This is a genomic window from Providencia sp. PROV129, assembly GCF_028482245.1.
GTDB classification, from domain to species: domain Bacteria; phylum Pseudomonadota; class Gammaproteobacteria; order Enterobacterales; family Enterobacteriaceae; genus Providencia; species Providencia vermicola.
This window is the reverse complement of sequence record NZ_JAMPQD010000003.1, coordinates 1-57,671: the sequence shown is the minus strand read 5'-3', so window position 1 is coordinate 57,671 and position 57,671 is coordinate 1. Positions and strand designations below refer to the sequence as shown.

The 57,671-nt window shown below is 38.5% G+C and carries 29 protein-coding genes (1 of these 29 running past the window's edge); 6 read left to right on the top strand and 23 right to left on the bottom strand.

The annotated features are described in order from the left end of the window. The 4 genes in view from pqiB to rlmKL are tightly spaced (at most 32 nt apart) and all read right to left on the bottom strand, a layout consistent with a single transcriptional unit that may run on beyond the window. Window positions 1–1,471: the 5' portion of an intermembrane transport protein PqiB gene (pqiB, locus tag PSF27_RS01425; protein WP_206086668.1), read on the bottom strand. It extends 179 nt beyond the left edge of the window; only the first 1,471 of its 1,650 coding nucleotides appear in the window; its start codon is at window positions 1,469–1,471; the stop codon falls past the left edge of the window. Beyond that, a complete protein-coding gene (gene pqiA / locus PSF27_RS01420; RefSeq protein ID WP_206086667.1) occupies window positions 1,468–2,742 on the bottom strand; it encodes a membrane integrity-associated transporter subunit PqiA in 1,275 nt (424 codons plus the stop codon). Before pqiA ends, pqiB begins: the two co-directional genes overlap by 4 nt. A gap of 32 nt (window positions 2,743–2,774) precedes the next feature. Continuing rightward, a complete protein-coding gene (locus PSF27_RS01415; protein WP_206086666.1) occupies window positions 2,775–4,682 on the bottom strand; it encodes an ABC transporter ATP-binding protein in 1,908 nt (635 codons plus the stop codon). A 12-nt stretch (window positions 4,683–4,694) separates the two neighbouring features. After that, window positions 4,695–6,803, bottom strand: a complete 2,109-nt coding sequence (gene rlmKL / locus PSF27_RS01410; protein ID WP_272538746.1) for a bifunctional 23S rRNA (guanine(2069)-N(7))-methyltransferase RlmK/23S rRNA (guanine(2445)-N(2))-methyltransferase RlmL — start codon at window positions 6,801–6,803, stop codon at window positions 4,695–4,697. A 98-nt stretch (window positions 6,804–6,901) separates the two neighbouring features. Here rlmKL and PSF27_RS01405 point away from each other — a divergent pair, with 98 nt between their 5' ends. Next, window positions 6,902–8,017: a YcbX family protein gene (locus tag PSF27_RS01405; RefSeq protein ID WP_272538747.1), complete on the top strand. Its 1,116-nt coding sequence runs from the start codon at window positions 6,902–6,904 to the stop codon at window positions 8,015–8,017. Between the two features lie 136 nt (window positions 8,018–8,153). On the opposite strand, the gene PSF27_RS01400 is transcribed toward PSF27_RS01405, so the two are convergent. From PSF27_RS01400 to pepN, 3 genes are all read right to left on the bottom strand, one after another. Next, window positions 8,154–8,699, bottom strand: coding sequence for a cell division protein ZapC (locus tag PSF27_RS01400; RefSeq protein WP_206086663.1), 546 nt, complete (start codon window positions 8,697–8,699; stop codon window positions 8,154–8,156). A gap of 251 nt (window positions 8,700–8,950) precedes the next feature. Continuing rightward, window positions 8,951–9,961, bottom strand: a complete 1,011-nt coding sequence (gene pyrD / locus PSF27_RS01395; RefSeq protein WP_206086662.1) for a quinone-dependent dihydroorotate dehydrogenase — start codon at window positions 9,959–9,961, stop codon at window positions 8,951–8,953. A 330-nt stretch (window positions 9,962–10,291) separates the two neighbouring features. Further along, a complete protein-coding gene (gene pepN / locus PSF27_RS01390) occupies window positions 10,292–12,910 on the bottom strand; it encodes an aminopeptidase N (protein ID WP_206086661.1) in 2,619 nt (872 codons plus the stop codon). Between the two features lie 467 nt (window positions 12,911–13,377). Between pepN and pncB the strand changes: the two genes are divergently transcribed. From pncB to PSF27_RS01370, 4 genes are all read left to right on the top strand, one after another. Then, the gene (gene pncB, locus PSF27_RS01385) at window positions 13,378–14,592 is read left to right on the top strand and encodes a nicotinate phosphoribosyltransferase (protein ID WP_272680741.1); all 1,215 of its coding nucleotides are present in this window, start codon (window positions 13,378–13,380) and stop codon (window positions 14,590–14,592) included. A gap of 485 nt (window positions 14,593–15,077) precedes the next feature. Continuing rightward, window positions 15,078–16,478, top strand: a complete 1,401-nt coding sequence (gene asnS / locus PSF27_RS01380; RefSeq protein ID WP_272538749.1) for an asparagine--tRNA ligase — start codon at window positions 15,078–15,080, stop codon at window positions 16,476–16,478. A 560-nt stretch (window positions 16,479–17,038) separates the two neighbouring features. Further along, a complete protein-coding gene (locus PSF27_RS01375) occupies window positions 17,039–18,127 on the top strand; it encodes a porin (protein ID WP_272680740.1) in 1,089 nt (362 codons plus the stop codon). Window positions 18,128–18,559: 432 nt separating this feature from the next. Then, window positions 18,560–19,750 (top strand): amino acid aminotransferase, encoded by a 1,191-nt coding sequence (locus tag PSF27_RS01370; protein ID WP_206086658.1) that lies wholly within the window; start codon window positions 18,560–18,562, stop codon window positions 19,748–19,750. 76 nt (window positions 19,751–19,826) lie between these two features. On the opposite strand, the gene PSF27_RS01365 is transcribed toward PSF27_RS01370, so the two are convergent. The 10 genes from PSF27_RS01365 to cmoM form a co-directional block, all read right to left on the bottom strand. Further along, window positions 19,827–28,583 carry an anthrax toxin-like adenylyl cyclase domain-containing protein gene (locus PSF27_RS01365; RefSeq protein WP_272680739.1) on the bottom strand — a complete coding sequence of 2,919 codons (8,757 nt, stop codon included), beginning with the start codon at window positions 28,581–28,583 and terminating at the stop codon, window positions 19,827–19,829. Window positions 28,584–28,784: 201 nt separating this feature from the next. Beyond that, entirely contained in the window at window positions 28,785–29,420 is a 636-nt protein-coding gene (locus tag PSF27_RS01360) for an MBL fold metallo-hydrolase (protein ID WP_272538752.1), read from the bottom strand. A 39-nt stretch (window positions 29,421–29,459) separates the two neighbouring features. Beyond that, window positions 29,460–30,008, bottom strand: a complete 549-nt coding sequence (locus tag PSF27_RS01355) for a YcbK family protein (RefSeq protein WP_206086655.1) — start codon at window positions 30,006–30,008, stop codon at window positions 29,460–29,462. A 353-nt stretch (window positions 30,009–30,361) separates the two neighbouring features. Further along, window positions 30,362–32,146, bottom strand: a complete 1,785-nt coding sequence (ldtD, locus tag PSF27_RS01350) for a L,D-transpeptidase (RefSeq protein WP_272680738.1) — start codon at window positions 32,144–32,146, stop codon at window positions 30,362–30,364. Window positions 32,147–32,633: 487 nt separating this feature from the next. Next, complete coding sequence (locus PSF27_RS20975; protein ID WP_272680737.1) at window positions 32,634–37,616, bottom strand: calcium-binding protein; 4,983 nt, start codon at window positions 37,614–37,616, stop codon at window positions 32,634–32,636. A 28-nt stretch (window positions 37,617–37,644) separates the two neighbouring features. Then, entirely contained in the window at window positions 37,645–41,583 is a 3,939-nt protein-coding gene (locus PSF27_RS20970; RefSeq protein WP_272680736.1) for a C80 family cysteine peptidase, read from the bottom strand. A gap of 550 nt (window positions 41,584–42,133) precedes the next feature. Beyond that, a complete protein-coding gene (mukB, locus tag PSF27_RS01335) occupies window positions 42,134–46,576 on the bottom strand; it encodes a chromosome partition protein MukB (protein ID WP_272680735.1) in 4,443 nt (1,480 codons plus the stop codon). Beyond that, on the bottom strand, window positions 46,576–47,301 hold the full coding sequence (gene mukE / locus PSF27_RS01330; protein WP_272538756.1) for a chromosome partition protein MukE: 726 nt from the start codon (window positions 47,299–47,301) through the stop codon (window positions 46,576–46,578). Before mukE ends, mukB begins: the two co-directional genes overlap by 1 nt. Next, complete coding sequence (mukF, locus tag PSF27_RS01325) at window positions 47,282–48,607, bottom strand: chromosome partition protein MukF (protein WP_206086650.1); 1,326 nt, start codon at window positions 48,605–48,607, stop codon at window positions 47,282–47,284. Before mukF ends, mukE begins: the two co-directional genes overlap by 20 nt. Continuing rightward, window positions 48,604–49,392: a tRNA uridine 5-oxyacetic acid(34) methyltransferase CmoM gene (gene cmoM / locus PSF27_RS01320; RefSeq protein ID WP_206086649.1), complete on the bottom strand. Its 789-nt coding sequence runs from the start codon at window positions 49,390–49,392 to the stop codon at window positions 48,604–48,606. The genes mukF and cmoM overlap by 4 nt, the downstream gene beginning before the upstream one ends. A 338-nt stretch (window positions 49,393–49,730) precedes the next feature. Here cmoM and elyC point away from each other — a divergent pair, with 338 nt between their 5' ends. Beyond that, a complete protein-coding gene (gene elyC / locus PSF27_RS01315) occupies window positions 49,731–50,558 on the top strand; it encodes an envelope biogenesis factor ElyC (protein ID WP_206086648.1) in 828 nt (275 codons plus the stop codon). A gap of 75 nt (window positions 50,559–50,633) precedes the next feature. Here elyC and kdsB read toward each other — a convergent pair whose 3' ends face one another. From kdsB to PSF27_RS01285, 6 genes are all read right to left on the bottom strand, one after another. Next, window positions 50,634–51,380 (bottom strand): 3-deoxy-manno-octulosonate cytidylyltransferase, encoded by a 747-nt coding sequence (gene kdsB / locus PSF27_RS01310; protein ID WP_272680734.1) that lies wholly within the window; start codon window positions 51,378–51,380, stop codon window positions 50,634–50,636. A gap of 5 nt (window positions 51,381–51,385) precedes the next feature. Beyond that, complete coding sequence (locus tag PSF27_RS01305; protein WP_206086646.1) at window positions 51,386–51,565, bottom strand: Trm112 family protein; 180 nt, start codon at window positions 51,563–51,565, stop codon at window positions 51,386–51,388. 136 nt (window positions 51,566–51,701) lie between these two features. Next, window positions 51,702–51,917, bottom strand: coding sequence for a cold-shock protein (locus PSF27_RS01300; RefSeq protein ID WP_206086645.1), 216 nt, complete (start codon window positions 51,915–51,917; stop codon window positions 51,702–51,704). A 399-nt stretch (window positions 51,918–52,316) separates the two neighbouring features. Beyond that, window positions 52,317–53,315 carry a tetraacyldisaccharide 4'-kinase gene (lpxK, locus tag PSF27_RS01295; protein WP_272680733.1) on the bottom strand — a complete coding sequence of 333 codons (999 nt, stop codon included), beginning with the start codon at window positions 53,313–53,315 and terminating at the stop codon, window positions 52,317–52,319. Beyond that, a complete protein-coding gene (gene msbA, locus PSF27_RS01290; RefSeq protein WP_206086643.1) occupies window positions 53,312–55,057 on the bottom strand; it encodes a lipid A ABC transporter ATP-binding protein/permease MsbA in 1,746 nt (581 codons plus the stop codon). The genes lpxK and msbA overlap by 4 nt, the downstream gene beginning before the upstream one ends. Window positions 55,058–55,093: 36 nt before the next feature. Then, window positions 55,094–57,457 (bottom strand): DNA internalization-related competence protein ComEC/Rec2, encoded by a 2,364-nt coding sequence (locus tag PSF27_RS01285; RefSeq protein WP_272680732.1) that lies wholly within the window; start codon window positions 57,455–57,457, stop codon window positions 55,094–55,096. Window positions 57,458–57,671 lie beyond the last annotated feature (214 nt).

The following is a 57,671-nucleotide window of genomic DNA, read 5'->3' as shown; positions in this document are numbered from 1 at the left end:
TTGCACGGTTCATTTCTTGCAACGTTTTTTGTAAATCATGTGGTAAATTTTGGAACTCTTTACTTGCCATTACTTTATTCAGCTCAACTAACATTGCGTTGGCTTCTTTTACCACTTTTTGCCCTTCTGCTAACGTTTGTGTGGTTTGGTTCAACATAGGCTCAATTGGCATATTGTTGATTTTATCCAGCACTGCAATCACTTTTTGCTGAATCTGCGCTAAACCACCACTGGTCGTTGGAATGATTTTATACCCAGCAACCACCGTTGGGCCTTTATATGGCTCAGCATTAGGGACAAAGTCTAAATCAACAAATAGTGCACCTGTCAGTAAATTACCCGATTTTAATGATGCTCTTAACCCATCTTTCATTGCTAATTTTAATTCATTTTTTAAATTAAAATTCGCGCCTACATCTTTAGAAAAACGCTCTGGTTCGATATGAATAAGGACAGGAATTCTAAAGTCATTATCCAGTGATTGGTCTAAACCCGCGGTATAGAACGGAACCTGTGCAACAGTCCCTAAACGAATACCCCGGAATTCAACAGGTGCCCCAGGCTGCAGTCCACGTACAGAATCAGAGAAAAAGAGAACAAAGTCTTGGTACTGGGTATACAGTGAATTTTGAATACTGCTTTGGTTATCAAACAGTTCAAACTCTGTATTTTCCTTAACACTGGCTCCAGGAACCCATCCCGCAGGGACATCAAAACTTACACCGCCGGTTAATAAAGTGGCAATTGACCCCATTTCGACATGTACACCTTGAGATGACATATCAAAGGCAATGCCACTGTCTTTCCAGAAACGCACGTTTGAACTGATAAGTTTGTCATAAGGCGCATTAATAAACAGTTGATAACGCATATCGCGCTTATCCATATCAAAGTTACTGGTTTCGACAGAGCCTACGCGGTAACCACGGAATAAGACAGGGTCACCTGGATTGAGCTGCCCCGCTTTATCACTGGCTAAAATAACGCGGATACCTTTAGCATCAGGAGATGCTAAAGGTGGTGTATCTAACAAGGTGAATTCAAAGTGTTCTTTTGCTGCAAGACCAGGCTGAAGCTCAATATAAGCTCCTGAAAGTAACGTTCCTAGGCCTGTAACACCATCGCGACCAATTGCAGGTTTAACAATCCAAAATGCCGAGTCAGTACGAAGTAACTCTTTCATTTCATTATTTAAACGCGCTTTAATGATGACACGACTAAAATTGTCATCTAGCGTCACGCTTTCCACAACACCGATATCGACACTGCGGCTTTTAATTTTGGTCTTACCAGCTTCGATTCCTTCCGCATTGTAAGTGATCAATGTCACTTCTGGGCCTTGGTTACTAAAGTGATAAAATAAGATCCAGGCCCCAAGTAAAACTGTGACAATTGGGATCACCCATACAGGTGACCAACTTTTTAGCTTACTGACTTTGGCATTAGCCTGTGGTGTTTCTTGTGAGGTCACCCTATGGCTCCTTCTTGTTCAGCAGTATTCACTGCATTTTTCGCATCACAACGATCCCAAGTCAATCGAGGGTCAAATGTCATCGCCGCAAACATCGTTAAAATCACGACAACACCAAAGAAAATAATCCCCATCGCAGGAACGATGCTCATTAACTGCCCCATTTGGACTAAAGAGGCCAAAATCGTAATCACAAATACGTCAATCATTGACCAGCGACCAACATATTCCACCAGCTCATAAATAAAATGCATACGATGAGGATCACGGTTGCCATACCCTTTTGAATCAAGGCACAACCAAGCAATCCCAATCATTTTCAGCGTAGGAACCATAATACTGGCGACAAAGATAACCATAGCAACGGGGTATGAACCATCCCCCCACAGCAAAATAACCCCATCAATAATTGTGGAGTTTAAGTCACTGCCTAATGTGTTTGTCGTCATCATCGGCAGCACATTTGCAGGAATATATAACATAATGGACGTCACAAGCAGCGCCAATGTCCATTGTAAACTTTGATGCTTACGAACACTGCCATAGGAATGGCAACGTGAGCATTTAGACTGTTCCGCAGGTAAAATCGCAGTGCAAACCAAGCACAAGCGTATATTTTGGCTTATACCTGTTTGACCCACTTTCAATGGATGTATGAGCTTTGGTGCAGCTTCAATACGATTCCACAACCAATGCCTATCCAGGCATTGGAATGCTCTCACCTGTAACATGCAATATATACAGTAAGGCAAAAAACTTAGCCCAATACCAATATCACCGTAGGCAATCAATTTGACGAAACTGACTAAAACACCCGCTAAGAAAATCTCCGCCATGCACCATGCTTTCATTTGGAATAAAATCCGCGTGATCACTACTTTAATCCCTTTAGGAATATGAACTTGTAGCCCTAAAAGGATAATGGTGACCATACAAAAAGCAGGTATGACTAAAGAGAAAAACAAGAAAAATAGCGCCAGACCGCTATAACGCGTCGTGGCGATAATTTCAATGATTTGAAAAAGCGAAATTTCATTTTCAATACCCGCTGCGCTCATTTTTACAAAGGGAAACATGCACGCAATGAATAACATAATCAACGCACTAAACGCATAGGCAGCGGGCTGCTTATACGGATATCGCCACTTTGAAACTAATGTCGTCTCACAGCGTGGACAGGTTGCTTTACTGCCTTGTTCCAATTCAGGAACCGCAACCAACATATCGCACTGAGGACAAAGTACATGTTCATGAGACTCATGGGTACACAAAGAATATTCGCTCCTCTAATCGATTAATTAGCTCATCCGTTCTTAAGCAATTCAAGCTCTTGCCAGCGGTCAAACGCGTGTTCCAGTTCCGCTTCTTTTGCTGCTAACTGGCTTAATGTCTGCTCTGTAACATCATGAGGTTGATTGAAGAAATCCGCATCACCAACTTTAGCTTGCAGTGCTTCAATTTCCGTTTCCAGTTGTTCAAGCTTAGCTGGTAGTTGTTCCAGTTCACGTAATAAATTATAACTGAGTTTATTTGGGCGCTTTGCCACTTCTTTTGGCTTGGCTGTTTTTTCTTGCGCAGCTACTTTACTCGTTTGTTCGGCTTTCAAACTCACGGTTTGTGCTCTTTGCTTTTGCGCGTCAAAATAGCCACCCACAAAACGGTTAATAATGCCATTGCCTTCAAAGATCCAGCATTCTGTTACGCTATTATCAACAAATTCACGATCATGGCTCACTAGCAGGACAGTTCCTTGGTAACCATCCACTAACTCCTCAAGTAACTCTAATGTTTCGACATCAAGGTCATTGGTCGGTTCATCAAGGATCAGTAAGTTACTTGGTTTTAAGAATAATCGAGCTAATAATAACCGATTACGCTCACCACCTGATAAGGCTCTGACAGGTGTCATTGCACGTTTTGGTGGGAACATAAAATCTTGCAAGTAGCCTAATACATGGCGTGGCTTGCCATTTACCATCACTTCTTGTTTGCCTTCCGCTAGGTTGTCCATGACAGTTTTATCAGGGTCTAATGCAGCTCGATGTTGGTCAAAATAAGCAACTTCCAGTTTTGTACCACAATGCACACGACCGCTGTCTGCTTGTAAATCACCTAGCATTAAGCGCAATAGTGTGGTTTTACCACAACCATTTGGCCCAACTAATGCAATTTTGTCACCACGCATCACCTGTGCAGAAAAATCGTTTACTAGAACTTTATTATCGATTTGATAATTAACGTTTTCCATTTCAAAAACAATTTTACCTGAGCGGGCTGCTTCACCCACTTGCATTTTCGCTGTTCCCATCACTTCACGGCGCTCTGAACGCTCAACTCGCAGTGCTTTCAGGGCACGAACACGCCCTTCGTTACGGGTACGACGCGCTTTAATACCTTGGCGGATCCACGCTTCCTCTTGAGCCAGTTTTTTATCGAACTCTGCATTTTGCATTTCCTCAACGCGCAAGGCTTCTTCTTTACTGACTAAATAATCATCATATGTCCCTGGCCATGAGGCTAGCTGTCCGCGGTCTAAATCGATAATACGGGTTGCCATATTACGAATAAATGAACGGTCATGGGAAATAAACACGATACTGCCTTGGAAATCTTTAAGGAAGTTTTCCAACCACAGAATGGTTTCGATATCTAAGTGGTTTGTTGGCTCATCTAAGAATAAAACCCGTGGGTTGCTCACTAACGCACGCCCCAGCGCCGCTTTACGTAGCCATCCCCCAGAAAGGGAGGAAAGCTCCGCATCCGCAGGTAAGCCCAATTTTTTCAGCACATCGCTGATACGAGAATCCAATAACCATAAATTACGGTTATCAAGAACTTCTTGTAATTCAGCCATTTTATTTAAGTTTTTCTCACTAGGATCTTCTTCCACCACTTTGGCAATATGGTGGTAATCCTTCAGGTATTGCGCTTGCTCCGCAACACCTTCTGCAACGAAATCAAAAATGGTGCCTTCCACATTACGCGGAGGATCTTGCTGCAAGCGTGCAACAACTAAGTCCTGTTCGTAAACCAGTTGGCCATCATCCAAAGGTTGTTCTTTCGTCAGCACACGCATCAGGGTTGATTTACCCGCACCGTTTCGACCAACCAAGCAAACACGCTCGTTATCTTCAATATGAATTTCAGTATTATCAAGTAATGGCGCATCACTGAAGGAAAGGTATGCACCCGATAAATTAATTAAAGCCATTGATTCTATCCTTTACTCTGCGTGGCGAATTAACCAGCAGTTATGAATTTGACGATTACGTGCAAAATCTTCAGAAAGCGTTTTCGCAGTGATTTCTTGTGCTTGTAGTCCTAGCTCTTTGATTGCTTCCATATCCATTTTGAAACCGCGTTTGTTGTTTGAGAACATCACAGTTCCGCCGCGGCGTAATAGTCGTTTTAAATGTGTAATCAGTTGTACATGGTCACGTTGCACATCAAATGTGCCATCCATGCGTTTTGAATTTGAGAATGTAGGCGGATCAATAAAGATCAGATCAAATTGTTCATTGCTGTTTGCTAGCCAGCCTAAACAATCAGCTTGAATTAAGCGATGTTGACGCCCCGTTAACCCATTCGCTTGTAAGTTTTTTTCTGCCCATTCAAGGTAAGTACGGGACATATCGACTGATGTCGTGCTTTTCGCGCCCCCCAAACCTGCATGCACGGTTGCCGTACCCGTATAACAGAATAAGTTTAAGAAATCAGTACCTTTGCTCATTTCTCCTAACATACGACGTGCGATTCGGTGGTCTAAAAATAGCCCTGTATCAAGGTAGTCAGTTAGGTTAACAAGCATTTTGGCATTGTATTCTTGCACCAAAAAGAAATCGTCTTTTTGTGCCAGTTTTTCGTATTGCTGTTTGCCTTTTTGGCGCTGACGTGTTTTTAACACCAATTGATTTGATGTTAATTCTAATACGTTCATCGTCGCCGTGATCACGTCAAATAAACGCTGACGTGCTTTACGTTCATCAACAGTTTTTGGTGGTGCATATTCTTGGATCACCACTTTGTCACCATAGATATCGACTGCAACATTATATTCAGGCAAGTCAGCATCGTAGACACGATAGCTTTCAATACCCTGCTGTTTTGCCCACTTCGTTAATTTTTTCAAATTCTTACGTAAACGGTTCGCAAAATCAGGGGAAATTTCCGCAACGGTTTCAGAAGGCGTAGCCGCTAATTGGTAATTTTTTTGTACACAATCTAATGGACCATTTTTCGCTTTGAATTCGCGCTCTGAACGTAATTGCAAACAGCTTAATAATTCAGGTGAAGCGCTGAAAATCGATAAACGCCAGCCTGGGAAACGCGCTTTCACGACACGGCCTAATTGGCTGTGTAAGGCAATTAAGGCTGGCTCACTTTCTAAACGCTCACCATATGGTGGGTTACTGATAATGGTACCGACTGCTTCTGTTTTAACGGGGTTTTCTAACGCAGCCGCATCACCTTGATTGAAGGTAATGACATCTTGAAGGCCTGCCCGACGCGCATTCGCGCGCGCCATTTCCAGCACACGCTTATCAATATCAAAGCCATAAAAACGCGAAGTATTCTCTTTTAAGCCTTGGCGAAAACGCACTTGTGCTTCTGTGGTTAGCTCGCGCCATAATTCGGCATTAAATTTTGACCATGCATAAAATCCCCAATGGGTACGATGCAAACCCGGTGCTTTGTCTGTTGCCATCATCGCGGCTTCGATTAATAACGTCCCCGAACCACACATTGGGTCAACTAATGGTGTACCTTGCTGCCAACCAGAACGGTTAATGATCGCCGCGGCTAACGTTTCTTTTAATGGCGCTTGCCCTGCTAAGTCACGGTAACCGCGAATATGCAGAGAATCGCCACTTAAATCTAACGCTACGCTGGCTTTTTCTTTATTCAGGTACACATTAATACGAATATCTGCCTGTTGGCGTGCAACATCAGGACGTTGGTCTAACTTGCGAACAAAGCTGTCGACAATGGCATCTTTCACTTTTAAGGCGCCATATTGACTATTACGAATTTCTTCGTTAGTCCCTGTAAAATGCACTACAAACGTATCATTCACAGAAAAAATTTCAGACCAGTCAATCGCCTGTACACCAAGGTATAAATCTAAGTCACTGTAGACATCAAAATCATTCAATGGCAATAAAATACGCGATGCCAGCCGACTCCACAGTAAGCTTTGGTACATGACCCGTTCATCGGCCTGAAAATAGACGCCCCCTTGGGTCACTTTGCACTGGCTAGCACCGAGAGCTTCCAGTTCCGTTTTCAGTAGTTCTTCTAGGCCACGAGCTGTGCTGGCAAACAGAAAATTCATAGTATTTATTACCGATTTCGATGAAAAATTGTTGCGCATTATAGCTAATCTTATGCAGTTGTCATAAAGTTGCTGCGCACAATTATAAGGATTAAAAAATGATCACGCTTTCGCGCCTTTATACGCACCCAGTAAAATCCATGAGAGGGGTGCGCTTATCTCATGCCTTCGCTGATACTAGCGGTTTGACTTTTGATCGTAATTTTATGATAACCACGCTGGAAGGTAAATTTATTACGGCGAGAAAATACCCGCAAATGTTACTGTTTACACCTGTTATGCTCAATAATGGACTTCATCTTCGAGCCCCCAATGGTGAAAGTGCAACAGTATTGTATCAGGACTTTGATGAGAAACAGAGCCCTACCGAAGTTTGGGGCAATCATTTTCACGCACTCATCGCACCCGAAACAATAAACAGCTGGTTAAGCACCTTTTTTGATGAGCCCGTTCAGTTACGTTGGCTGAGCCCACTGCTTTCTCGTCGCGTGAAAGAATACCAAGACGTACCGATGTCATTTGCCGATGGCTACCCTTTTCTGTTAATAAATGAAGCGTCAGTTCAAGAACTACAACGCCGCTGCCCTGCCAGTATTAAACTTGAACAATTTCGGGGTAACTTAATTATTACTGGCGCAAAACCGTTTGAAGAAGACACGTGGAAAACGATTCAAATTGGGGATGTCGTCTTTACTTTAGATAGGCCTTGCAGTCGCTGTATCCTCACAACCGTAAGCCCAGAAAAAGGCATTAAACACCCCAATAGCGAGCCATTAGCGACATTACAAACTTTCCGCTCAGATGAAAACGGTGATGTCGATTTTGGGCAAAATGTAATAATTCAAAATACAGGCGTCATTCGTGTTGGTGATACATTAACCGTATTAGAAACTAAGACCGCCAAACAATATTTAATGCAAGAAAGGGAAAATGACCTTTCCACGCAAGATACTAAATATCAAGTTAGCAAAGTCAGCTTAATTTTCGACGAAACCGAATATGAAGGTGATAACCAAAATGTGATCCTTGAACAACTTGAATCTCACGGTTTAAATATACCCTATTCATGTCGAGCGGGTATTTGTGGTCGGTGTAAAATTAAATTAGTGTCTGGTGAAGTGACGCCATTAAAACAAAGTGCAATTAGGGAAAATGGTTATATATTAGCCTGCAGTTGTATCCCTAAAACAGCATTAAAACTAGCATTTAAGTAAAATTTAATTTTGGATATTTAACACCATCATCTATTTTTATTTATGATGGTGTTAACATTCCAACAGCCAAATTAATGATCATACTGAAAAGAATAATTTTATTTATTCGTTTTTTGATGTGATCTATGATGATCAATCAAACCACATTTCCATATAACTGTCGTTTGGCTTTAGATGAATATTCAAGCATGCGATCATTCATGATCTTAATTGGATCACAAAATCTTAAAACACGATCAGGTAATTCCAGAACTGGCTCTGCCAATAAACACAAACTTGCACAAGATCCAGCTTCCGCAATAATAAATGTGGAATAATGATGGCTATTTTCTAAGCACACTTGAATAATCTGCCCTTGCTTGGGCGTATTAATCGCATGGAATGAAGAAAAATACCAACTTTTTGGCATTTGCGGTTTTAAAAAACGATAAGCCACAAGACTATTAAGCACTAATTCGGCCCTTTCTTCTTGTGTAATATTTAATCGTTTAGCTTGCTCATCAAATAAATAAAATTCCCCAGCGTCCTCAATACTAAATGGCATTTCATTACGAGCAAATACCGTCAGCATTTTAGCTGGAAAACATGAACGAAATATCATGCCGTTGGCGAGATCTAACATCACCCTGTCATGGTCATGATCAAAATACCAACGCCAATGATCATCTGGTTTAATATTCATAAACGGATCCTTTAGCGATTTACCGGTAAATATATATAAGAACGATCATCAATACGATCTTTCCTAAATTTACTCTACAGCTAATTTTTATACGCTAAATAATTCGCCTTGCAGACAACTGGATAATGTTATTGTCAAATAACACATTCGCTGAAAATTGAAATAAAATTGATATAAAAATAGCCACTATTAGCAATATAGTTTAAAAGGGGGCATAAAGAAACCCCCTTGTTAAGTAAATTTACAATTTACTAGATATGATTGACAATATCTTTAATTAATTTTGGTCCATGATAAATAAAACCAGAATAAATTTGAATTAATGAAGCACCTGCTTCCATTTTTTCACGTGCTGCGGTTAATGAATCTATTCCACCCACACCAATAATCGGAAGTTTGCCATTTAATTCACGAGAAATAAGTTTAATCACTTGGGTGCTTTTTAATTGAACAGGACGTCCACTTAATCCACCCATTTCATTGCAGTGATTCAAACCTTGGACAAGAGAGCGATCTAGCGTGGTATTAGTTGCGATAACACCATCAATATTATGTCGGACTAAGCTATCTGTGACTTGAATAATTTCTTCTTCGGATAAATCAGGTGCCACTTTAACAGCAACAGGGACATACTTATTGTGCAATGATTGCAGTTCTAATTGCTTTGCTTTTATTCCACTTAATAAATCGTCGAGTGCTTCACCATATTGTAATGAACGCAAACCTGGTGTATTAGGTGACGAGATATTAATGGCAATATAACCTGCATGTGCATATACCTTATCCATACAAATAAGGTAATCATCTTTACCTTGCTCAACAGGGGTATCTTTATTTTTGCCAATATTAATGCCAATAATCCCGCCATAATTGGATTTTTTAACATTCTCAACAAGGTTATCAACACCCTTATTATTAAATCCCATGCGGTTAATGATCCCTTCCGCTTCAACTAAGCGAAAAAGCCTTGGCTTATCATTTCCTGACTGAGGACGTGGCGTCACAGTACCAATTTCAACAAACCCAAACCCCATTGCACCAAATGCGTCAATGCATTCACCGTCTTTATCCAAACCCGCGGCAAGCCCAAGTGGATTTTTAAACGAGAGTCCCATGCATTGGGTTGGTTTGGTAGCAACAGATTGGCGAATCAGACATTGAAAAGGGGAATGGTTTAAACGTTGAAGCTGGCGAAAAGTCATTTCATGCGCTTTTTCGGGGTCGAACTGGAATAGTGCCTTGCGGGCAAGGTGATATAACATATCCAATAACCTATATTCTGCTAGTGCGTTTCAATAAGAAAGACATCATGTCGCACGCACCCAATGCCACCAGCAATTAAGCTTTATGAACATAAGCTTTAGTGAACACTAAAGTGCAAACGATGTTTCGTCGGATAAAACGCGCTATAGATTACCCTATTTGAACGCTTATGTGCCATGAAAAAATCAATAAAAATGCGTTTAGTTGAATTTATCACTGCAAATTAGGTTTCACATAAGCTGGAGGTGACCTATCGTCATGCGGTTACTCGTTGAAAAAGAAAATCCCAGACAATATCTGGGATTTTCTTATATTTAACCGTGGACTAATTAGCTTTCTAACGCCTTGGTAATTTTTTCAAATAAATCACCCGATAAGTTATCGAGTTCTTTTAATTGCTCTAACACGTTACGCATCTGAGCTTGACGCTTTTCATCGTAACGTTTTAAGCGAATAAGAGGCTCAATTAAGCGAGATGCGACTTGCGGGTTACGAGTATTCAGATCGACTAAAATTTCATACAGGAACTGATAGCCACTGCTATCCTCTGCATGGAAATTAACAGGGTTACCTGCCGTGAAAGCGCCAACTAACGAACGAACACGGTTCGGATTACTCATACTGAATGAACGGTGATTTAACAGCTTACGCACATTTGATAACGTGCCTTTTGCTGGGTTTGAACCTTGCAATGTAAACCATTTATCCATTACCAAGCCATCGTGGTGCCAGCGTTCATCAAAATCAGCCATCAATTGTACGAGGCAAGGCAGTTGTGCTTCATTAGCAGCTGTCAGTGCTGCCAGTGAATCCGTCATGTTATCCGCATTTTTATACTGATCTTCGACCAGTTTATTCGCCATCACTGCATCATCATTTACCGCTAAATATTGCAAACAAACATTACGTAACGATCGTTTTGCAATATCTTGATGATCGACACGGTAACCATCAATATTAATCGAGCGGTATACCGTCAAGAATTCATCAGACATCTCGTTGGCTAATCGGTGATGAATAAAATTGATCACCTCGTGGATAGCAACAGGATCGATAACTGTAAATAGCTCTGCAATTTCATTCTCTGATGGCAGCGTTAAGATCAATGCAGCTAGCGCAGGATCAATTGATTCACTCAATAAAACGGCACGGAAAGCATCGACTACCGACTCAGGTAAAACAAGTTCTTCACCTTTTTGGTATTTAGCGACATTGATCTTTGCATAGTTGTTGATCAGCTGCTGAGCGGCATCCCAACGTGAAAACTCGTTGCTGGCATGCTGCATCAAAAACGCTAATTGTTCATCGCTATAGTTATAATCTAACTTAACTGGCGCAGAAAATTCGCGTAATAAAGACGGCACTGGGCGAGTTGTGACTTCATCAAACACAAAAGATTGTGTCTCTTGAGTGATGTTAAGCACTGAGTTTACCACGCTCCCACCACGTTTTAATGGAATAACTGCCCCTTCCTCATCATATAACTCAATATCCAGAGGAATATGCAGAGCCAGTTTTTCTGTTTGATCTAACGTCGGCGGCGTCATTTGGCTAACATGCAATGTATACTGCTGTTTTTCAGGCGAATATTCATCACGTACTGTTAATACTGGTGTACCTGATTGGCTATACCAGCGGCGGAATAAAGACAAGTCGACATTTGACGCATCTTCCATTGCTTGGACAAAATCGTCACATGTGGCTGCGCTGCCATCGTGGCGATGAACATACAGCTGTATCCCTGCTTGGAACATTTCTTCACCAAGTAAGGTGTGGATCATCCGAATGACTTCAGAACCTTTTTCGTACACTGTTAATGTATAGAAATTATTCATTTCTATTACTTTTTCAGGGCGAATTGGGTGAGCCATTGGGCTTGCATCTTCCGCAAATTGTGCCGCGCGCATCACTTTAACATTATTAATTCGGTTAACTGATCGAGAGCCTAAATCTGAGCTAAATTCTTGGTCACGAAAAACCGTTAAGCCTTCTTTTAGGCTTAATTGGAACCAATCACGACAAGTAATGCGGTTGCCCGTCCAGTTATGGAAATATTCATGGCCAATCACGGATTCAATATTCAGATAGTCTTTATCTGTTGCCGTATCACTTTTGGCTAACACATATTTGGAGTTAAAGACGTTCAAGCCCTTATTTTCCATTGCTCCCATATTGAAGAAATCAACGGCGACAATCATATAAATATCAAGGTCATATTCTAAACCGAAACGCTCTTCATCCCATTTCATGGCATTTTTTAGCGACTGCATCGCCCATGGCGCTCGGTCTAAATTACCTTTATCGACAAATAATTCCAACGCCACTTCTCGGCCACTACGAGTGATAAAAATATCTTTTAATACGTCAAAATCACCCGCGACCAATGCAAATAAATAGCTTGGTTTCGGGAATGGGTCTTCCCATTTAACCCAATGGCGGCCATTTTCTAACTCGCCTTCTGCAATACGGTTACCATTAGATAAAAGATAAGGATAACGCGTTTTGTCTGCAGTAATGGTTGTGGTGTAACGCGCTAATACATCTGGGCGGTCTTGATAAAAGGTAATATGGCGGAAACCTTCTGCTTCACATTGCGTACATAGAGCATCACCTGAAACATATAAACCTTCTAACGCCGTATTTTTTTCAGGGCTAATTTCATTCACAATACGCAGCGTAAAAGATTCAGGTAATGATTTAATAATCAATTTACCTTCAGCTTGTTGATAATCTGCCCACGCGTTTCCATCAATTTCGATACTCATTAATGATAAATCTTCGCCATGTAATTCCAGGGTTGAAGATTGTGGATTAATGCGTTTCACCTGACTCACTGCGGTTACTACGGTCTTAACAGGGTCAAGATTAAAATCGAGGTCAATCTCTGTAATCGTATAATCAGGGGCTTGATAATCCTGACGATATTTCGCTTGTCTTAACTGGGTCATAAGTAACCTTTTAATTCGTTATATTCGATATCGCACTACTTCGCTGCTTTATACAATACTATAAGACACCGTAATGTGAACGGATTTGAGAAACATTTTCATCAAAAGATGTTATCTGTTTTTTATCTGATGTTACTTTCTTATATTTAATAGTCGCTGTTTTGTTACAAAATCGTTTGTTTGTTGGTGCTATAGTACTATCAAATATTTCACGACATGTTAGTATCTTTTCGTGATTAATCGTTTTGTATCTAAAACATTAGTCGCTCTCGTTTGAAAATGGATTTCTCTGATATAACAGCTTTACCTAGAAGCAAATGAGCGAATTAAGCTGAATATGCCCCGCTAATACAGACTGATAGAATAACGCTTCTATCTTTTGTTAAAGTGGGTATACTTTTGCAACTTTAACGATTTAGCAAATTGCTAAGATAAGTAGATAAGCTCCGCGAGGATGTCTGCGCGCCATGAATTTAGACGCTACACCGATTATTACATCACTGCTTGATACCGATGCTTACAAGCTTCATATGCAGCAGGCTGTTTTCCACCGATACTACCACGTACCGGTTGTTGCTGAGTTCCGCTGTCGTAGCAGTGAGCTCCTAGGCGCCTACGCCGATGAAATTAGGCAACAAGTTCAGTTGATGGAACATTTATCCCTGACTGACGATGAACTGACATTTCTACACCGCTTGCCTTTTTTCCAAGAAGATTACCTCACTTGGCTAAAAACGTTCCGCTTTAACCCTGAACAAGTCATAGTCACCTCTCATGACGATGGGCAATTAGCTATTCGTATTAGTGGCCCTTGGCGTGAAGTGATCATGTGGGAAGTCCCTCTGCTTGCACTTGTTAGTGAAATTGTGCAGCGAGATAGACACCCTGAAATCACTCCCGACGATGCTGTTAGCCAACTCAGAAAACTGTTAACCGTTTTCTATGCGCAAGCTAATGAAGACCAGCTTGATTTGTCTGGCTTTAAATTAATGGATTTCGGCACTCGCCGCCGTTTTTCTTATGCGGTGCAATCCGCTATTGTTTCCATGCTGAAAAGCGAATTTCCTTATCTTATCGGTACCAGTAACTACCAACTGGCCCATGAGCTCGATTTAATCCCTGTCGGTACACAAGCACACGAGTGGTTCCAAGCGCACCAGCAAATTAGCCCCGAGCTAGCAAACAGCCAGCGTGAAGCCCTACAAAGTTGGTTAGACGAATACCCTGATCACCTTGGCATCGCGTTAACTGACTGTATCACCATGGACGCGTTCTTACGCGATTTTGATGTCAATTTTGCGAAGCGCTACCAAGGATTACGGCATGATTCGGGGGATCCGATCGAATGGGGTGAAAAAGCCATTGCTCACTATCAAAAGCTGGGTATCGACCCAATGAGCAAAACACTGGTTTTCTCCGATAGCTTAGATTTACAAAAGGCACTTGATTTATATCGCTATTTCCATCAGCGCATTAATCTCGTTTTTGGGATTGGTACAAGGCTAACATGCAATATTCCCCATGTAACGCCGCTGAATATTGTCATCAAGCTTGTCGAGTGCAATGGAAAACCCGTCGCTAAATTATCAGATAGCCCTGGCAAAACGATTTGTGAAGACGATGAATTCGTTAATCAACTCCGAAAAGCCTTTGATCTGCCTAAAATGGAAAAAGCCTGTTAATCCGCTATTTTTCCTCATTCAGCACAAGAAGATGCACTTTTCTTGTGCTGAGCTCAAAAACCCGCTTTTTCTTTTATTCACTTACTATTACTATAGTTTTTGAGCTCTAAAATAATCGTTCGATTCCACTGAAATTATTTATCGCGATTTTTTACTTGTTTCCTAACAAATGGCAAGTAACATAGAGCTTTGGCCCCTGAAATATGGGATTAATACGAAAAAGCCTTATTAATCTGTTTCATCCGCCATTCGCATAATAACAAGGTTGTTATGTGCTTGAACTCGGTATTGAATATTCCTATTACGAAAGCTGGAATACACCCTAAATAATTCGAGTTGTAGGAAGGCGGCAAGCAAATTGAGCCCTAGGAGCATACTGAAGTATGTGACTAGGGTCAGTTTGTGAAGCCAACACACCTACAACTTGAAGTATGACGGGTTGCAGATGCATAAGATTAACCATTATATAGAAGAGAGTGAATTATATGATAGTAGCGCCTGTAGTCGACGTACTGCAAGGCCGTGTGGCGGTAGGCTCTGAAGTCACCGTTCAAGGCTGGGTACGTACAAGGAGAGATTCAAATGCTGGTTTTTCTTTCCTCGCCGTTTATGACGGCTCATGCTTTAACCCGTTACAGGCTATCATTAATAATAATTTACCGAATTATAATGACGAAGTCCTGCATCTCACCACGGGTTGTTCCGTTGAAGTCACGGGTACGGTAAAAGAGTCTCCAGGTCAAGGTCAATCATTTGAATTAGAAGCCACCGCTGTCAAAGTGGTTGGTTGGATTGAAGACCCTGACACTTACCCAATGGCAGCAAAACGCCATAGCGTTGAATTCTTACGTGAAGCAGCACACTTACGTCCACGCACTAATTTAATTGGTGCTGTTGCACGTGTTCGTCATACCTTAGCGCAAGCTATCCACCGCTTCTTTGATGAACAAGGCTACTTCTGGGTTTCAACACCAATCATTACGGCTTCTGATACCGAAGGCGCAGGTGAAATGTTCCGTGTCTCTACACTGGATTACAATAACTTGCCACGTAATGACAAAGGTGAAGTGGATTTCAGTGAAGATTTCTTTGGTCGCGAAGCCTTCTTAACGGTTTCAGGCCAGTTAAATGGTGAAGCCTACGCAACGGCACTGAGCAAAGTGTATACCTTCGGGCCAACATTCCGTGCTGAAAACTCAAACACCAGCCGTCACTTGGCGGAATTCTGGATGGTTGAGCCAGAAGTTGCGTTTGCAAACTTAGATGATGTGGCTGGCCTTGCAGAAAAAATGCTGAAATTTGCGTTTAAAGCAGCACTGACCGAACGCCGTGATGATTTAGAGTTCTTCGCGCAACGTGTTGATAAAGACGTTATCACTCGCTTAGAAAGCTTTGTTAACTCTGATTTCGCGCAAGTTGATTACACGGATGCTATCAAAATCCTTGAGACCTGTGGCCAGAAATTCGAAAACCCAGTTTACTGGGGTGTCGATATGTCTTCTGAACATGAGCGCTACCTCGCTGAACAGCACTTTAAAGCGCCTGTCGTGGTGAAAAACTACCCGAAAGATATCAAGGCTTTCTATATGCGCCTCAATGAAGACGGTAAAACCGTTGCGGCGATGGATGTCCTTGCTCCGGGTATCGGTGAAATCATTGGCGGTTCACAGCGTGAAGAGCGTTTGGACATGTTAGATGCTCGCCTTGAAGAAATGGGCATGAACAAAGAAGATTACTGGTGGTACCGTGATCTACGCCGTTACGGTACAGTGCCTCACTCAGGTTTCGGCCTTGGTTTTGAGCGCTTAGTTGCCTATGTAACTGGTGTCGGTAACGTACGTGAAGTGATCCCCTTCCCACGTACCCCAAGAAACGCAGCATTCTAATTTCTGCTTTTCTGTATTGATTCACGAGCCAGCGCATGTTGGCTCGTGATAATTAAGCCCTGAGATGCTTTCACTTAATAACTATCTCATCTTGTTACATTTAATTTCAGTCATCTGATAAACAGATCACATTTTTTACGTTATTGCGTTATAATTTCCCGTTATATTGCACTTACATTGATATTGCTAAGAATAATCTGCTTTTTTGCTTCATTTTTGTTTTTTGCCAACCAAAAATCTTCAGTTAAATCTCTCTAAGTTGCTCAAAAAAAGCTCAAATCGTCTACTGAAAAAGTTCCCTTAATTTTGTAATATTTTTTAAACTGGTACGATGAGCGGTTGTTTTTTATTCTATTTTTTACATTTAGAAACATCTAGTTACCATTTGTTTCAGAATCTTTGATTTTGTAGCACTTTGAGGGTAGATAATTTTATTTAGCAATGGAACACTGGTCGCCGACATAGACGACACTAATCTCTCATAAATAGTTCCAATTATTTTTTGCGAATTATTTTTGGCAGTGGCAGGTGTCCGAATAACACCAATGAGGGTAATAATAATGATGAAACGCAATATTCTTGCAATGGTTATCCCAGCTCTGTTAGCTGCTGGTGCAGCAAACGCAGCTGAAGTATACAACAAAGACGGTAACAAATTAGACGTTTACGGTAAAGTTGACGTTCGTCACTACTTTGCTAACGCTGAAAGCGGTGAAGATGGCGACGATTCACGTGTTCGTTTAGGTGTTAAAGGTGATACTCAAATCACTGATCAGTTAACTGGTTTTGGTCGTTTCGAGTGGGAAACTAAAACTAACAAAACTGAAAACAACAACGACAACAAAAACCGTTTAGCTTACGCTGGTCTGAAATTTGCTGATTTCGGTTCAATCGATTACGGCCGTAACTACGGTGTTATCTATGACACGAACGCATGGACCGACGTTATGCCTTTATGGGGCGGCGACACTATGGCTCAGTCTGATACTTTCATGACTAGCCGTAACCGCAACCTGTTAACTTACCGTAACAATAACGCATTCGGTTATGTTGATGGCCTGAGCTTTGCTCTGCAATATCAAGGCAAAAATACTGAAAACAACAAATCTGGTGTCAATGCTGCATCTAAAGACAACGGTGACGGTTACGGTTTCTCAACCGCTTATGACTTAGGTTGGGGCGTAACACTGGGTGGTGGTTATTCTAACTCTGCTCGTACTGAAACTCAAAAATTCGGTAACTCTGCTGCAAGAGGCGATCGTGCTGAAGCATGGAACGTTGGTGGTAAATTCGACGCTAACAATGTTTACTTAGCTGCTATGTATGGTCAAACACTGAATACAACTCACTTTGGTGACAAAAACACCATTGCTAACAAAACTGAAAACGTTGAGTTAGTTGCTCAGTACCTGTTCGACTTCGGTCTGAAACCATCTATTGGTTATAACCAATCTAAAGGTAAAAACATCGCTGGCGGTAACGGTGATATCGTTAAATACATCTCTGTAGGTTCTTACTACTACTTCAACAAAAACATGTCTGCAGTTGTTGATTACAAAATCAACCTGTTAAAAGACAACGACTTCAGCGAAAAATACGGTCTGATGACAGACAACGTTCTGGGCTTAGGTTTAGTTTACCAATTCTAATTATCAGTTAACTGATAATCGAGAAACGGTAACATGTTTTTGTAAGCAGCGCTTCGGCGCTGCTTTTTCATTTCTATGTTATATCTACCCTTGTTATACCTACCTTAAAACCTGTTCACCTTCCCACTTATCAACCAAAACCATCGATAAGACAGGTAAATTCACCACCTTTATGGATATTTCTGGTTGGATTACATGCAATTCCTACCTAGCTCACAAGATCTCGCCAATTTTTCGTAAAACGGTTGGCAAAAGCCCTTTCACACGTTAACCTGAGAACTCGACTCGTTCGACTAAACCCGTTTTCAGCTATACCCAGCATTAACCCGTTGTATGGGGCATCTGACAGGTAAGGTTGCCATAAACACCCTTACTTTGCCTCACCACACAGGTTGGTGTTAGGTACCACAACCGAGCTTTGGAATCGACAACATGTTTGAGAAAATTACTTCTGCCCCCGCTGACCCTATTTTAGGTCTTGCTGATAGTTTCCGTGCTGACCCCCGCGATAATAAAATTAACTTAGGTATTGGCGTCTACAAAGACGAATCAGGGAAAACCCCTGTGCTTGATACCGTCAAAAAAGCAGAAAAATTCCTGCTTGATAATGAAAACACCAAAAACTATCTTGCGATTAGCGGAATGCCAGAATTTGGCCGTGTAACACAAGAACTGTTATTCGGTGCACAACATGAAATTGTCACCTCAAAACGTGCACGTACAGCGCAAGCACCGGGTGGTACAGGTGCATTACGTATCGCTGCGGATTTTATTGCGAAACAAACCAACGCGAAGCGTGTTTGGATAAGCAATCCAACTTGGCCTAACCACAAAAATATTTTTGAAGCAGCTGGCTTAGAAGTATTAACCTACAACTACTATGATGCGGCTAGCCACGGTATGGATTTTGACGGTATGCTAAATAGCCTGTCATCTGCTGTTGCTGGCGATGTGATTGTGCTGCACGGTTGCTGCCATAACCCAACAGGGATTGACCCAACCCCTGAGCAATGGGCTAAACTGTCTGACCTGTGCGCAGAAAAAGGCCTATTACCTGTTTTTGACTTTGCTTACCAAGGTTTTGCTAAAGGCTTAGATGAAGACGCTGAAGGCCTGCGTATTTTCACCAAAAATAACCCTGAAATGATTGTTGCCAGCTCATTCTCTAAAAACTTTGGTTTATACAATGAGCGTGTTGGTGCTTGCACTATTATCGCGAAAGACAGCGATAACGCAGAGCGTGCATTTAGCCAAGCAAAAGCGGTTATCCGTGCAAACTACTCAAACCCACCAGCACACGGCGCAGCAGTGGTTACCACAATCCTTTCTGATGATGCGTTAAAAGCCGAATGGATCCAAGAATTAACCGCAATGCGCGAACGTATTAAACGTATGCGTCAGCTACTAGTCAAAACCTTGGATGAAAAAGGCGCTAAACAAGACTTTAGCTTCATTATCAACCAAAATGGTATGTTCTCCTTCAGTGGGCTGACAAAAGAGCAGGTAGAGCGTCTACGTAGCGAATTTGGTATCTATGCTGTGAGCTCAGGCCGTATTAACGTGGCTGGCTTAACGCTGGAAAATATGGTTCCACTGTGTGATGCTATCGTGAAAGTTCTATAGATATTTATTCAAACAACTACATATTTCACAAAAACAGCCAGTAACTTAACTGGCTGTTTTGTTTATAACAAAGGAATTACCTCAAATGGCTCAGGAAACGCTCTGTCATTTGGACTCCTCCCCAGTTATTTCTGACATTATCATTACCAATATTAGGGTCAACGCTTCCCTCATAAGCAATACGTTGCTCCGTCAACAACTGTATCAAGCGATCAATAGTTGATTCCTCATTGTGTTTTGATAATTGCTTGTAATCATTAAAAAAGCTCACTTGCATCACATTAGTCATAGAGGCAGTGTGATTATTGTGTTGCAAAGTGACTCTCCTTCCTCCCTTTGATTGATATACCGTTTCTGCAAGCGTTGCTGAAAGTTCTTTGTAGATTATCTCAGTTGGGGAAAAATCAACCAGTACCACTTGATTACGCCCTTCGAGATCATGGATAGTGACATCCCCTTGCCCATGGCTACTTACAATATAGATATCATCCCCTTTACCACCAGCTAAATGGTCTTTTCCATCTAAAGAAATTAATACATCCTGCTTCATGCCTTGCGCCAATAAAATATCATCACCTTGACCACCATAAAGGATATTTTCGCCACCTGTTGTTATCAGCTTATCATTACCACTTCCACCTTTAATCACACGGCCATGCTGTGACATATCCATCACTTCATCATTACCAGCCTGCATATCAATAAGCCAATGCTCTCTCGCATAATTTTCGGATAATACAATTCCATCATTTTCCATGGTTTGTTTTAATGGTTTAGGGACGTCATTTAACATATCAGCAAGCTCATTAACTGGCTTCCAGATGGCTAGCTGTCCTGAATGTTTTGCTTTATCGAGTTTTTCAGATAAGTAATAAGATAACGAAGTCATACTACTCGTCGTAGATGAAATATATTTACTATCAAGTTGATTATAGTGATGAATATTAAAGCGAGCCCCGCTATCATGAGTTGGCTGTTTAATCTTGAGAATTTTACCTGATGATGAAACATAAATTTGATAAGCGGGATCGGTCTCTTCAATTTCTTGCCGTTTAAAATTAACTAAGTGGATATGGTTATTACCATGATTATCTTCAATATAAGCGGCGCCTGAGTGGTTGCCATCAATAATATAATGGTCATTTCCACCTTCCCCCATCAAAGTATCTACTCCATCATCTGACAGCAATAAATCATCCCCCTCCCCGCCACTAGCAAAGTTATTTCCAGCCCCGCCATACAAGACATTATTCCCCATGGTAGCTTTAATATTATCATCACCTTCCCCACCTAATAACACATAGCTATTTAAGCTCTTATTGATAATAGTATCGTCGCCATTTTGGCCATCAATAACATGCTTTTCTAATATATAACCCGCAGGTAAAAGAATTTGATCATCATAATCGCTGCTGCTTATAACTGGATTCACTGGGGAAATATGATTTTTCTGTAAATCCACTTTAAATACATTACTATATTTATCATGTATTAAAATCACCTCAGAAAGATTATCTCCCACATTTGTAAAATGAACTATTAGTTTTTTCTGCCCAAATTTATCGAAGTTACCTAATTTCCCCTCATCCATCGAGAGAGCAAAACCATTCTCGGTAGGTAATAATAAAATCACCTTATCATGAACTGTGAAACTGTCTTTTACCTTCGCGAAATCAAATTTAATTTTGCCATATTCATCTTTTTCTGTAAGAATTTGATAGGTGTCAACCCCGCGAGTAACCTCAATATAATTTCCTAGTTTAACCAGAGGTAAAAAGTTATTTTTATCATTACCACGATATGTTAATTGTTCAGCACGACCTATTGGTGCAAACCATCCCCATTCTGGTGCTACATGTTTTCGGTGCTTATTTATTATGATGGTATTAACCGTTTCATCTATTTCAACTGATTTGCTTTCTGTTGTCGCAACTTGATCAGCTTCTTGAATATAACTGAGGCTGAAATATTGCTCAGGCTCTTTTTGACCAATCTGCGTCGTCATCATCCAACCATCTTGAGTTTGTATTCGGTACACATGATGCGGTTTGTTTAAATCACTATTTGGGTCAATAACATTCTCTAGCCGAATAAAAACAGAGCTTTCTATATTGGTGAAATCATGTCCATCCAGTGTACTATTTGGTAATTTGATAGTTAGAATTAAATCATTACCGCTTAATTCAACCTGTTTTATTTCATCTAAAGAATATTCTATGCTTACATGGCTTTGTGAACGACTAGATTCTTTAATAGCCACATCAGCCCGATATTCTTTATTATTATTCTTATAGGTAGGGTTTAGAAAACGTTTAGTTTTAACTGCTTTTTCTTCCTTTGCCCAATACTGCTCTGAAAGATAGAGGTCATTAGCATGCTGCATCCATTCAAAACGGCGAATATGATAACTATCATTTCCATCACCACCCACTGCATCACCTTGGGTTAAAACTAGTTTATCATCACCACCATTCCCGACTAATAAATCTTTACCTAAGCCACCATCAAGTACATTATTTGTATCATCGCCACATACACTATCATTGGTATTCCCTTTGATTATAACATTTTCTATGTTTTGTAAATGAGCAATAGAAATAAACGGATGCTTTCCTTCTTGCTTATAATGCAGTGTATTTTTTTCTAAATTAACATAAGCATGATGATCATCAGGTAAGAGGTCAATAGTAACCGTATCGTTCCCGCCCTGACCATCAAGATACTTAGTTGGCATTGTATTATTGAGTGACATTAATGCGCTTAAATTATTATCTCGCAGATAAAACAGGTCATCTTTATCTCCACCTGCAAAATATTTTTCGCCCGATAAAACCTGAAATACATTTTTTCGCCCTTTTGCGCCAATAATGACATCATTGCCATTAGCTGTATTCCAGCTCGTTCCTCTACTGTAAGGGGTATCCAAATACAACGCTATCCTTTGAAAATCATTCACTAAATTTTCACTAAAACGCCGCTCATTTTCTCTAAACATCCGTTGCCCTAACACACCAAATTCAGTTTTATTTGAGTAAAAATTAATTTGTGAGGAACTCGAATTTAGTAACTGATTATGCATTGATAAGGCCAAACTATTTTCTGAAATTTTATGGCGAGATTTAAATGCATCAAATAACGGATTTTTATATGCTGAATTTAAAGAATAAGTATCGTGCGTAGGTTTCGTTCCTGTTTGTTTAATATCAACTATCTCTTTTGCTTCTTTTTTAGGCCTGAAATTTTTACGGATCGATAATCCCATTCTTTTATACAAATAAATTAAATCTCTAAACCATGCACTTTTTCTAATGATCTTATTACCCAGAATAAAATCAATTTCATTAGCAGTAAAAGAAAGCGCACCTTTTTTCGAAAACCGGAGCCCATAATAGCCTGATCCTAGACGTTGATTTTCTAATATGCCACTAAAATAGTTTCCATATCCATCTACTAAATAATATTTTTGCTCATTACCGTAAACAGGTTCTTCAACAATACTTAAATGATGATCAAAGCCTGCCGCTAGAACATGACTCTCAAATAATGTCAGGTCAATTTCCCAATTTTGTTTTTTAAATGCATTAATATACAGCTGAGTATTCATCTCTTGTTGAGTTCGCAAAGTCGGCTCTAAACCTAAAGCTCCTCGTATCCCCTCTTCTAATTCCCTATCCCAGTCAATATCAATGACCTCTTTTATATTCTCGACTGCACGAACACCATTGTAAACCCATCCACCAACAAGCAAAACTCCACCAACAACTAGTCCCACAATAGGAATAGTTGAAGATCCTACTAATACAGCAATCACTGTCACGCCATTAATTACGGCGCTAGTAATAGATAAAGAGGCGTTAACAATAAGATCTTGGCGTTGTTTAGGATCTGATACGTCATTGAGTTTAGATAAACTATCGTAGGCTTGATAGATATCAATCCCCATCCCGACTAAGTTAAAAATGATAACTGTTCCCGCAGCAAGCCTTGCACGAACAAGGGAACTCACACCTCTAGCAGAAGAGATATTTAACAACATCGGTTGTATAATCATATCCCCATAATTAAATAATGCGGATGCACATAATAAATAAAACTGTTTTTCTAACTCCTTAATTTCTTCTTCTGTGATATCTGGGTTATCGAGCTTATGTAAAATAGCATATGCACTGATCATACTCTGAATAGCACCAACAGCCCCCATTCCTTGTCCAGCACGGTTTGCAATACGTTGGAATAATGGAAGTTTAGTTCCTGCTTGACGAACTTTTAATAACGTCGAAGAAGAAATAGTTTCTTGCTGTACATCACTATCATTCGCTAGATACTTAAATTGCTTTTTCAATACTGCAGATCCACTAAAACTCGCTTGGTTATCGACTAATTGATATATATCTCCTGAATTTAACTGTTCACGAAATATTTTAGTAAAGATAACATCGTCTTTTCCGCCTTCCATTAAAGAAAAATACATGGCTAACTTTTCAGAGAAAAAGCGAATTTTTTTATGCGAATTATCTGAGATAATATCTGATAGAGTAACAGGCTTCCCCTCTATCGTTGCCCCTAATAGCTGTAATTTAGCAAAAGCGATTTTTTCACCATTAATCGTTACCCAACTATTTTTAGGTAAACCAAATTCAGCTTGTTCGATAATAGATTTACGCTGACTCTGTAGAGAAGAGAATCTAGCTTTTAGATTCGGCGACTCCAAATCAATTGATTGAATACTTCCTCTAAAGTCACCATTTTCCATTTTTTGGAAGCCTGCCGACTTACCTCTATTTATAGACTTCCCATCGGAAAGTTGGATATCCTCATTAAAATACTGTTTAAGTTGCTGTTGAAATTGCTGTTGTGCTAACTGAAGTGAGTTATTTCTAATGCTAAATTGCACCCCTTGAGGGTCAAATAGGCAAATTTCGTATGCCCCATTACGCCTAACATGAATGATTGTGTAAGTTGTTAATTCTCCTTGTAAAAATACGATCCTATTTGTCGTATCAGAAACCACTGAAAATAAATTTACCACTGATTGGTCAGAAATAGAGATACTGTTATTCTTGATTAACGTATCAATATCCTGAGTATATTTTTGCATTTTTTTCAGCAAAGTATCCTCTGCTGAAGTAAGTGTTTTTTGGTCTGCAATTAACTCGATTTGAGCCTTTCGCTCAAGAAAATCACGTGCTAAATCACTATCGGTAAAATAATATTCAATGCCATATATGAGGCCCAATTCTTGGTCTATCCCAGTCGACCCACCATTTTTCGATATAATACCATGATTAATCAAACCAATGTTTTTTCCTTGGTTTAATTGTTGGCTATATTGTTGCAACCGTTGAGCTTGATGATTTTTATACGTTTTAAATGCTTCAGAAAAAGAGAGGTTTTTAAATCTCCCATTATCACCTTCAAAATTTTTAATGCTAAGCTCACTAAATCCTTTTAAATTTTCACTTAACAAAATGAGCTTGTTATCATCCGTTACTAAAGCTAAAACTTTACCTTTATCTATACCATCACCGGCAGGAAATAGCTGTTTAAGTAATTCTTGGGAATGTTGACTTAAATTATTTAATACTGAAAGATCGCTTTTTATTGCTACTAATAAAGTGTGGATGCTATCTGCTTGTTGCCGATAATTCGTCTCTAGCGTTGTCTCTATCAATTGATTTATTGATGCCGTGGTGAGTGTATATCCACGGTTTAATGCTTCATTTACCTTTGAATTGACAAGAGGATCTTGTAATACAATCATTAGTTTTTTAACATCAATAAACCCTTCGTTATCCGAAAAGTAATTTAACAAATAAGGATGTTGCACCAAATCGATATCTTGAATAGCAATTTCTTTTAGTGCTATTTTTTCCAATAACGAAATGAGCTGCTGGTTAGGCTGACTTGCGAGTACAGTAGGAGAAACATTACTGTTTACCGTTGTGGATTTATCCAGAGCTTCATAGATAAATTTAGATTTAACTTCACGGTTAATGCCTTGTACTTTAAACTCCTCAGATAAACTACTAAGAAATATTTTATGCTCACCAGCTTCCGTTATCATTGCTGGTCCAACAGAATGGAATAGGATATTTTCAGGGTTTATTAACGGATATTTTTTTTTGAGTAGCGATAGCTCAATAGACAATGCATTTGTTGGCTTTCGTACTGTTTCTGCATCGCCAATAATCACCCAATTCGTTATTACTTGTTTTTCCAATAAAGACATTAAATGTTCTTTACCATATTCTAAAATATGTTTTTTACTATCAACATCCATTTGAAAAATTAATGTATTTTGAGGGTTTCTCGCGGCTAAATTCTCCGCTTGTAATAAACCTTTTTTATCCCGTGTCAGCCTAATAATAACAGTTAACTCTCCTGAATTCTTAATTGTATTTGCTAATACCTTTTTTTGAATATTCTGGCTGTTAACCATCTTCCAAATGGGAATATCTATGATACCGAGTTCATTTAATCGTGCAGAGAACCTAGTATAAAAATCATTGGGCAAAAGACTGTTATTTTTTTTAAGCTCCTGAACAAATAGTCTATAGGCATTCTGATTGTAAGCTACTTTTTTTATTAAATTATTATCAAGAATACGAGTATCAGGATCCCTAAACATATACAAAGGGTCGGGTTCAATATAATCATTTAGTTGAGCGAGTGATAGCTCACCACGACGAACCTCATTAATAAAATATAATGCACTAGAGCTATTATTGATCCTGACTTGCTCACTACCTGAATGGTACTGATAGACAAACTTGTAACCTTTGGTATTTACCGAGTCTCTTACAAAGTCAACTGGATAAATAACCTTAGACCCTAAATACATATTTCCGACTTGCCGATTATAAGCGACGATAGGAGCGCGTACATTATTCTCAGCAAGTAAGCTAGTCGCTTTTAGTGCAAAGTTTTCATTAATACCTCCACGACCTAAATCACACCCTAGCATGACGAGTTTGTCCGGCGTTGTATTTTTTAAAACTTTTCTGCGTAAATACATTAATGCTTCAACATATTGCTGTGCATTTTTTTCCATATAAAGAGTTGGCTGATGATGACCATAATATTTTCCATGACCAATTGTTATCCAACGTACTTTTCCTACATTAATTCTATTCAGGTCTCCATGCAAAATTTTATATTGCTTCGAGCCCATATCATACTGAATAATCATAGAGTCTTCAGGATGTTTAGAAAATGCATAAGCAGTTGCTTTAGCTGAATCTTGATCACTACCATTTTGTATAATCACATTATAGGTATATTCAGTATATTTTGCCTGTCTATTAGTTTTCGCATCACCAGCTTTGTTTCGATGGTATATCAACATCGGATCTAGCCAAGTATCTAGATTACCCGTATTTAGTGGATTGCTTTCCGGCAATCGACTACTTTTATAACTTTCCTGCATATTTAAATAAACATCATCAAAATCTGTATCTAACTGAACAACAGGTTTTCCTGTGGTAGGGTCATTATTAATGATACTTTTTTTCCGTATTATTTCTGTTCGCCCTTCAATAAAACTACCTGATATTTTACGTTTAGGATCGAAGTATTGACCATTATCTCCTTCACTCCACTTTTTATTTAATGGTGCCCTATAACCCTGATTTATGAATAACTGCTGAAAGTTAGAAAGTTGTTCAACATTATTAATAATGATTGCACCTTGGGAATTCATATGAAAATATGTATCGATAGATTCCGTTGTACCTATAAGGCTATTTTTTCCTCTTAGTCTTTCTGGTAATACAAAGGTAATAGGAAAATTTTCGTTCATTATACTCGTAGGGTTAGCATCATCAGCCCCATGGTGAATCAACTCCATCCCCTCGGCTAGACCAAACTTTTTATTTAATTTATTTTTAATTTCTTTTATTTTTTTATTTATAATTCCGTTATCTTTTCCTTCCTTTCTATTATATTCAATTTCATCATTATATAATTTTTTCTGGACTGAATTTAACTCATCATAGTTTACGCTAGCCTTCCACTCTTCCCATGTCAACATCGAAGTTACTTTCACATAATGCTCCAAATCTGACATATGAAAAATAATACTGAAAATATCATAATCTGCTGTTATTGCTTTTCCTGTTTTAGAATCACCAATAACATAAAATGGCTCTATTTTATTATTTTCTAGATGATATAAACCCCATCTATCGATATTATCTTTTTTAATTTTTTTTAGAAAAAATACTTTTTCAACACCATCAAAAGAAGCACTTATCTCTTTATACCCATCTTGTTCTACTGTATTTGAAAAATAAATCGTTTTATATCGTATAAGCTCCTCAACTCTTTCTGAAGTAATTTCTAGCATAACAGCAATAGCTTTACCTTCACTAATAGATGATTGAGAGTATTCATTATATTTTTTGCTATTTTCTCTCCCCGATTTTTTCGCAAATTGTTGTTGCACAGGAATAAAACCTGCATGAGGTCCCCAATCCGAACTTTTCGATTTAATAGCTAACCCTTTGCTACTGTATTCTCCCGTTCCTATAATACTTGTTGATTTAGGGTCAATAGGGCGAAAGCCAATAATAATATTCTCTTCATTGGAGACTTGAGTAATTAGATGCTGATGTATTTCTGAAATACCTGAAACAGGCACATCAATTTCTTTGTTTAAAGGCTTAAGATGCAAGTTAATACTGGTATAATCTTTACTAATACCATCGGAAGTATTCTCTAGTGTCGATGATATTTGCTGATTATTCAAATTAATTATTTTTTCATTCTTTTCCTCATTAGTATTCTGAATAAAATCACCTTTAGATAGAATCAAATCTATATTTACTTTCCCCATATATATCCCTATATAAATAAAAATTTAATATTAAAATCAGATTAAAACCAATTTAAAATATCAAATTTTCAAGATATAGATAGTTTCAAGAAATATAATTAGGACATAGTTTTAAATTATTTTAGATTACACCCACTGCGTATAAAAAAACCCCTGATAAGGGGTTATTGAATGGCACGCTGAGTAATCAATTTCAGTAAACTATTCATCTTGTAAAAAAGGATTGGTTTTGCGTTCAAAGCCTAAATTTGACATAGGCCCGTGACCTGGGATGAACTGATAGTCATCACCTAATGGCAACACTTTGTTTTTAATCGATGCGATTAAGTCCTGATGATTTCCACGAGGGAAATCACTACGCCCCACACCGCCTTTAAATAACACATCACCCATTGAAATTATTTTATCATCGTGATTGACTAAAATAATATGACCTGGTGTATGCCCTGGGCAATGCAACACATCAAAAGTAATACCGCCACACGTGACTTTATTCCCCTCTTCTAACCAATAATCAGGGGTGAAATCTGGACATTCTCCGATATAAAACATCGCATTTTGTTCTGCAAGGTTTTCAATCCAGAAAGCATCTTCTTTCTGAGGCCCATAAATAGGCACTGAAAAATGTTTGGAGAGTATGGCTGAAGCACCAATATGATCAGAATGGCCGTGGGTAAGCAAAATTTTAGTAAGGGTTAATCCACGACTTTCGATAGCAGAAATCAATTTTTCTGCTTCACCACCAGGATCAACCACAACTGCGTCTAGCGTATTTTCATCCCAAATAACCTGACAGTTTTGCATAAATGGCGTTACTGGGATAATGGTATATTTCATCGAACAATTACTCCGTAATCTATGTCACCTATACACAGATTACCACGTTCTTGCAGGTCCTGTATCGATATGAATGAAATTGCTTCGTGGGTAGTAACCAACACCACCCGCCCCCATTTTCAGTGCCGCTTTACGAATATTACTTAATTGTAAACCTTCAATGTGAAAATCCATCGCTTGTCCACGTGTATGATAGCTTTTTTTGGCGACCCCTGAACTTTTACTGCGTAATTTATTATTCGTTTCTAAAGAACGGTAGCCAGAGATCAATTGAACGGGTTTATTCGTTCCCATCATCATTTGCAGTAAATAAATTTGATCAAACAGTTTTGGATCGATCGTTTTGACTTTGTCACAACGATAGTCACGGAAAAAATGATTTAAACGAGCAAGTTCAGATTTATTGTAACGACGACCATCAAAAAATTCTGTTTTCAAAAACTCGCCTGTATTAATGTTTTGAAAACGCAAAATACGAGGACGAGGCGTCGTCATTGCGGCAAATACATGACTTGGTAATAAACTGAGGCCCACTGTTGCAGCACCAATTCCCAGCCATTTTCTGCGGGTTTGATCAATAATATCCATAGGTGATAACTCAGACTCTAATAATTTAAATAAATATTCGATGAATTTCAGACAACCTATTGAGTCTAGCAAATCACACTCAGTTTTAATGTATAATTATGTAAAGATATGCATAATTTAAGTCAAATTTATTGCTATATTCGTCAAAAATAGAGTCATATCACTAAATTCTGCGTCTTAACCGTATTATTACGTTAAATCTGTTGTAATAGATTCCTGAACAGCACGACATCAATAATTTAGCTTAATGATAATCATAAATTGTACATCAACAATGGAATTATTCGGAATTAAACAGAATTAGTGAAAAAAGAGGCGTTTCCACCTCTATTTTTTCGTTAATTATCTAATTATTACAGCATGACTTTTTTCAATAATGGCAGATAGGTATCTACATTATCAATACCATTATCATATTGATAAATATCAGCACGGTATTGCGGTTGTTGGTCTTTATCAACCCAAGCTGTTTGGTAATAAAGATACACAGGAATTCTGTCTGGTATATTGACGTAACGTGTTGACCCTTCTTTCAATGCGCCATCAATACGTTTTTGTTCCCACCCTGCATCACCAAGTAAAATGCTGGCTAGCTCACTCGCTTTATTGACACGTACACAACCTGAACTTATCGCACGCGCATTACGGTTAAATAAGCTATGGTTTGGCGTATCATGCAAGTAAATGGCATCGGAACTTGGCATATTGAATTTATAGCGCCCTAATGAATTGGTTGGACCTGGCGCTTGTCTAATACGGTATGGGAAATTTGCTGGAGTGATGTTATCCCAATCGATTGAGTAAGGGTTAATTTCATAGGAATCTGTCCCCCAACCTGAATAAACAGTATACCCTTTACGGCTAAAATAACTTGGATCTTGTTTTCCTCTTGGTGCAATATCTTTACGCGCCATACTGGTTGGCACACTCCAAGGCGGGTTGATTACCACATTATTTAATGCGCTACTCATAATTGGCGTTTTGCGATCCGCACGGCCCACAATCACTTTAGAATCTAGGATAACTTCATCATTTAAATAGAAATCTAACGAATAGCCTGGAATATTCACCAAAATCCCAGTGCCACTACTTGCAGGAATAATACGCAAACGTTGAATATTCAACGCCATCAATCCTGCTTTTTGCGCAGGCTTCATATTCAGCCAAACCCGCGTGCCTTTACCAATCACACCATCGGCTTCTAAACCATACTGTAATTGAAATTTTTTAACGGCATCGACCAGTTCTTGATCATAAACTTTCGAAGCTGTTCTCGTTGGTTTTGCAGACTCTGTAACAGCAACTTCCGTCGGCTGTTCAGTTGCTTGCTCTGCAACTTGCGCTAACGTTTCAGGCGCTTCAGTTTCAACCACATCTTCTGTCATGCTATCGGCTAACAAACCTTCACGCTGTAAAATTTTACGTAATACAAGCACATCATCACTGGATTGCCCTGGTTTGAGTGTCTTCGTACTCGTTATTTCTAACTCATCTTCAGGTTGTGCCAGCAATTTAAGCATTTCTTTGCGCATCGGCTGATACATTGGATGGTTAGGTGCTTGAGCTTTAACCCACTCAGTTAGACGTTGAGAATCAACAGCATCTAACCAAGGTTTTATTTGTGCAGCTGTAGGCGCAATGATTTTGTAAGGTCGATTCGTATATAACCAATATTGCCCACTGGATTCAATAGAAGAGAGATATTGGAGATAACCAAGCATCGCATCTGATAGAATCACATCACGACCAAGCTCACTAAGCTGGTTATTTTCCAATAAGGATAACCATTGCGCAAACTGAGGTTGAACCCCAGAAAGTGAAAGTTCCGCTATTTGCTGTTGAAATTGACTAATCGCTGTTTCATCTTGCCATAAAAGTTTCATTTGCTTATCGGCATATAATTTAGCGAGTTGTGCTGCAAAAACGGGTTTCACATCAGCTGGAAGTGAAGCCACTATTTTTGCCATACTCTCTGTTGGTGTAACCGTTAAGATCTCTTTTACTTCAACAACTTGTGGCTGTGAAGCTTCGGTTACACTTTGCTGCGTATTTTCATCACTGGAAAATGCAGGAAACTGGAATGTCATTAACCCACATATTACTGAAACTTGCAGAGCTTTCACTCTTCTCTTTGCCATACATCCACCTTAAGTTACTACATGGATAAAAATAGTTTTTATTATAGTTGCAGCTTTATTGTATTTAATTTTAACCGTAATGTTATAGGAATAGACTAATTTTCTGTTTTTCAGATAGACATCGATAGGTCATCATTAAATGATAAAAAGAATTATTTTCATTTTTAACAGGCTAACCGACTACTTTACGCTTTAAACATAGATGAATTTTATTTTAATTAAAAGCTTTACTGAGAGCTTTCTTTAATAGCTAATTCCCATATAAAAAAAATGGTTTTTATTAGGAGAAAATATGTTTGAAAAACCTTGTTTTATTCAAATTAATTAAACAATAATTTTACCAAGTAGTGTACACTCAAGTTATTAAATCATAATCCCATATGATGGGACTTAAATTGACTGATACCATAATAAAAAAAACGCTCATTTCAATCTATTGACTTGAGCGTTTTTATAAAAGTTATAGGGTTATTTTACCTTCACTACCTTAAAATGTTTTCGCTAAGTAGGACTCAACATAAGTGGTAGGAGCCCAGTTACTTTGTTCATGTACAGGCAAAGCCATATCTAGGTTATTCTCATATTTTTCCCGACTGCTCGCCAATACTTGAAGTAATCTATCGACAACTAATTCGCTATGATTTTTCCATAGATCTTTATTATCTTTATAAAACTCTACGGATACACTATCGCTATCTGAGTATTCATGGTTACGATAATAGATAGTTACGACTCGCCCAGTATTTGAGGTCAATGTTGATTCTACAATGCCATTCGACCGTTTATCTTCAATGAGCTTGCCACCATCAAAACCTACCAAAATGACTTTATTTTCTCCTTGCGTAGCATAAATAACCACATGTCCCTCTCCATATCCATTTACAACATAAAGGTCGTCCCCTTCCATCCCATTTAACACATCATCGCCAGATAGTGAAATCAGGACATCATCACCGCTACCAGCAACCAATGTGCTTTCACCTTTACCACCATACAGCACATTATTTCCGCCATCGGCTGAAAACCGCTTAAATCCCCCATCACCCATAATAATGCGGCCATCACCGCTTTTATCATTAACAGTATCATCACCTTCCAAGGTATTTACTAGCCAATTTCCCTTAGAATTCGTAGAATCAAGGAATAAATATTCACTTCTAGGTGTCAGTGATATTGGTTTTTGGATACCTTCCAATATACCATGTAACTTTTCAACAGGGTTCCAAGTAGATAATTGCCCACTTTTATTTGTGTTCGATAGCTCTTTGGTTAATTCACCTATTAATGATTCTGAATTATATTCCATCAACTTTTGTAGTTTTGGTGTCAACTGTGGATAGATATGAATTTGAGGTGTATTCCTTTCTTCAGATTTGAATTTCACGATAACATATTTATCAAAATCAGAGCGATATCTACGATACACATTGCCATTATCATCTGCTTCCTCTTGTGTTTCACCACTAAAATTAACAAGGTGGATATGGTTATATCCTTCGGTATCATCAATGAAAACCACCCCCTCATAACTACCATCAATTAAATAATGATCGTTTCCTTTCCCTCCCATTAGAATGTCATTTCCCTGACTAGAAAGTAGAAAGTCATGCCCCTCTCCTCCGCTAAGACTATTTTCCCCTTCACCGCCTAAAAGAACATTATTTCCACCAAAAACCTTTATCGTATCATCACCTCGCCCGCCTAAAATAATACGCCCCATCATACTTCTGTCAGTAATAATATCATCGCCATCCTCACCAGCGATGACAGGTTCATTAGAAAGGTAACCTGCTGGTAAAGTAACAATATAATTATCATCAATGCGCTTGGTTACCTGCTCAATATTATCTATCGTACCGCCTTCTTGCTGTAATTTTAGCTTGAATATATTACTGTACTTATCTTGTATAATGACTGAATCACTCATACTTTCATCAAAATTCTCGAATCTTATGCTAAATTTCTCTTCATTTAACTTATCTTTGACTCTCAATATTTTTCCATCTAAAGTAAATGAATAAGCATTTTCGGTAGGTAATAACAACACGATTTTATCTTCTTGGCTATAACGGTCTTTTACCTCAGAAAAATCAAAAATAACTTCCCCATTTTTGTAAAGTGTTGGAATTATTTGGTAGACATCCTGACCTAAGCTAACTGTAATAAAAGCACCTTCACTAATCCCTTGTACTTGATTATTTTCATCAGTTCCTTGATATTGAAAATTTTTCGCTTTTCCAGCAGCGTAGAAATGCCCCCAAGAAGGGGATAATGGCTTGGTAACACCACGAATGGTTATCTCTTTTGATTGTTCATTAATATAAACATTATCATTTCTGGAATGGGATAATTGATCATTATCTTGAAGATAAGTAATACTGAACAAATCTTTTTTTATAGATTTATCCTCTTCATTTGAAAATGTTTTTAATTCACTATTAAACGTAAACCCATCACGAGTGGTTATATTATAACTATGTTGTAACTTTCTACCATCTGCCGTTGTAGAATAAGCATTTCTTAATTCGATAGTGACCTCACTTTTTACATTAGTAAATGTATGGCCTAATTTATTTTCAGGCTCTAATGATAACTTGATATACAAATGATTATTTTCTATATAAACAGCAGATATTTCATCTAAGGTATATTCGATATCTATAGAGCTAACTGACTGGCTATCTTCATTTATAGACACGAACACTTTTTTATGTTCATTTATCTTAAAGTACTCAGGTTTTATATAGGGAACATCTACAAAATTTTTATTTTTTCGATTGTACTTTGTACGTGTCCGATAAAAATATGGGGCATGTTCTGTCCAATCAAAACGTCGAATATAATAACTGTCATCACCATCCCCCCCATGAGCCTCACCTTCCACAAGTATCAATCGGTCATTACCGCCATACCCATATGCTTTATCTTTTCCAGCTCCTACATCAATAATATTTTGTTGTTCATCACCATGAACTTCATCATTAGACTTATTGAATAAAATAATATTTTCAATATTTTCAATGTTTGCAACATTAATAGCATCCCCTGTTTTATCATTTTGATAACTCACACGACACTCATTTAAATTAACATGGACGCTATAACCGAAAATCGGCTCACTCATCATTAGAGTGTCTTGACCTAAAAGACCATCTAAATATTTAGTCGGTTCATTTCCACCCGATTTCAATGAGTTAATGTCACTATCATTCAAATAAAAATAATCTGTCTTATTTCCTCCTACAAGATATTTTTCTCCTGTAGAGATTTGAAATGCGTTCATTTTATTTTTCTTACCAATAACGACATCATCGCCAGTAGCAGTATCAATACTCATACCTTTTGAAAAAATATTATTTAAACTCAAAGTAATCTCATCAATATTTCCCCCCTCAATAGTCATACCATTAGGCGCATCATCAGAAACCTGCGTTATGCTTTCTTTAAAATGGCTGTATCCCCCTTTTGTAATATATAGATTAATTTGCTTTTGAGCTGATAGTTTAAATTGCTGCTCAAAAGGAATTTGATAATAGTGCTGTTCAATTCCATGCTTAGCATTATATCTATCTAATAATGGGTTATTGTAGTCCACATTAAAAGAGTAACGCTCACTTGTCGGAACTGAGCCAACTTGTTTTAGGCCTTTCACTTCACTCAATTGCTTGACATATTTACGGGATGCGGCTTCATAAGGTCTTTTCGCCCGAGTATGGCCATTTGGCTGTAAATGATAATTCCTTTGTAATATATCCGCTTCTCTCCAACTATAAGTAGGAGCTCCCCGCTTAAGGTATTTTATTTCTGAAAATCCGTGTCCAAGATGAACATCAGCAAAAGGCCCTCCAAAATAGTTATTATCTTCATCAACTAAATAAAATCTTTCTTCATTCTCAATAATAGGTTTTTCCATTACTTTTAAGTGATGACTAAAACCTAAATCCTCAAAAAGCTGTTCAAATGTATTTAAAGACTCTAGCCACTCATTATGCATGAATAAGGCGATATAGTTTTTATTCATTATTTCTTGTTGAGTTCGAATCGTCGGGGGTAAACCAAATGCGCCTCTGATCCCCTCTTCTAATTCACGATCCCAACTAATATCTATTTGTTCTTTAATATTTTCAACTGCCCTTATCCCATTATAGATCCATCCGCCAATCATTAAAATTGCACCTATAACTAAACCAGCTACGGGGATTGTTGAAGAAGCTGCTAAAATACTAATAATAACAATGCCATTGACAATAAAACTAGCAATAGAAAGCGAGGCATTAACGATTAAGTCTTCTCGCTGTTTTGGATCAGAGACACTTTCTAATTTCGATAAGTTATCGTAGGCTTGGTAGGCATCAAATCCCATCCCAACTAAATTAAATACAATAAGTACTCCCATCGCCAAACGAGATCTTACCAGCGAAGAACTGTTTCCAGCCATTTTCAATAAAACCGGTTGAACAATCATGTCACCATAATTGGCTAATGCCGAACCGCATGTGATGTATAACTGTTTTTTTAGCTCATCATATTCATCTTCTGTAATATCAGGGTTATTTAGCCTATCAATAATGCTATAAATGCTCACTAAAGTCTGCCCAATACCTACCCCGCCCATAACCTGACCAAGTCGATTACCGAATTTTTGAAAAGGAGGTAATTTCACGCCATATCCTCTTAATTTTTCAATATGTTTTGGCGTAAACTTTATTCCATTAGCGTCTTTAAATTTTGCTAGATATTTTAATTGTTTTTTTAATATTGCAGTATCGCGAAAGTCTGCATCATACTCTACAATATCTGCTATATCGGTATCATTTAATTGCAGACTCAGTGCTTTTAGAAAGGCGAGATCTGAGTCGCTACCGCTCAATAAAGTTAATTCAGCTGCAAGGCTTTGCGCATTAAAACGAATTTTATTTGACCAACCTTCACTTCTAGTTTCTTCAACTGTTATCGCTTTTCCATCAATTGTAGTCCCTAATTTCTGCAATTTAGCTAGCGATATGTCTTCACCTTTAATATTAATCCAACTATTTTTAGGTTCATTAAAATCTGTATGATTAATAATATCGTTTCGTTGCTGACTATAGAGGCTCATACGTTCTTTAAGATCAGTAGAGAGAGGGTCAATAAATACGATCGTTCCTCTTGGCTCACCATTACTGTCAACTATAAAGCCAGCATGCTTTGCCCGTGATACCCATTTCCCATTTTCAATAGAAATTTCCTCATTTAAATAGCTCGTTAATACTTTTCTAAAATCACTCTTGGCTTGCCTTTTATTTTGTTTTTTAACTTGAATTTGAATACCGTTCGGATCAAATAAGCTATATTGATAAATACCATCTTGAAGTTTATATGTTACTGTATAGGTGGTTGACTCTCCTTTTAATAAATATATTGCGCCCTTATGCAGCTCTACATCAGATAGCTCAGTCGTTAAAATATTGGATAGATGTAGGTCTTCCACCAAAATACCCGTATCGCTCAATCCTCTATCAATATGGTAGTAGCACCTCTTCACTATTGCTTAATAAGCCTTCGTGTTGCTGCTGCTCTAAATATGCTTTTCTTTTCATCAAAATTCGAGCTGAATCAATATCGCCTAATAATGATTCCAAACCATAGGTAAGCCCTAACTTTTTGTCTAGATTTTCTGAATAGCCATGTTGTCTAATCATTCCATGGTTAATTAAATTAACTTCACTTCCATTGGAGTTATTTTTCGTATTATTTATTAACTGATTAAATTGCTGCTGCCTCTGCCTATTATTTTCTTGATATAATGATAAGGCTTTGTCCAATAACAGCCCTTTTAAAGGAGCGTCTTCTGAGTCAAAATTATAAGGATTCAGTTGACTAAAATTTTTTAAATCAAGGCTTAGTAACATGAAGGCATTGCGGTCAGTCGATAACGCGAGCACTTTTCCTTTATCGAATCCATTAATAGCAGGGAATAATACCCTCAATTGTTCAATAGAATCTTCGCTTAATTTATTAATGTACGATAGGTCATTTTGAATAGAGACTAATATTCTATTAATATTACCTGCTTGCTCTTGTAGTGAACCTAATAGCTTCGATTTAAATAGACTATTCCACTGAGTTAAATCTTCGTTTTTTACTTGATTTAAATATTCGTTTACTTTAGGGCTAACTAAAGGATCATAAATTGCAATTTTTAATTTTTTAATATCAAGCTGACCATTAGAATCCGTAAAGTAATTAGCTAAATAAGGATGATCTGTAATATTTATATCTTTGATTACAGTATTTTCAAGTGCTATATTCTCAAGCAATGTGCTCAAATATTCATGATTATTATTGGCTGTAAGCGTTGGCTGCATATGGTTTGTGGCTACTGGCTGAGATATCGGTTTAGATACAGGTTGGAATGTTAATTTCGAGATTACTTGCGAGTCAAAACCAAACTCTTTAAGCTTCGTTGATAAGTCATTAGTAAACTGCTTGTGATCTCCAGCCGTAGTAACCATTGTTGTATCAATCCCTTGGAATAAAATTTGCTTAGGATTAATAAACGGGTATTCGTCTCGTATATTTGCTAATAAAGAATGTAAGTTTTTATTTGTTTTGATAACCGTATCAGAGTCACCAATCAAAACCCATCTAACAGGTTTTTCTTTGCTCTGTAAATTAGAAACCGAACCATATTCTAAATTCCATTGCTTCATGTCCCATTGTTCTAGGTTAGGGTCTGCCTGAATAATCATGACGTTATCAGGTTCTGACCTTGCTAACCTCTGTGCCATATCTAGCCCTTTAGATTCTCCAGTCAAGCGTATTACGACAGTAATGAATGAACCATCCTGCCCCCGATTTCTTAAAGGGTTATTTTTTATATAGTCCGCATCAACCATTTCCCATATTGGTGTATCTAGCTTACGCAATTTATTAGAAAAATAGGCATGAAAGTCATCAGGCAGCTCCCCTTTATGTTTTGCCACCTCATCGATAAATTGTTTATAACCTTCTGGATTGTAAGCTACTTTTCTTAGCAAATTAAAGTCTATATTATATGAGTCACCGTCCCTAAAACTAGCAAATGAATCTATCCCAGGAATCATACCTAATCCCTCAAACATAAAATGATTTTCATTGTCTATTAACTGTTTAAAATCTATTTCACCGCGACGTAGCTCATCAATAAAATAGACGGCTCCTAGTTTATTATTAATGTTAATTTCCAATATTTTCGGATCAAATTGATAGGTTTGCTTGAAGTGTTTAGTGGTTATTGAATCTAATACCGTGTCATCAGGCACGATCAACTTATTACCCATATAAATAACACTTACTTTTCGATTATAGGCAATAATAGGCATCTTCATGCCTTTTTCAGCGAGGGCTCCAGTGACACCAAATGCAAAGTTTTCACTAACTCCTCCTCGGCCTAAATTGCAACCAATTAACACTAATTTATCTGGACTTTGACTATTTAATATTTTTTTACGTAAATAACTCATTCCTTCCGCAAATTGTTCAGGTGTATTCTTTCCATATAAAGTTGGCTTACCGCCACCGATATAACCACCGTGACCAACAGTTATCCATCTGACCCTATCTAAATTAAGTCGGTTAATTTCACCATGAATTATTTTATATTGACGAGACTTTATGTCATATTGAATAATCATTGAGTTATCTGGGTGTTTAGAGAAAGCATGCGCAGTCGCTTTACTTGATATCTCATCCCCTTCAATTTGAACTATGACATTATAACTATACTCAGTGGGCTTTCTTGCTCTGTCAGGATCAGCATCTTTAGCACGTTCTGCTTGGTATATTTCATGTGGGTCAAGCCAGGAGTCAATTTTTTCAGTACTCGCTGATTGTTCTCCAGCTAAGGTAAGCAATCGATCCTCTTTCATATGATTAATATGTGTGTCAAAGAAATCTGTATCTAATTTAGCTATCACCTTGTTATTATCAATATACTGTTCAATTTTTTTATCTTCATTAATATTAAACCTGTGGTTAACTTGATATACTTTATATTCATTTTTAGAAATGAATATATCCCCCTCTATTGTCTTTAATAAATCTTTGCTAGATTTCAACTTATCGAACAAATCAGTAAATTCCATAACATCTGAAAAAATAGTAATTATCTTACCATTAACTGTAACTTGAGTTTCTACTATATTTTTTTGTTCATTATAGCCTGTATAAATTAGCTTTATACTTAATTCATTATCTTCAATTATTTCTTTTCTTTCTATTAATAATTTTATTTCTAGGTCCCTTAGTCTTTTAGCTTCTATTCCTTTAAATTTTCCTCTATCACTTTGAGTTGCAGAATTTCCAACTATAGAAATATAAACTTTATGCTCACCATTCTCAAATGAACTAAAATTATAATTCTCTTTATTCATAGAGATAAAGTGCTCTATAAAATCAACAAATACTTGATGTTCATCGGCCATATAAGTGCCCGCATTAGGATCAAAGAATCTATATTTCCAATTTTTATTTTCATCATCATAATTAACACTGATCGCCATTGAGTGTTGCTCTGATGAAAAATGGCATAAAAAGGGCTCTTTACTATTACGAGTATGCTCCATCAAACTAGAACTTAATTCACTTAACTTAATTTCATATAAACCTTGATTCCCATAATTGCTTATATTTTGCCTTGAGTTTGCAATTCCTCTTTTTCTATTATAACTTTCCAACTCTAAATAAAGATCTCTTTGAACATCTGTGATTATTACATCCACAAAAAAGGTTATATCTGAGTGGCTATAATTTTCATTAATTGTTTTCAATTTAGATTTAAATTTATTTTTTAACTTTATGAATAGTGGTTCTGATACAACTGCCTTTCCATCATTTGTTTCAAAAAATGATGGCTCTGCATGTAACGCCTCCCAATATTTTTTAGTTTTAATTTTAATTCCATTGTTTAAGTAATCATAATAATCACTATTTTCTATATTTTTATTCAATGCTAAAAGATGGTTATATTCAAAAATTTCTTCTACATATTCAATGAAGTTTCTTTTTTTTGTAACAAGGTCAACACCTAATAAATTTTCGACATAATCGCTATATAACATACCTTTTTCATTAAAATTTTGGGTCGTTATGACATCTAGCATGTAATAATCTAATATCTCTTTCGCGTGTATTTTTAGTGCATCTTGTTTTATTTTACTCAAGTGTACTGATTTGCCTTCATCATTAGTTAACACATAATTTAAGTGATTCAACATTCTCAGGAATTTTTCACCATTACCTTCTGCAGCATATGTTAAAAATGAACTTGAAAAACCATAACAATATCCAGGCAATTTAGATAAATCCAAACCATATTCATTAAATACAGTCGAATAGATGCCCCTATTTTCATCACTTGTAAAATATTCAATAAATTGAGTTTGTGAAAAATCAACACCATCTACAATATTACCCATTATTAAAAATCTCCATATAATTTAAAATGAACAAAGATGTTTAAATAAAACAATTAGCAAAACAATATTACAATTAAAAATCATATTAGTTAAATAATTTAACATTAAAAACAATATTATAGGATAGAGTTCAATATTTATATTTAATATAAATACATTACCAATTTGAAATAAACACTACTTATTGAAGTATTTTTTAGTCAACTATATAGGTAATAGATTCAATTGAGTTTTATGTATCAAATTAATAATAATTAATTTTATATGGTAGGATTCGTCTTGTATTTATGACCTAAATTAGATATAGGTCTATGTCCAGATATCAAACTCCAGGGTTTATTGATTTTATTCATACTACTTCGAAACTATCCAAGTAATTACCAATAAATTTAGCACTTTGGTATATTATTAAAAAGATTAGATAACTTGGTACTTGTGATTTAATTCAACAGGGAAAAGGAGTTGTAAATAATCAAGAATAGCTTTCATCAAATGTAATAGGCCGATATTTAAAAATAAATATCGGCCTTCATTTTATTCAGGTAACTAATTACTGTAATGCTGGTGTTACTGTATTAGGAGTCTCTTGCCCAAACCCTTTTAGACCAACAACATGTACGTGCTCATTATTACCAATCACTTTACGAACCAATTTATAGGTTGTCCCTTTTTCTGGACTAATATTCTCCGGCGCTGCAATAATCAATTGCATCTCTAGCCTATCACACAGCTCAAATAGCGTTGCTATTGACTTAGCATCTAAGCGTGCAGCCTCATCTAAGAATAATAAACGGCAAGGAATAATATCTTTAGCTCGTAAACGGCGTGACTCTTCTTCCCAACTTTGTACTACCATCACAAGAATTGACATCCCTGTTCCGATAGCTTCACCTGTTGATAACGCACCACTTTCTGCTTTTAACCAACCATCTGAGCCACGATTAACCTCTACATCTAACTCTAAATAGTTACGATAATCTAACAGCTCTTCCCCGATAGTTTGTGGTAAACGCTGCCCAACATCCACTTGTGGATTCAGACGCTGATACAGTTTTGCCATAGCTTCAGAGAACGTTAAACGTTGGCTAGTAAATAAGTCTTGGTGCATCTCACTTTCTTCCGATAGCACGCTCAATAACAGTGCATGGCTTTCGCGAATATTGACGTTTAGACGTACCCCTTTAACCTGACCAAATGCCACAGCCTGTAACCCTTGGTTAAGCATACGGATGCGGTTTTGCTCACGTTGAATTGTTTTACGGATAATATTCGCCACACTTTTCGAACTAATGGCCAGTTTTTGCTCACGTGCTGTTAATTCTTCCGTTAAACGTGCAAGCTCAATTTCCATTTGTTCAATCGCATCAATCGGGTCATCAGTGCGAATGATATCTTGGCGAATACGCTCACGTAGGTGCTGATAAACGGCAATAAAGAACTGAATTTTACGCTCTGGATGTTTTGGGTCTTCCGATAGACGTAAAACATCACGCAAATGCTCGTTATCTGACACAGCTAGACGTAGGGCCCCTAGCGCCTTATCCGACATTGAACGCAGGCTGTCACCATCGGTATATGCAAGTTCACGACGGTGTAAGCGGCGTTCAACACCGTTATCTTTCACCAAACGCATTACTGCACACCAACCCGCTTTCGCCGAAACGACTTGCTCACGCAGCTGGTAATAATCTTTTTCGAGTTTGCGTAGACGTTTTTGTAAGTTATCCATTTCAGCTTCACATAGTGTTAGCTGCTTTTCTAACTGATTAATACGACTACGATTTTCCATTACTCGTTGATGTAATTCATCACGACGAATCCGAGCCCGTTCTTGCGCATCTGGGTCGGCTTTAACACCGATTTCCTGCATTTCAGCTTCTAGCTCTTTCAGCATTTCTTGCTTCGTTTCAAAAGAGCTACGTAATGAAGCAAAAACTTGGTGATATTGAGCAGATTGAGCTTGGTGCTGACGTAATTGCTCACGAGCACGTGTACGTTCTGTTTCCGCTTGTTCTAAACGTTGGCGTAATTTTTCGTTTAAGTCGGCATTTTCATTGACCATACCTGTCGAGTCACTGTAACTAAAGTGAGCACGGCGCTGGACAACTTCAACCACAGCAAAGGCTTGCTGTTTCGCATTTTGCTGTGTGTGTTTTGCAGTATCATAATCTTTACGCAATTGGTCGTGCTGCTCAGGATCGCTGAGCAATACTGTCACAATCGGCTCTAATTTTTCTAACGCATGTCCATGTTTATTCAGGAAATGTGCCGCTTCTTCTGCTTCAATCAGCTCTTCGCTAATTTCTTCCGCTCTATCCGCCAAGGTTTCATCGAGCAGTAACCCCATTTGAGGTAAGAGACGATTCAAAGAAGCTAAGCTTTCTTTACCTTGAGTAAACTGCTGGCGTTGCTGCGAAGTTTGTTCTTCATATTGGCTTAATGCACGTTCAAGTTCAGTACGCTTTTGATTTAATGTCCGAATTTCAGCTTCAGGATCACTTTCAAACGCCACGGAAATATGTTGGCCAATGAAGCGACTAAATGCTTGGTGTGCACGCTGAATTTTTTGCACATCAAAAGAGAGTGTCGCATAACGCTCTGCGAGTTCATCACGTTCTGCTGTGAGCGACTCTAAATGACTTTCACGCGCTGCACGGCCAAACAGTGGCAATTCAGGGTAGCGCGAATAACGCCATTGGCGCTCAGATGAACGTACTAAAACGGCATTTTCAAACTCTTGAGCATCAAAAACGCTATCATCGAAAGAAGATGGGTCTCCCTCAATGAAATACACATCATCTGGGCAATCTTGTAGTGAATCCAGCTGGCTACGAACCACATCAAGGTCTTGTACCACGATACCGTGGCGAGCTGGGCCGTATAGCGCTGAAAAATAAGCGGCATCTTCAATGGTAATATCATCATAGATTTCAGACAGTAAAACACCATTGAAACGCTCTGCCAGCACTAACATGCGGCTGTCTTCTGCCCCACTTGGCTGGCTTAAACGCTCAATTTGTTTTTCAAGATCGCGGCGCTGGGCTGCAACTTCATCACGTTCAACAGTAATTTCGCGCTCTTGTTCGAGCAATTGCTGCATAAACTCAGTAACAGCGGTACTTGAATCGAATGCCTCACTCGATTGTTCGTTCAGTTGCGTTAACGCTTCTTGAGCAACAATCCACGCAGGAGCCTTCGCTGAAAGCTGAGCAATACGCTGACGAATTTGTTCAAGCTCTTGGCGCATTTGCATGCGTCGTTCACCACTTTCATTTACACCAACACTTAATTCTTCTTGCTGAGCTTCAAGCTCTGCCATTAAGGCATCGAGCTCATCGGGCTCATAGCTCTGTCCTTGGCGTTTACAAAACTCAGCGAGTAACCTTTCTGCATTTTGCTGGCTACTTAAACGCTGTTGTAATTCAGAGAGTTGCATACGTAAAGGTTGAACACGCTCAGCTAAATGTTGCTGGGATGACCAATCACGCAATAATGCACGCGCTTGTTGATAAGCATCACTGCGACTCACCTCACCCACCATGTTCTTAACGAGTTGATAGGCTTGCTCAAATTGGCTGTGTGCAGCATCTGCTACACTCATTTTTTGTTCAAGTGCCAATAAGGCTTCGGTTGCTTGCTGTTCCCGGGCCTCAAACGTGTCTAACCATTCATCTGCATTATCGATGGTTAATTCAGGTAATTGACACAGCTCACGTGCACGATTCAGCGCATGCAGTGCTTGTTGATATTGAATGGCGCGCGTTTGCTGTACATCAAGCGCTTGCTGGTAATCGGCGAGCTGATTTTTTAATTCATCAACCTCAACTTCCGCCGCTTCAGCACGTGCTTCAAATTCCTCTTGTGATTCTGTCGCTTGTGCAACAACTTCACTTTGTTCTTCAAGGCGATATGTCAGTTCTTCGATATCAGCTTGATAACGGTCGATTTTCTCTTGCTGGCGAAGGGCTGCTTGCACTAAGTTTAAGTGATCACTTGCTGCTTGGTAGTCCGCCTCTAACTCTGTTGACGAGCCATTTTGCTCATTTAATTCACGCGCCATTTCAACACTGCGAACTTGTTCAACACGGAGTTGTTTACGGCTAGCGTAGAGTTCATTACGTGCTGCCAATGCCGCATCAAGGTGAATGCGTCGTTCATTTGAGTGGCGCATGTAATCCGCAGAAACATAGTCTGTGGCTTGGCTAATCAGATGTTTGAATAGATCACGGTCTGATTGAGTAACGCGGATAGCTTCAAGGGTTAAACGGTTTTCCCGTAGTGCAGCCTCCATGTCTTGGAACGCTTTACGGACTCCGCTGTTTTCTGGTAATAAATAGTCACGTAATGAACGCGTGATTGCACTTGAAATCCCGCCATACAGCGAGGCTTCAATAAGACGGTAGTATTTACTACGATCCCCTGCTGAACGCAGGCGTTTAGGCAATACGCCTAATTCAAACAGAATCGAGTGGTAATCAGTTATCGAGTTGAATTGCTTGAATAAAATGCCATCTTGCTCTTCAAGTCTTTCTTTTAACTCATTTAATGGAATAACCTTGGCCTGACGCCCATCAATCACATCCGTTAAAATTTCGGTCGGTACAGTGGCAAGTGGCACACCTTGCACCATAAATGGCTTAATATCGACTTTTTTATCACGCCCAGCGACTTGTTGTAAGCGCACCCCGACCATGACACGCTGGTGTTTTGAGTTCAGCACATCCAAGATGGCATAACAGACACCCGGACGTAATTTACCGTGTAAGCCTTTATCACGGGAACCCGATGTCGCACCCGCCTCTGTGGTATTACGAAAATGCAGCAAGGTTAAATCAGGGATCATAGCAGTAATAAACGCCGCCATGGTCGTCGATTTACCTGCACCATTCCCCCCTGAGAGTGTAGTCACCAGCTCATCAAGGTCAAAAGTACGAGCAAAAAAACCGTTCCAGTTCACCAGCGTCAGTGAGCGAAATTTTCCGCGTTCAATCATTATTCTTCATCCTCATCACTTTCTGCTGGGTCTTGGCTATCTTCGACTTCGTCGTCATCACTGTCTTTGAGTGATAATTCACCATCGAGGGAAATAGCTTCACCATCACGGATCATACGTAATTGGGCATCTTGCGGATTATCACCACTGCGCACATCAGCACCAAAACGGAAAACCGATTCGCTAATAATGAATTTACTCGAATCATTTTGCAAAAAATGCACCATGCCTAAACGGCGTAAACGGTTTAGTGAGGTTCTTAGTTTTTCCTGCAATTTTTGTTTATCAAGGTCAGACCCTGTCGAGCGCTGATTAACAAATTTCAATAATTTGCTTTCATCTGCCAGCGATAGCAGCTCCTCAAATAACTCTTGTGAGGTAAAAATACCTTGGTTACTTAAGCGCTCTGGACTCAAATAGAGGTAACAAAGGATTTTCCCAACCATCATATCCAACTCAGACAATACGGAGCGTGGGATTAATGTGGTTGAGCGAGGACGCAGATAGAAAAAACCTTCTGGCGCACGGATTAACTCAACGTTATAACGTGCGTAAAATTGCTCTAACGCTTCCTGAAAATCCATCAAAAATGCGTGGTTATCAAGGTCATCAATGCTAATGTGACGACCTGAACGCAATTGGCTGTCTAGCTCTGGAAAAATAGGGTTAGCTAATGCTTGAGCCAGCTTAACTGGCATAAATTGTTCAATATTTGTCGATGACATGTGCCTGTACCTTGGCTCCGTGATCATTAATAGCTTGCCATTCTGCCGGTAATCCCGCCAAATCAGCCTCTGCGATACCTAATCTTACAGCTTGATCAATAATAATTCGCGCCACATCAAAATGACGTTTTTGCGGATACTGCTGCAAGTAATCATGTAATACACGACCAACATCTAATGGACGCTGCTCTGTTTTATAGAACGCGAGTTCTGCTTCCATTAGTTCTGCAAGCCTATCATTTAATTCGCTAAATTCTTCAAATTCCAGTTCTGATGGTAACTCACCTGTGACTTCTTCATCATGCAAGGCAAGTTCTTCGTCTCGCATGTCGAATAATCGGTCAGCATTGGTGTAAGTGAGTGCCCAAGGGCTGTCGAGATAATGTTGAACGGATTGACGTAACCGCTGAGAAAATATGCGATTTTTATCCATATCAATCGCAGTACGGATAAATTTATGAACATGACGATCATAGCCAATCCAAAGATCAATGGATTGTTGCCCCCAGCTCACAATACGGTCTAATTTATTTTGCAAATCAAAAACTAACCTATCAACCATATCTGAAAATATAGGCGCATTCATGTTCGCTTCTTGAATACGTAGCAAGTTAGCTTGTAGTTTATCCCCTGCGGCCTCTAACGTATCTTGCAATTCTCTCAGAGTTCCTGAGGTTTCTGACAATAATTGTTCGCAGTTGGCAATCGCCGCTTGCCAGTCTTGGTTTAGCAGTGCTGCAATATCTTCTTTTACGGAATTTTGTTGCTCATCCATTATTCGCTGGGATAAATCAATGCTATCAAAGATTTCAGCTACAGAATATTTTAGCGGAGCAAAAACATAACGATGCCAATAAAACTCATCACCGCCCTCTTCGGCAGCTTCTGCCGCACGTTGCAACTCCCCTGCAACGATAGAAAGCTGCATCGAAAGCCGTAACGTTGAAAATTCACGTTGGCGAATATAGTAATCACTAATACCAATGCCTAATGGTGTCAAACGATAAATTGCATTACCTTCGACAATATCACTTGCAAAGCGGTTAAATATTTTCTGGCGTACCATATCATTGATGGCATTATTTGCGCGTACCGCCAGTGATTCTGTCGTTTGTTCAAACCCTTTGCAAACCTCACGGAAGGCATCGACCAATTCCACTTCGCTCATCTCACCATTCACCCGCTCACTATTCAGTACAGCAACGGCAAGTAAAAATGCTAAACGTTCAGCGGGAAGTGAAATTGCAAAATCATTTTTTCGTGCCCAAGACACGAGCTCAGGGACGGTCTGGGAAAAATCACTCATAAATCGTCCTTTTGTATTTGTTTGCGTGCCATGACATGAATGTAGCGCCCCATGCTGATATACGGTTCCTCACGGCAATATTGTTGTTCAAGCGCCAACAACGCAGGAAAATCTTTTTGCTGTAACTGCCGACTTTGCAAATAATCATGGAAAACCCGGACACCGCTTTTCCCTAAGATATCCATCTTACACTCTGCTAACCACTCATCAACTTGCTGAGGAAATAGCGGTTTTTGCGGTGACAACGAACGTTTACGCCGACGTTGGATATGCGGTGTTGCAAGATGAAAATTACCTAAAATTGCATTACGCATAACCAAGCCATTTGCATTATAGAACATGACAGAAAATACGCCTTCTGGTCTGATTATATCTGCCAGCTGTTCAATTGCATATTTTTGATCGCTAATCCATTCAAGAACCGCGTGAAAAAGAACAAGGTCAACTGGTTCATCAACATATTGTGCAATATCTTGTACTGCACAATGGACAAACTGCATGTTACCAATAATTCCCTCTTCTTTGGCTAACTCACGAGCACGTTCCAGCATCTCTTCGGATAAATCGCAAAGTATAATTTGATGACCTAATGCCGCTAATTTGCGCGAAAAATGGCCTTCTCCGCCACCTGCATCAAGGATCCGTAGCGTTTTTCCCTTAAACTGGGTCTCTAATAGTTGAGTTAAGTCTTGCCAAACCACCGCTTCACGTATTTTGCCTTTGGTCGTTCCGTAGATATTTTTTGCAAATTTATCGACAATATCATCAAAGTTGCGGTCTGCCATGTGCTATCCAGTTGCCTATCATTCGTCATTTACAGCATATTTATGGGTCAATTTGTCGCAAAAACATTCAAAATTAGCCAATTTCATCCATATTTTGATGAAAATTTATCTAATCATGAATATTATCACTGAGTATTGTGCTTATCACACAAGATGTTGGCGACAATTGAAACGTAAATTATAACAGATAATAGCTATATTTTTGCATAGTAGTTTTTTTTGCTCAGCGAATTTCATTTTGGCATTATTAACGCTAATTTTCGTTGTCTTATGTAGCAAATTTGCCAGACTCATACCGAGTATTGGCAGTGGTTAGTCCCCTAAATATAGGCTTGATTATGTTATTTTTCTTAAAGAAGTACATTGGCTCACTTTTGATGCCATTGCCACTATTGCTCATCATTGGGGCTATCGGGCTGCTTTTACTGTGGTTTACTCGCTGGCAAAAATGGGGGAAAAGCTTAACAACCGCGAGCTTAGTGTTAATAGCGCTACTTGGTTTACAACCCGTTTCAGATAGCTTGCTCGCCCCTATTGAGGGTAAATACAATAAACGCTATGAATTAATCACAGAAAACCCACCAAATGATATCAAGTACATCGTAGTCTTAGGCGGTGGTTTTACCTATAACCCTGATTGGAGCCCAAGCGCTAATTTATTAAATAACAGCCTGCCAAGGGTCACCGAAGGCGTGCGTTTATATCTTAAACACCCTGGGAGCAAACTGATATTCACAGGCGGAAAAGCCAACAGCACGATGAGCAGTGCCGAAGTTGCAGCTAACGTAGCACAGTCATTGGGTGTTCCTGAGTCAGATACAATCCCACTCACTGATCCCAAAGATACACAAGAAGAGGCTTACGAGGTTGAGAAAATCATTGGTAAAGCGCCATTTTTACTTGTGACATCCGCTAACCATCTGCCAAGGGCTATTACAATGTTCACCGATAGAGGTATGCAGCCTTATCCAGCCCCTGCAAATCAATTAGCCATTAGCAGTGGTATTAATCCATGGGAAAAATATATTCCTTCATCCTATTACTTCAGCCATAGCGAGCGAGCTTGGTACGAGTTTATTGGCACGATTTGGTGGCATATAAAGCCTGACAATACTCAAGCCTTGGAAGAATCACTCAGCACACCTGAGTTAGTTGTTTCCGAATAAAAAACAAAAAGGCGTAACTCATTAAGGTTACGCCTTTTTTATCGCATCATACCATTGGTAAAAGCGAATAAATACCTATGATAAGAATTGTTTTCTCACCAACTCTAGGTCTTCTGGTGTATCAACACCTGCCCCCGGTGTCACTTTTGCAACGTCCACATGAATTTTTTCGCCATACCAAAGCACTCTAAGTTGCTCAAGCATTTCGATTTTCTCTAACGGGCTCGCTTCCCAATGAATATAACGGCGAATAAAGCCTGCACGATAAGCATAGATACCAATATGGCGTAAGAAAAAATCACCTATCGAATCATGGTTTTCCGCAAAATTGTCTCTATCCCAAGGGATCGTTGCACGGGAAAAGTACAATGCATACCCTTCATGATCTGTCACCACTTTCACTGCATTTGGATTGAAAGCTTCATGTGCATCATGAATTGGTACAGCTAGAGTGCCCATATTCGCTTTACTGCCTTGAAGGTTATGAGCAACTTGGCTAATAATTTCAGGCGGAATTAACGGCTCATCACCCTGTACATTCACAATGATTTCATCATCAGAGAAGCCATATGTATCAATAACTTCAGCTAATCTTTCTGTACCTGATTGGTGATCAGGGTTAGTCATACACGCTTCGCCACCCGCAGCAATGACCGCATTCGCCACATCTTGGTGGTCTGTTGCGACAATCACTCGGTCTGCACCTGATTTAATGGCTTGCTCCATCACTCGAACAACCATCGGTTTACCATGGATATCAGCCAGCGGCTTGCCAGGTAAACGGGTTGATGCATAACGCGCAGGAATAATAACCGTAAACATGGCGATTATTGTCCTTCATCTAATGAGACTTGGCGCGCTTCGTTTTCGAGTAAAACGGGGATGCCATCTCGAATGGGATAGGCCAGATGATCAAACTTACAGATAAGTTCGAGGTGTTCTTTGTTGTAACTTAATTTGCCATGGCAAACAGGGCAGGCAATGATTTCAAGTAAACGGTGATCCATGTTTTCTCCCGAATGGATTTGACTCACTTAGAGTCAGGATATCACATGCAGATATCACCGTTAACTTTAATCTTTCTGATTAAGATCGCCTGCGAAGATGAGAGGATGAAAGCAGGAGAAATTGTGCTGTTTTTATTTAGTAAGCAATAACGTCAGCAGCCGTTATGCCATCGGAACTACGAGTTAAGGAAAACTCAACGTTTTGACCTTCAAACAATGATTTAATTTTTTTATTAGCAATTGATTTTGTTGTCACAAATACATCATCTCCACCATTAAAAGGTGAAATAAAACCGTAACCTTCTTTTGCGTCAAACCATTTAACTCGACCCATATGTAATTGAAAATTCATATTAAAACTCCTTTTGTTCTAAGAACAATACCTTTTTATTTTTGTATCATTACTCTTTCTTGCTTCCCATTTATATATTGCCGATCTATTAATACATTAAAGAGTAATTAAACTTTTACCAATTCATGCACTAAATTATTGTGCATCTTTTATAACGCCCGTAAATGTAGATTTCAGGCACCACGCATCTACTGTGAAGTTAACAGTCTATTTTGACATTATGATGACAAAACTAAGTAACAACGATTTAACAGCGTTGATGTGCGAGGATATGAAGACTAACTAAAGAACGGAGCGTGAAATTAAGCTAGTATAAAATCCAATTATTACTGTATTGTATCTAGATACATAATAATTAGACCTATATCACAGTGGCGATATTATTATCATAGTGAAGTGTTAGTGGCAAGCATTTTTGTTATTTGTGATAAGTTTTTTTATTTCACTTAGGATTTTTTTCTCACCATTGGATGATAATTGCGCCTTTACAGGTAAAAACCACCAATTTGGCTGTGCAAATGAGCGGCATTTAATGGCATCTTTTTCAGTCATCAGTAAGCTTTGGGTAGGTTTAACAAGAGCAGCAAGTTGTTTTTGCTCATAATCTTGGTGGTCAGCAAAAGCGTGGGTATTCATCAACGTAAGCCCTTTATGCTCTAAAGAGGCAAAAAAACGAGGCGGATGCCCAATTCCAGCCATTGCAACTACTGATTGAAGCTGGTTAACAGGCTGATTTTCTGAAGTCACAATATTAACCGCAGTGTCACCTTCTAGGGTCATCAATACTTCACGCCCCTCTGGCTGCCCACCATTGACAATTAATGCATTCACACTATTTAAACGCCCCGCTCGTTCTCTCATGGGCCCAGCAGGTAGCCACCACCCATTACCGAAACGACGCTGACCATCAATCACAACGATTTCATAATCACGTTGCAATGCATAATGCTGCAAACCATCATCAGTGATAACAACATCCAATTCGTGCACGGCCAGAAGTGCTTTGACTGCATCACTACGTTTAGGGGCTACTGCAACGGGGGCTTTAGTACGATGGTAAATTAGAACAGGCTCATCACCAGCAGCTGTTGTTGGCGTATTTTCATCAAGAACAAGTGGGTAACTCTCTGCTTTTCCACCATAACCGCGAGACACCACCCCCACTCGATAGCCTTCTTTTACCAGCGACTCAACCAACCAGATTACCACTGGCGTTTTGCCATTACCTCCAGCTGTGAGGTTTCCCACCACAACCACAGGTATTGGTGCTTTCCAAGAGCGACTTAGTCCGACTTTATAAGCTGCATGGCGTATTATTGCTATCAATCCATAAAGAAAAGATAACGGCAATAGTAATACATACAGCCATGATTTGCCGGACCAAATACGTTCTATCATTGTTTAAATTGAATACTATGTAATTGAGAATAAGCCCCATTTTGCGCTAGCAACGATGTATGTGTTCCACGCTCAATGATATGACCATCTTGTACAACTAAAATTTCATCTGCATTTTCAATTGTTGATAACCGGTGCGCTATTACCAATGATGTTCTATTTTTCTGTAACTCATCAAGTGCAGCTTGGATTGCACGTTCTGATTCTGTATCAAGTGCTGATGTCGCCTCATCAAGGATCAAAATTGGTGCATCACGTAATAAAGCACGTGCAATTGCAATACGCTGGCGTTGTCCACCTGAAAGCATGACACCGTTTTCACCAATAACGGTATCTAACCCTTTATCAAGCTTAGCAATAAAGTCCATGGCATAAGCCATTTCAGCCGCTTTTTCAATTTGCTCACGGCTATAGCTTCCATCCGTTGCATAAGCAATATTGTTCGCTATCGTATCGTTAAAAAGGTAAACATGTTGCGATACAAGAGCAACTTGGCTACGCAATGATGACAGTGTGTAATCACGAATATCATGGCCATCAATTTGGATAGAACCTTTATCAATGTCATAAAAGCGCGTGATTAGGTTGGCAATTGTCGATTTACCAGAGCCTGAACGTCCAACTAACGCAACGGATTTTCCTGCTGGCAAAGTAAAAGAAATATCATCTAATGCAGGATGATCTTTTGTTGCATAAGTAAAAGTTACATTCTCAAATTTGATATTACCCTTCACATCCTTGAGAACTTTAGTCCCTTCATCTTTTTCTTGTTCGGAATCTAAGATAGCAAACAACGTTTGGCAAGCTGCCATTCCACGCTGAAATTGCGCGTTGACGTTCGTTAATGATTTTAACGGGCGCATCAATGCAAACATAGATGAGAAAACAACGGCAATAGTACCAGAGGTGAGTTCATCGCGAATATCAGGAAAACTTGCTGCATACAAAACGAATGCAAGGGCAAATGAGGCAATCAGCTGTACAATGGGGTCTGAAATTGCCGACGCGGTCACCATCTTCATATTTTGGCGGCGCATATTATTACTAACTTTATAAAAACGCTCAGTTTCAACTTTTTGACCACCAAAAATTAAAACTTCTTTGTGCCCTTTTAGCATTTGTTCCGCACTTGCAGTGACATGCCCCATACCTGTTTGCATATTTTTACTGATCTTACGAAAACGCTTAGAAACAATTCGGATAGTAATGGACACGATAGGCGCGATAACAATCAAAATGAGTGATAATTGCCAGCTATAGTAAAACATCATCGTAAATAAGCCGATGATATAAGCACTTTCACGGATAATTGTAATTAATGCACCTGAAGATGAAGACGCAACCTGTTCTGAATCATAGGTAATTCGAGATAAAAGCGTTCCCGTGGATTGTTGGTCGAAAAAACTCACTGGCATTCCCATCATATGGCCAAAAAGTTTACGGCGCATATTCATCACAACTTTACCTGCAACCCAAGAAACACAATAAGTTGAGACAAAACTAGAACCACCACGGACAACCATTAAACCTAATACGGCGAGTGGGAGCCATTTTAATACATCGTTATCGGCTTTATCGAAACCTTCATCCAATAAAGGTTTTAATAACGAAATCATAAACGCATCGCCAGCAGCGTTTATAATAAGAGCAATTGCTGCAACAATTAAGCCCGCTTTAAAAGGCGCAATAATCGGCCATAAGCGGCGAAAAGTTTGTTTTGTCGAAAGGTCTTTATCATTCATACTTTTAATTACCAGACTTAATGTAAGCGCACTATTCTACTCGGGAAACAGCGGTAAGCCAAACCACAGATGATACCAACGCGGAGAAATTTCATCGCGGTAGCTACGTGCACTGATATTTTCTTTGTTAAACCATAATGTTAACTGCCCTTTCTCTGCAGTATTTAACCAATGGATATTATTTTTTTTGTATCTTTGATAGACCTTTTCCGACGGAATTTTCCATGCGCTATACCTTGCCGATGAAACGAGAACCATTTCAGGTTGAACATTTCTTAACAATAAGTTAGTTGATGATGTTTGGCTTCCATGATGAGGCGCAAACAAAATAGAAGAATGGAGGCTATGTTTATAAGTTTCAACTAATTTTTCTTCACCCTTCTTTTCAATATCTCCAGTCAATAAAATTTTATGGTATCCATCTGTAAACTGTATAACACATGAATCATTATTATGAGAAATAGCGGATAATTTTTCTGGCCACAAAACTTCAAACATCAACTTTCCCCATTGCCATTTTTGTCCTTTAACGCAAGGTAGATTCATCATCTTTTTAAACTTACTCGATTTTTTTTGCTTAGATTTAGCTAAATGAATTCCAAAACTACTTCGTAAATTCAACCACGGATATTCCTTAATTAAGTCACTGACCCCTCCAGTATGATCCAAATGATTGTGGCTTAAAATAATTCCCATCGGTATTATATTTCTTTGTTTTAAAAAAGGAATTATTTGCCTTTTGGCATTGCTATGCCCTTTCCAAGAGTTTCCAGTATCATATAGGTAAGCTAAATTATTTTGCTCAATAATAACAGCTAAGCCATGCCCAATATCGAGTAATGTCATACTCCAGTCATGCACTGGCTTTTTATCGTTGCTCCGCTCTATTAAAATCAAAACCACAATGCACCCAATAAGAGAAAAATACGTTTTATACCACCTAAATAGGCATATTAGCGCTATAGACCAGCAAATAAATAATAGGTAATAGGGTATATGAAAAAGATCTATCCAATAGCGGCTAAAAAAAGGTAGCGGAAGCAATCCAAAATCAATGACTCTATCTATAAAACCAAAAATTAAATTTTGTAATGTTAGATTTGGTATTAAAAAAATAACCAATATTGCGGGTACTACTCCCCAAGATATCAATGGAACAAACCATAAATTAGCAAATATGCTCATGACATTAACACCATTAAATACAATCAGTTGCATTGGTATTAATAAAATCAATAACCCAATCTGTAAATGAACTAAACCTATGACTTTACCAATAACTTTCGTTTGAATTAGATGTGCAGGTAATGGAAAAACGGTCAACCAATACAAAATAGCTAAAACAGCAAAACTCGATAACCAAAAGCTATCTGATAAAATAGCAAGTGGGTCAAATAGTAAAATGCCTGCAATACTCCAAAGCGCCCACTGCCAAGAAAAGAATAATGATGGGCTGTTTCGAATATAAATCCATAAAATCAGTGAAAACAATGCTCTAGTCGCTGGAATTGCAAAGCCAGAGATCCATGCATACAAAAATGCTAATACTAATCCCAATACAATAGGGAGAACCTGATTCATAAAACGAATGGGAAGCACATATTGTATGCCTCTGGCTATAAGAATCCCTAAATAGTAAGCCAACCCAATATGCAAGCCTGAAATCGCCATTAAATGAGTTAAACCAGTCTGCTGTAATAAACGCGAGTGTTTTTCAGACAATAATGTTCTTTCTCCAAACATTAATCCATAAATAATCCCTACATTTCTTAAGACACTAAGTGGCTCTATAAAATTATTGATTATTTTTTGCCTTATGGAGCATTCAGGATCCAATACCATATTTTCTTTATTCTTTAGTATACCAACAACCCGTTGCGCTAATTGATGCCGTTGTTGATCGAAACTACCTTCATTCAAAGAGTTATGCAAAGGCTTTAGTTTGCTATTAATTCGCCATGATTGCCCTGCACATATAATTTCTTTACTTTTCCATATTGCATAAAGCGGTGGGTAAATTACTTTATTATTAACCTTATCAATTTTAACTTTTAGTTTTTGTTCTTTATTTTCAGTTGATAAGCTGGTGACTGTTATGTCCAGATAATGATATCTTTCAGATAAAAAATTTATATTACTATTTATATTATTACCATGCCAATTTCCCCATAGAAAGAAAACCATTACTAACAAAACTAATTTTAGAGTTTTATTCACAAAACGTATAAATAATAAAAAAACAGAAGAAAACAAAATAAAAATTGAATCATCAATATTTAAAAGATTAGGTATAAATAACAAAGGTAATACCCCACCGATAACAGCGAATGATACCAATGTTAAGGATAATTTTGTGTCTTTATATTTCCATATCCTATTATTGTTTTGAACGTTTTTCATTGTAATTTTATTTTTTATCTATTTTTAAACCTTATACCTAACTTAGCCTTTATTAGTTTAACTTTTAATTCATAAATACAACGCTAGAACGAAATTCCCAAAAACATTTAATAAAGAGTATTAATTACAAAATTTTTGCGAAGCGCTTCGCAATCATACTTAGTTAAATACTATTTTTGTTTTCATACGATTATTTTCGCTTATTCTAAAAATA

Coding starts and splice junctions, on each gene's coding strand:
- lpxK (WP_272680733.1), bottom strand. CDS start 53,315: ATGATAGAACGTATTTGGTCCGGCAAATCATGGCTGTATGTATTACTA.
- PSF27_RS01355 (WP_206086655.1), bottom strand. CDS start 30,008: ATGGATATTATTGATCAAACCCGCAGAAAATGGCTGGGAATTGGTGCT.
- PSF27_RS01285 (WP_272680732.1), bottom strand. CDS start 57,457: ATGAAAAACGTTCAAAACAATAATAGGATATGGAAATATAAAGACACA.
- rlmKL (WP_272538746.1), bottom strand. CDS start 6,803: ATGAATTTTCTGTTTGCCAGCACAGCTCGTGGCCTAGAAGAACTACTG.
- cmoM (WP_206086649.1), bottom strand. CDS start 49,392: ATGGCAGACCGCAACTTTGATGATATTGTCGATAAATTTGCAAAAAAT.
- mukF (WP_206086650.1), bottom strand. CDS start 48,607: ATGAGTGATTTTTCCCAGACCGTCCCTGAGCTCGTGTCTTGGGCACGA.
- PSF27_RS01405 (WP_272538747.1), top strand. CDS start 6,902: ATGATCACGCTTTCGCGCCTTTATACGCACCCAGTAAAATCCATGAGA.
- PSF27_RS01400 (WP_206086663.1), bottom strand. CDS start 8,699: ATGAATATTAAACCAGATGATCATTGGCGTTGGTATTTTGATCATGAC.
- asnS (WP_272538749.1), top strand. CDS start 15,078: ATGATAGTAGCGCCTGTAGTCGACGTACTGCAAGGCCGTGTGGCGGTA.
- PSF27_RS01370 (WP_206086658.1), top strand. CDS start 18,560: ATGTTTGAGAAAATTACTTCTGCCCCCGCTGACCCTATTTTAGGTCTT.
- pepN (WP_206086661.1), bottom strand. CDS start 12,910: ATGACCCAGTTAAGACAAGCGAAATATCGTCAGGATTATCAAGCCCCT.
- mukE (WP_272538756.1), bottom strand. CDS start 47,301: ATGTCATCGACAAATATTGAACAATTTATGCCAGTTAAGCTGGCTCAA.
- PSF27_RS01365 (WP_272680739.1), bottom strand. CDS start 28,583: ATGGGGAAAGTAAATATAGATTTGATTCTATCTAAAGGTGATTTTATT.
- msbA (WP_206086643.1), bottom strand. CDS start 55,057: ATGAATGATAAAGACCTTTCGACAAAACAAACTTTTCGCCGCTTATGG.
- PSF27_RS01375 (WP_272680740.1), top strand. CDS start 17,039: ATGATGAAACGCAATATTCTTGCAATGGTTATCCCAGCTCTGTTAGCT.
- PSF27_RS20970 (WP_272680736.1), bottom strand. CDS start 41,583: ATGGGTAATATTGTAGATGGTGTTGATTTTTCACAAACTCAATTTATT.
- pncB (WP_272680741.1), top strand. CDS start 13,378: ATGAATTTAGACGCTACACCGATTATTACATCACTGCTTGATACCGAT.
- elyC (WP_206086648.1), top strand. CDS start 49,731: ATGTTATTTTTCTTAAAGAAGTACATTGGCTCACTTTTGATGCCATTG.
- pyrD (WP_206086662.1), bottom strand. CDS start 9,961: ATGTTATATCACCTTGCCCGCAAGGCACTATTCCAGTTCGACCCCGAA.
- kdsB (WP_272680734.1), bottom strand. CDS start 51,380: ATGTTTACGGTTATTATTCCTGCGCGTTATGCATCAACCCGTTTACCT.
- PSF27_RS01415 (WP_206086666.1), bottom strand. CDS start 4,682: ATGGCTTTAATTAATTTATCGGGTGCATACCTTTCCTTCAGTGATGCG.
- PSF27_RS01360 (WP_272538752.1), bottom strand. CDS start 29,420: ATGAAATATACCATTATCCCAGTAACGCCATTTATGCAAAACTGTCAG.
- ldtD (WP_272680738.1), bottom strand. CDS start 32,146: ATGGCAAAGAGAAGAGTGAAAGCTCTGCAAGTTTCAGTAATATGTGGG.
- PSF27_RS01300 (WP_206086645.1), bottom strand. CDS start 51,917: ATGAATTTTCAATTACATATGGGTCGAGTTAAATGGTTTGACGCAAAA.
- mukB (WP_272680735.1), bottom strand. CDS start 46,576: ATGATTGAACGCGGAAAATTTCGCTCACTGACGCTGGTGAACTGGAAC.
- PSF27_RS01305 (WP_206086646.1), bottom strand. CDS start 51,565: ATGGATCACCGTTTACTTGAAATCATTGCCTGCCCTGTTTGCCATGGC.